General features: G+C 64.5%; 58 protein-coding genes and 1 tRNA gene (1 of these 59 running past the window's edge). 34 read left to right on the plus strand and 25 right to left on the minus strand.

Annotation, left to right across the window (positions count from 1 at the left end; genetic code table 11):
* Positions 1-92: 92 nt before the first annotated feature.
* Entirely contained in the window at positions 93-1100 is a 1008-nt protein-coding gene (locus DVO78_RS16170) for a LacI family DNA-binding transcriptional regulator (RefSeq protein ID WP_120006444.1), read from the plus strand.
* A gap of 208 nt (positions 1101-1308) precedes the next feature.
* Complete coding sequence (locus DVO78_RS16175) at positions 1309-1848, plus strand: YceI family protein (protein WP_120006812.1); 540 nt, start codon at positions 1309-1311, stop codon at positions 1846-1848.
* 138 nt (positions 1849-1986) lie between these two features.
* Here the strand turns inward: DVO78_RS16175 and DVO78_RS16180 are convergent, their stop codons facing one another.
* The gene (locus DVO78_RS16180) at positions 1987-3252 is read right to left on the minus strand and encodes an ATP-binding protein (RefSeq protein ID WP_238385367.1); all 1266 of its coding nucleotides are present in this window, start codon (positions 3250-3252) and stop codon (positions 1987-1989) included.
* Between the two features lie 238 nt (positions 3253-3490).
* On the opposite strand from DVO78_RS16180, the gene DVO78_RS16185 reads away from it, so the two are divergent.
* The 11 genes from DVO78_RS16185 (at position 3491) to DVO78_RS16235 (ending at position 10875) form a co-directional block, all read left to right on the plus strand.
* Positions 3491-4096: a GNAT family N-acetyltransferase gene (locus tag DVO78_RS16185; RefSeq protein ID WP_157984093.1), complete on the plus strand. Its 606-nt coding sequence runs from the start codon at positions 3491-3493 to the stop codon at positions 4094-4096.
* A gap of 56 nt (positions 4097-4152) precedes the next feature.
* The gene (locus tag DVO78_RS16190) at positions 4153-4698 is read left to right on the plus strand and encodes a hypothetical protein (protein ID WP_120006450.1); all 546 of its coding nucleotides are present in this window, start codon (positions 4153-4155) and stop codon (positions 4696-4698) included.
* Entirely contained in the window at positions 4695-5339 is a 645-nt protein-coding gene (locus DVO78_RS16195) for an RES family NAD+ phosphorylase (RefSeq protein WP_157984094.1), read from the plus strand. The genes DVO78_RS16190 and DVO78_RS16195 overlap by 4 nt, the downstream gene beginning before the upstream one ends.
* A gap of 41 nt (positions 5340-5380) precedes the next feature.
* On the plus strand, positions 5381-5893 hold the full coding sequence (locus DVO78_RS16200) for a GNAT family N-acetyltransferase (RefSeq protein WP_120006454.1): 513 nt from the start codon (positions 5381-5383) through the stop codon (positions 5891-5893).
* Positions 5893-6786: a bifunctional DNA-formamidopyrimidine glycosylase/DNA-(apurinic or apyrimidinic site) lyase gene (gene mutM, locus DVO78_RS16205; RefSeq protein ID WP_120006456.1), complete on the plus strand. Its 894-nt coding sequence runs from the start codon at positions 5893-5895 to the stop codon at positions 6784-6786. The genes DVO78_RS16200 and mutM overlap by 1 nt, the downstream gene beginning before the upstream one ends.
* Before the next feature lie 149 nt (positions 6787-6935).
* Complete coding sequence (gene relB, locus DVO78_RS16210) at positions 6936-7214, plus strand: type II toxin-antitoxin system RelB family antitoxin (RefSeq protein WP_120006458.1); 279 nt, start codon at positions 6936-6938, stop codon at positions 7212-7214.
* Entirely contained in the window at positions 7211-7477 is a 267-nt protein-coding gene (locus tag DVO78_RS16215; protein WP_120006460.1) for a type II toxin-antitoxin system RelE family toxin, read from the plus strand. Before relB ends, DVO78_RS16215 begins: the two co-directional genes overlap by 4 nt.
* Entirely contained in the window at positions 7402-8418 is a 1017-nt protein-coding gene (locus DVO78_RS16220; protein ID WP_120006462.1) for a tRNA ligase subunit PheS family protein, read from the plus strand. Before DVO78_RS16215 ends, DVO78_RS16220 begins: the two co-directional genes overlap by 76 nt.
* Complete coding sequence (locus tag DVO78_RS16225; protein WP_157984095.1) at positions 8418-8612, plus strand: hypothetical protein; 195 nt, start codon at positions 8418-8420, stop codon at positions 8610-8612. Before DVO78_RS16220 ends, DVO78_RS16225 begins: the two co-directional genes overlap by 1 nt.
* Before the next feature lie 32 nt (positions 8613-8644).
* Positions 8645-9682, plus strand: a complete 1038-nt coding sequence (locus tag DVO78_RS16230) for a DUF3375 family protein (RefSeq protein WP_120006466.1) — start codon at positions 8645-8647, stop codon at positions 9680-9682.
* Positions 9682-10875, plus strand: a complete 1194-nt coding sequence (locus DVO78_RS16235) for a Wadjet anti-phage system protein JetD domain-containing protein (RefSeq protein ID WP_120006468.1) — start codon at positions 9682-9684, stop codon at positions 10873-10875. The genes DVO78_RS16230 and DVO78_RS16235 overlap by 1 nt, the downstream gene beginning before the upstream one ends.
* Here DVO78_RS16235 and DVO78_RS16240 read toward each other — a convergent pair.
* From DVO78_RS16240 to DVO78_RS16285, 10 genes are all read right to left on the minus strand, one after another.
* The gene (locus tag DVO78_RS16240; protein ID WP_157984096.1) at positions 10868-11404 is read right to left on the minus strand and encodes a Na+/H+ antiporter subunit E; all 537 of its coding nucleotides are present in this window, start codon (positions 11402-11404) and stop codon (positions 10868-10870) included. The genes DVO78_RS16235 and DVO78_RS16240 overlap by 8 nt on opposite strands.
* Positions 11401-13383: a proton-conducting transporter transmembrane domain-containing protein gene (locus tag DVO78_RS16245; RefSeq protein ID WP_202912228.1), complete on the minus strand. Its 1983-nt coding sequence runs from the start codon at positions 13381-13383 to the stop codon at positions 11401-11403. Before DVO78_RS16245 ends, DVO78_RS16240 begins: the two co-directional genes overlap by 4 nt.
* Entirely contained in the window at positions 13383-14918 is a 1536-nt protein-coding gene (locus DVO78_RS16250; protein ID WP_238385369.1) for a complex I subunit 5 family protein, read from the minus strand. Before DVO78_RS16250 ends, DVO78_RS16245 begins: the two co-directional genes overlap by 1 nt.
* Positions 14915-16384, minus strand: a complete 1470-nt coding sequence (locus DVO78_RS16255; protein WP_120006474.1) for a complex I subunit 5 family protein — start codon at positions 16382-16384, stop codon at positions 14915-14917. The genes DVO78_RS16250 and DVO78_RS16255 overlap by 4 nt, the downstream gene beginning before the upstream one ends.
* Positions 16381-16689 (minus strand): NADH-quinone oxidoreductase subunit K, encoded by a 309-nt coding sequence (locus tag DVO78_RS16260; protein ID WP_120006476.1) that lies wholly within the window; start codon positions 16687-16689, stop codon positions 16381-16383. The genes DVO78_RS16255 and DVO78_RS16260 overlap by 4 nt, the downstream gene beginning before the upstream one ends.
* A complete protein-coding gene (locus DVO78_RS16265; RefSeq protein ID WP_120006478.1) occupies positions 16686-17741 on the minus strand; it encodes an MnhB domain-containing protein in 1056 nt (351 codons plus the stop codon). Before DVO78_RS16265 ends, DVO78_RS16260 begins: the two co-directional genes overlap by 4 nt.
* The gene (locus tag DVO78_RS16270; protein ID WP_120006480.1) at positions 17734-18039 is read right to left on the minus strand and encodes a cation:proton antiporter; all 306 of its coding nucleotides are present in this window, start codon (positions 18037-18039) and stop codon (positions 17734-17736) included. Before DVO78_RS16270 ends, DVO78_RS16265 begins: the two co-directional genes overlap by 8 nt.
* The gene (locus DVO78_RS16275) at positions 18036-18332 is read right to left on the minus strand and encodes a hypothetical protein (RefSeq protein ID WP_120006482.1); all 297 of its coding nucleotides are present in this window, start codon (positions 18330-18332) and stop codon (positions 18036-18038) included. The genes DVO78_RS16270 and DVO78_RS16275 overlap by 4 nt, the downstream gene beginning before the upstream one ends.
* Positions 18333-18608: 276 nt before the next feature.
* Positions 18609-19400 (minus strand): glycerophosphodiester phosphodiesterase, encoded by a 792-nt coding sequence (locus DVO78_RS16280; RefSeq protein ID WP_120006484.1) that lies wholly within the window; start codon positions 19398-19400, stop codon positions 18609-18611.
* Positions 19397-20632, minus strand: a complete 1236-nt coding sequence (locus DVO78_RS16285; RefSeq protein WP_157984097.1) for a hypothetical protein — start codon at positions 20630-20632, stop codon at positions 19397-19399. The genes DVO78_RS16280 and DVO78_RS16285 overlap by 4 nt, the downstream gene beginning before the upstream one ends.
* Positions 20633-20801: 169 nt before the next feature.
* On the opposite strand from DVO78_RS16285, the gene DVO78_RS16290 reads away from it, so the two are divergent.
* Positions 20802-21512, plus strand: coding sequence for a dienelactone hydrolase family protein (locus DVO78_RS16290; RefSeq protein ID WP_120006488.1), 711 nt, complete (start codon positions 20802-20804; stop codon positions 21510-21512).
* A 123-nt stretch (positions 21513-21635) separates the two neighbouring features.
* Here DVO78_RS16290 and DVO78_RS16295 read toward each other — a convergent pair whose 3' ends face one another.
* Both DVO78_RS16295 and DVO78_RS16300 read right to left on the minus strand, forming a co-directional pair.
* Positions 21636-21950: a type II toxin-antitoxin system PemK/MazF family toxin gene (locus DVO78_RS16295; protein WP_157984098.1), complete on the minus strand. Its 315-nt coding sequence runs from the start codon at positions 21948-21950 to the stop codon at positions 21636-21638.
* Positions 21947-22204, minus strand: coding sequence for a ribbon-helix-helix protein, CopG family (locus DVO78_RS16300; protein WP_157984099.1), 258 nt, complete (start codon positions 22202-22204; stop codon positions 21947-21949). The genes DVO78_RS16295 and DVO78_RS16300 overlap by 4 nt, the downstream gene beginning before the upstream one ends.
* A gap of 52 nt (positions 22205-22256) precedes the next feature.
* Between DVO78_RS16300 and DVO78_RS16305 the strand changes: the two genes are divergently transcribed.
* The gene (locus DVO78_RS16305; RefSeq protein ID WP_120006494.1) at positions 22257-22985 is read left to right on the plus strand and encodes a LysR substrate-binding domain-containing protein; all 729 of its coding nucleotides are present in this window, start codon (positions 22257-22259) and stop codon (positions 22983-22985) included.
* On the opposite strand, the gene thiE is transcribed toward DVO78_RS16305, so the two are convergent.
* The 3 genes from thiE to DVO78_RS16320 all read right to left on the minus strand — a co-directional run bounded on the left by thiE (position 22882) and on the right by DVO78_RS16320 (position 25342).
* Positions 22882-23595 (minus strand): thiamine phosphate synthase, encoded by a 714-nt coding sequence (thiE, locus tag DVO78_RS16310; protein ID WP_120006496.1) that lies wholly within the window; start codon positions 23593-23595, stop codon positions 22882-22884. The genes DVO78_RS16305 and thiE overlap by 104 nt on opposite strands.
* Before the next feature lie 9 nt (positions 23596-23604).
* Complete coding sequence (locus tag DVO78_RS16315; RefSeq protein WP_120006498.1) at positions 23605-24150, minus strand: type 1 glutamine amidotransferase domain-containing protein; 546 nt, start codon at positions 24148-24150, stop codon at positions 23605-23607.
* Positions 24151-24442: 292 nt separating this feature from the next.
* Positions 24443-25342, minus strand: a complete 900-nt coding sequence (locus DVO78_RS16320) for a LysR family transcriptional regulator (RefSeq protein ID WP_120006500.1) — start codon at positions 25340-25342, stop codon at positions 24443-24445.
* Positions 25343-25425: 83 nt separating this feature from the next.
* Here DVO78_RS16320 and DVO78_RS16325 point away from each other — a divergent pair, with 83 nt between their 5' ends.
* The 3 genes from DVO78_RS16325 to DVO78_RS16335 all read left to right on the plus strand — a co-directional run bounded on the left by DVO78_RS16325 (position 25426) and on the right by DVO78_RS16335 (position 27850).
* Positions 25426-26355: a DMT family transporter gene (locus DVO78_RS16325; protein ID WP_120006502.1), complete on the plus strand. Its 930-nt coding sequence runs from the start codon at positions 25426-25428 to the stop codon at positions 26353-26355.
* Between the two features lie 92 nt (positions 26356-26447).
* Positions 26448-26906 carry a hypothetical protein gene (locus DVO78_RS16330; protein ID WP_120006504.1) on the plus strand — a complete coding sequence of 153 codons (459 nt, stop codon included), beginning with the start codon at positions 26448-26450 and terminating at the stop codon, positions 26904-26906.
* Between the two features lie 185 nt (positions 26907-27091).
* Entirely contained in the window at positions 27092-27850 is a 759-nt protein-coding gene (locus tag DVO78_RS16335) for an AAA family ATPase (RefSeq protein ID WP_120006506.1), read from the plus strand.
* 148 nt (positions 27851-27998) lie between these two features.
* Here the strand turns inward: DVO78_RS16335 and DVO78_RS16340 are convergent, their stop codons facing one another.
* Positions 27999-29489, minus strand: coding sequence for an acetyl-CoA hydrolase/transferase family protein (locus DVO78_RS16340; protein ID WP_238385370.1), 1491 nt, complete (start codon positions 29487-29489; stop codon positions 27999-28001).
* A 197-nt stretch (positions 29490-29686) separates the two neighbouring features.
* On the opposite strand from DVO78_RS16340, the gene DVO78_RS16345 reads away from it, so the two are divergent.
* Positions 29687-32431, plus strand: coding sequence for an HAD-IC family P-type ATPase (locus DVO78_RS16345; RefSeq protein ID WP_202912229.1), 2745 nt, complete (start codon positions 29687-29689; stop codon positions 32429-32431).
* Here DVO78_RS16345 and DVO78_RS16350 read toward each other — a convergent pair.
* On the minus strand, positions 32409-33023 hold the full coding sequence (locus tag DVO78_RS16350; protein WP_120006512.1) for a GNAT family N-acetyltransferase: 615 nt from the start codon (positions 33021-33023) through the stop codon (positions 32409-32411). The two genes, DVO78_RS16345 and DVO78_RS16350, sit on opposite strands and share 23 nt — an antisense overlap.
* 98 nt (positions 33024-33121) lie before the next feature.
* On the opposite strand from DVO78_RS16350, the gene DVO78_RS16355 reads away from it, so the two are divergent.
* Positions 33122-33195 (plus strand) — tRNA-Gly (locus DVO78_RS16355).
* Positions 33196-33221: 26 nt separating this feature from the next.
* Here the strand turns inward: DVO78_RS16355 and DVO78_RS16360 are convergent.
* From DVO78_RS16360 to DVO78_RS16375, 4 genes are all read right to left on the minus strand, one after another.
* Positions 33222-33824, minus strand: coding sequence for a class I SAM-dependent methyltransferase (locus tag DVO78_RS16360; protein WP_120006514.1), 603 nt, complete (start codon positions 33822-33824; stop codon positions 33222-33224).
* A gap of 98 nt (positions 33825-33922) precedes the next feature.
* Complete coding sequence (locus DVO78_RS16365) at positions 33923-34471, minus strand: DUF4190 domain-containing protein (protein ID WP_120006516.1); 549 nt, start codon at positions 34469-34471, stop codon at positions 33923-33925.
* A gap of 54 nt (positions 34472-34525) precedes the next feature.
* Entirely contained in the window at positions 34526-35473 is a 948-nt protein-coding gene (locus DVO78_RS16370) for an electron transfer flavoprotein subunit alpha/FixB family protein (RefSeq protein ID WP_120006518.1), read from the minus strand.
* A complete protein-coding gene (locus tag DVO78_RS16375; RefSeq protein ID WP_202912230.1) occupies positions 35470-36267 on the minus strand; it encodes an electron transfer flavoprotein subunit beta/FixA family protein in 798 nt (265 codons plus the stop codon). Before DVO78_RS16375 ends, DVO78_RS16370 begins: the two co-directional genes overlap by 4 nt.
* A 156-nt stretch (positions 36268-36423) precedes the next feature.
* Between DVO78_RS16375 and DVO78_RS16380 the strand changes: the two genes are divergently transcribed.
* Positions 36424-37575 carry a glycerate kinase gene (locus DVO78_RS16380; protein ID WP_120006520.1) on the plus strand — a complete coding sequence of 384 codons (1152 nt, stop codon included), beginning with the start codon at positions 36424-36426 and terminating at the stop codon, positions 37573-37575.
* 125 nt (positions 37576-37700) lie between these two features.
* On the opposite strand, the gene DVO78_RS16385 is transcribed toward DVO78_RS16380, so the two are convergent.
* The 3 genes from DVO78_RS16385 to DVO78_RS16395 all read right to left on the minus strand — a co-directional run bounded on the left by DVO78_RS16385 (position 37701) and on the right by DVO78_RS16395 (position 40401).
* Positions 37701-39023 (minus strand): type II toxin-antitoxin system HipA family toxin, encoded by a 1323-nt coding sequence (locus DVO78_RS16385; protein ID WP_162301605.1) that lies wholly within the window; start codon positions 39021-39023, stop codon positions 37701-37703.
* Between the two features lie 14 nt (positions 39024-39037).
* A complete protein-coding gene (locus DVO78_RS18500; RefSeq protein WP_120006524.1) occupies positions 39038-39346 on the minus strand; it encodes a helix-turn-helix domain-containing protein in 309 nt (102 codons plus the stop codon).
* 179 nt (positions 39347-39525) lie between these two features.
* A complete protein-coding gene (locus DVO78_RS16395) occupies positions 39526-40401 on the minus strand; it encodes a LysR family transcriptional regulator (protein WP_120006526.1) in 876 nt (291 codons plus the stop codon).
* 114 nt (positions 40402-40515) lie between these two features.
* Between DVO78_RS16395 and DVO78_RS16400 the strand changes: the two genes are divergently transcribed.
* The 13 genes from DVO78_RS16400 to DVO78_RS16460 form a co-directional block, all read left to right on the plus strand.
* Positions 40516-41910 (plus strand): NAD-dependent succinate-semialdehyde dehydrogenase, encoded by a 1395-nt coding sequence (locus DVO78_RS16400; RefSeq protein ID WP_120006528.1) that lies wholly within the window; start codon positions 40516-40518, stop codon positions 41908-41910.
* Positions 41911-41969: 59 nt separating this feature from the next.
* Positions 41970-43124, plus strand: coding sequence for a M20 family metallopeptidase (locus DVO78_RS16405; protein ID WP_120006530.1), 1155 nt, complete (start codon positions 41970-41972; stop codon positions 43122-43124).
* 20 nt (positions 43125-43144) lie between these two features.
* The gene (locus DVO78_RS16410) at positions 43145-43990 is read left to right on the plus strand and encodes a hypothetical protein (RefSeq protein WP_238385371.1); all 846 of its coding nucleotides are present in this window, start codon (positions 43145-43147) and stop codon (positions 43988-43990) included.
* A gap of 72 nt (positions 43991-44062) precedes the next feature.
* Positions 44063-45193: a zinc-binding dehydrogenase gene (locus tag DVO78_RS16415; RefSeq protein WP_202912231.1), complete on the plus strand. Its 1131-nt coding sequence runs from the start codon at positions 44063-44065 to the stop codon at positions 45191-45193.
* A gap of 255 nt (positions 45194-45448) precedes the next feature.
* A complete protein-coding gene (locus DVO78_RS16420) occupies positions 45449-46273 on the plus strand; it encodes an IclR family transcriptional regulator domain-containing protein (RefSeq protein WP_120006534.1) in 825 nt (274 codons plus the stop codon).
* Between the two features lie 122 nt (positions 46274-46395).
* Complete coding sequence (locus DVO78_RS16425; protein WP_120006536.1) at positions 46396-47604, plus strand: thiolase family protein; 1209 nt, start codon at positions 46396-46398, stop codon at positions 47602-47604.
* 17 nt (positions 47605-47621) lie between these two features.
* Entirely contained in the window at positions 47622-48335 is a 714-nt protein-coding gene (locus tag DVO78_RS16430; RefSeq protein ID WP_120006538.1) for a 3-oxoacid CoA-transferase subunit A, read from the plus strand.
* Between the two features lie 18 nt (positions 48336-48353).
* The gene (locus tag DVO78_RS16435; RefSeq protein ID WP_120006540.1) at positions 48354-49028 is read left to right on the plus strand and encodes a CoA-transferase; all 675 of its coding nucleotides are present in this window, start codon (positions 48354-48356) and stop codon (positions 49026-49028) included.
* Positions 49025-50116 (plus strand): maleylacetate reductase, encoded by a 1092-nt coding sequence (locus tag DVO78_RS16440; RefSeq protein ID WP_120006542.1) that lies wholly within the window; start codon positions 49025-49027, stop codon positions 50114-50116. The genes DVO78_RS16435 and DVO78_RS16440 overlap by 4 nt, the downstream gene beginning before the upstream one ends.
* Positions 50117-50670: 554 nt before the next feature.
* Positions 50671-52134, plus strand: a complete 1464-nt coding sequence (locus DVO78_RS16445; protein WP_120006544.1) for a 4-hydroxyphenylacetate 3-hydroxylase N-terminal domain-containing protein — start codon at positions 50671-50673, stop codon at positions 52132-52134.
* 27 nt (positions 52135-52161) lie between these two features.
* Entirely contained in the window at positions 52162-53586 is a 1425-nt protein-coding gene (locus tag DVO78_RS16450; protein ID WP_157984101.1) for an MmgE/PrpD family protein, read from the plus strand.
* Positions 53583-55214: an FAD-dependent monooxygenase gene (locus DVO78_RS16455; protein ID WP_120006548.1), complete on the plus strand. Its 1632-nt coding sequence runs from the start codon at positions 53583-53585 to the stop codon at positions 55212-55214. Before DVO78_RS16450 ends, DVO78_RS16455 begins: the two co-directional genes overlap by 4 nt.
* Positions 55189-56087, plus strand: the 5' portion of a protein-coding gene (locus tag DVO78_RS16460) for a VOC family protein (RefSeq protein ID WP_120006550.1). It continues 61 nt past the right edge of the window; only the first 899 of its 960 coding nucleotides appear in the window; its start codon is at positions 55189-55191; its stop codon lies off the right edge, out of view. The genes DVO78_RS16455 and DVO78_RS16460 overlap by 26 nt, the downstream gene beginning before the upstream one ends.

A 56087-nucleotide genomic window follows, 5' to 3' on the forward strand; every position in this document is an offset into this window, starting at 1 on the left:
GGACCAGCTTCAGGTGTGATGGCCGGCGTCAGCCGGCCGAGAGCTGAGGCGGCTTTGCCGCCCAGCGGAACCAGCACAGAAAGGAGACGCCCGTGCCGGCCAAGCGCCTGCCGACGTTGGAGGATGTCGCCGCGCGCGCCGGGGTCTCCCGCGCGACCGCCTCCCGGGTGGTCAACGCCGATCCGCGGGTGGGCCGTGTGGCCCGTGAGTCTGTCCAAGCCGCTATTGCCCAGCTTGGCTACCGCCCGAACCGCAATGCCCGCTCGCTGGTGCGCCAGGAGGCCGACTCCATTGCGGTGGTGGTTCCTGAGGCTGAGGACAGGGTGTTCACCGACCCGTTCTTCGCCTCCGTGCTGGCGGCCATCACCCAGACCCTGGCTGATTCTCCGGTCCAGGTGCTGCTGGCCATGGGGCAGCCGGGCAAGTCGCACAAGATCGAACGCTACCTGCGCGGCGGGTACACCGACGGTGCCATCGTGGTCTCGCATCACCAGGATGATCACATTTGGCAGGTCCTGCAGCAGACCAAGCTGCCCGCGGTCTATGTGGGGCGGCCGTTCGTCGGTGATGTGGGCATTCCTTACGTCGATGTCGACAACCGGGCCGGTGGTGCGCTCGCGGCCCGGCATCTGGTCAGCAGCGGCCGGCGTCGCATCGGCACCATCACTGGTCCCCAGGACATGGCTGCTGGTCAGGACCGTCTGGCCGGCTGGCATCAGGTGCTGGTTGAGGCGGGGATGTCCGCGGATCTGATCGAGAATGCGGACTTCTCCGCTGACTCGGGGGCGTTGGCGATGCGCCGGATGCTGGACCGTGCCCCTGATGTGGATGCGGTGTTCGTGGCCAGCGACCTCATGGCGGTCTCCGCCCTTCATGAGCTTCAGCGGCTCGGGCGTCATGTACCCGACGACGTCGCCGTCGTGGGGTTCGACGACACCCCGGCAGCACAGCTGACCCGTCCGGCCCTGACCACGGTGCTCAACCCGGTCACCGGGATGGCGACCACAGCGGTCCAGATGCTGCTGCGGCTCTTAGAGGACGAGGACGTCGACTCACCGGTCATCCTGGGCACCCGGCTGATCCCGCGAACCTCCGCATAGCTGCAGGGACCGCTGGACGGGTATTCGATGGTTCGGCGGCCGTATATGGAGGGACGAATCGCGGGCAAACAGCAGGTGCTACTTCAATTTTGAAATATATCTGGGGTATGGTGATGTTGCATCAGTCATGCCGCACGGAGGCAGTGCCCCGAGGCGGTGCAAGAACGCGATGATTCGCACCCACCCATCACTCAAGGAGCATTTCACCATGGCAGTTACTCTTACCCCCGGTACTTGGACCCTGGACGCCGGCCACTCGGAGCTCGGCCTGTCTGTGCGGCACGCCGGCATCTCCAAGGTTCGCGCCATCTTCGAGGAGGCCACCGGCACTCTGAAGGTGTCCGAGGACGGCACCACTGATGTCAACGGATCAGTCAAGGCCGCCTCCTTCAACTCCAAGAACGACGACCGCGACGCCCACGTCCGTGGCGAAGATTTCCTGGACGCCGAGCAGTACCCGGAGTTGACCTTCGTGTCCACCGGCGTGAAACCCTCCGGCGAGACCTTCGACCTGACCGGTGAGCTGACCATCCGCGGTGTCTCCAAGAATGTCACCTTCGAGGTCGAGTTCGGCGGCCAGGCCGTTGATCCGTTCGGCGCCACTCGCGCCGGCTTCTCGGCGACCACCTCCATCTCCCGCAAGGACTTCGGCCTGACCTGGAACGCCGCGCTGGAGGCCGGCGGTGTGCTGGTCTCCGACACCGTAAAGATCGAGCTCGATGTCGCCTTCGTTCATCAGGGCGAGTAACCCCTGGACAACGACGCCGCCGTCACCTCACCACTGAGCTGACGGTTCGCACCGAGGCCCCCGGACAGGATCACTACCGCCCTGCCCGGGGGCCTCTCTGTCTCTGGTGCCGCTGTCCCTGGTGTCGGTCTGGTGCGGCTACGGTCCCAACATCGCCAGCGGCACCACGCCGATTCCGTCTTCGCGCCGATAAGCCCCCTGGCCGGTGGTGATGAGGAGCGCATCAGTCAAGCGCGCCCCCAGCTGGGCTCGAAGCCATTTAAGGTGTTTGAAGTCCTTGTTCTCTGGCACTGCGGTGGCTTTGATCTCAATGGCAACCAGGCTTTCGTCATGACCCTCGATGATCAGGTCGACCTCATGGTCGCCGTTGCGTGTTCGCATATGCCGCACCTCGGCCTCGACGGCCTGAGCCGCCACGCGGATGCATAGGGTAGCAAATGACTCAAAGAAGTTGCCGAGAAGGCTTCCACGTGGTGGATTGATTCCATGTTGACCCCGTAGGAGTTTCTCAGGTGTGAGCTGGAGCAGCTGCGCAGCGAGTGCCGGGTCCGCCAGGTGATGTTTTGGGCCAGTGTAGAGTCGATCGATGGGAATCCCGCGTGGATGCCACGCGTCAACGGGATCTACAATCCAGATTTGACGGAGCAGATCGCGGTATTTGTCGAGTGTGTCACGGGCTGGGGGGTCCGAATCCCCGGGGGTGGCTTGATCGATGATGGTCTTATAGCTGGCCGTCGTTGCTGAACTGAGTGCATAGCTTCGTAACCAGTCGAGGAGGACCTCCCGGCGTCGCACGGTTTCGCCGAGTTCAGGAATATCCCGGTCGACGATGTTGTGTAGGTATGAGGAGAGATCCTTGCGTCGGTTCCGTTCCGGCGAGGATCGAATATCGGGAAAGCCAGACCGGCAAAGCTCCTGGATATAGTCGCGCAGAGTGAGGGTGGAACGTCCGGAAAGGCTTGCTGGAGGTTCGTAGAGGAGCTTTCGGAGACTGACTACCGGTTCGCTCACGCCTCGTTCGGAGAGTGTCATGGGGCGCATGCGCATGCGGATGATTCGGCCAGCTCCGCTGTGAGCTGTGGTTCCGGGGGAAGGGCTGGCGCTGCCTGTCAGTAGATACTTACCCTCGCGTGTCGGAGCTGCATCTACGGCTCGCCGAACGGCATCCCAGACAGCCGGTACATTCTGCCATTCGTCGATCAGCGTGGGAGTGGGTTCGTTGAAGATGGCGTCGAAGGGGTCAGCGCCTACGAGTTCTCTGGTGGCGGGGTTGTCCAGGGCGAGAACGTTCTTGACGCGTTGGTGCGCTGTGGTGGTCTTCCCCACGAACTTTGGGCCGTCTAGTGCGATGGCAGGAGTGCTGGGAAACAGCTCGTCGAGCTCGTCGTCGACGGTTCGCCTCATATACGCCATAGAGAGACCTCGCTATTCGGAGGATAGCAGCATCCTAAACCTGATGTTAGCAGTATTCCTATTAGGACGATAGCAGGTTTTAAAGATGCCAGAAGGAGGCGTAGGAAGAGGCGGCGAACGTTGCCGAAAAGGGGTCGGTCTCCTCCCGAGATGTTCTCTGGATTGCGCAGAATGGCAATCCGCAGCCGATGCGGGTGTGAGCAGTCTGCATGGTCGATATCCTGGACGGATGCTCGGACAGATGGTGATCAGAGAAGCGGAAGCCGGCGATGCGGAGCGGATTGGGCTCGCGCATTCGATCGCCGCGAATGAGGCTTACGGACATTACTTCCCGTCAGAGTGGATGGCTGAGCGCAATACCCCTGCCAAGCGCGCTGAGCAGTGGACCCAGACGTTGCGGGACTACGTTTCGGGCATCTCGGGCGTTGTGCCGTCGTCGGCGGCCTTATCGGATGGGTACTGCGGAGGCTTGAGTGGACAGAGCAGCGAATGCGGCGCGACCACGAGCACGGGGCAGCCGCAGCGGATTCTTCTTGCAGAGGACGGCGACCGTGTGCTCGGGTTCGGCATCTTCGGCGCCGCCCGGGAGGATGACGCCCCTTTCCCGCATGAACTGCACCGGCTCTACGTGCTCGCGCAGACCTACGGAACCGGGTTGGCACACAGGCTGCTGACCGCCGTGCACCCGGAGCGGACGCCGTCGTACCTGTGGGTTATGCAGGCCAACACCCGTGCCATCGCGTTCTACCGCAAGCACGGATTCGAGCCCGACGGCGCGGTGGAGCATTTGGTCACTATCGCCAATCTTCCCAAGATCCGGATGGTGCGCCCATAGCAACACGGACAACGGTGAGATAAACTGTTGTATGCGTAGGTTCAGGAGGTGGTGAGATGACGACGACCGTCGAGATCCCGGTGCCGGAGAACATGAGCCCGGAGGAAGCACGGCACCTGGCTGAGGATCTGCTCCAGCGTCGGTCTGCGTTCGCAGATTTCGCGCGGGATGTGGAGTTGAAGCCTGACCTCGTCCACCCTTCGGTGGCGTGGCACGTGGTGGCGGTGGACCACATGTGGCGCAAACTCATCGATAAGTACGGGGTCTACACCTCTGCAGATATTGCACGGTTGCGCGGAGCCAACCCGCAGAACCGTTCGGTGGCGACCAATCTGGCCAAGCGGGAGAACATCCTCAGCTTCACCCGCGCCGGTAAGAAGCTCTATCCCCGTTTCCAGTTCAAGGGAGACCGTGCGCATCCTGAGTGGAAACACATTGTGGAACCTCTGCTCAATGCGGGGTGGGATTCCCAGGATATTCTGCTCTGGTTGACCGGACCCAATGGGGCGATCGACGGCCGGGAGCCTGCTGAACTTATTGGAACCGATGAGGTGAACAAGGTCATCACCGATGCTGAGGATGAGGCGAAGGGGATCTGGTGACCTGGCCAGAACCCGGTGCTGACTTCACTCCACTGACAGAGACGTTGCCGACTGGCTCGCTGCTCTTCCGGGTGCATAGTGCTCAGTTTCCCGACGGCACCCTCAATGACGGCACTGCGTTCAATCCCGGATATGGACGGAGCGCACGGTTCTCGTTCTTCGGCGAGCCGACAGTGCCGGTGCTCTATGCTGCGACGAGTCCTGAGGTGGCGGTGCACGAGACTATCCTGCGGAACGCCGAGCCCGGAAGCGCGCTGGTGCCGGTGGCCTGGAGAAACCAGATGCTGTCGGTGATCGAGGTGCGTGAAGACGTGCAGCTGGCCGCTTTTCACGGGGCAGGGCTACGGCGTCTTGGACTGTTTCCCCGCGACCTGACCGATACGCCTAAAAAGGCTTACCCCTCCACGGTGAAGTGGGCGGAGGCTGCATGGCAGAAAGGCTTGGGCGGTGTGGTCTATATGCCTCGGCACTTCAACTCGGCCACAGCATTCTGTCTCTTCGGCGATCGAGTATCTGACGAGGCGCTCTCAGTGCATAAGAAGCATCCTGCATCCCGTCTGTTCGATACCTCAGACGATGTGGTGTGGCTGGCGGAGGTCGCACGAGCGGTGAATGTCCGGCTCCGCAGTTTCGACTGGTGAACGCTCGCGCACGCTCCCGCGCAGCCGCGTAAGGTAGCTGCATGAGCGGGGACTATACGATCCGGCATCCGCGGATGGATGAGGCCAAAGAGCTGGCGTGCGTGCATGTCAAAGCCTGGGAGCAGGCGTATTCCGGGATCCTGCCCGAGGCGTTCTGGAACGAGCAGGCGTATGAGCGGCGCATCGAGTCCTGGCGGCAGATGCTGGCCGACCCTGCGCACCGGGCACGTACCCGGGTCACTGAGGCCGACGGCGAGGTGGTCGGCATCGCCCAGATCGGCCCACCGCGCGAGGATGACATCGATGTCGACCACGAGCTGTACATGATCTACCTGCTGGCCGCGCACCACGGCTCTGGGGCGGCTGCGGAGATGCTCACTGAGTTGCTCAATGACAAGGCGGCCTCGCTGTGGGTGTTCAAGGACAATCCGCGTGCGGTGCGCTTCTACCGCAAGCACGGGTTCGAGCCCGACGGTGCTGAGAAGGACCTCGGCGAGGAGGAGAACGACCCTAGCCTGCAGGGTGTTCTGGAGATCCGCATGGTGCGTGGGTAATGCCTGAACTGCCTGAAGTCGAAGTGGTGCGCCGCGGCGTCGAGCGCTGGGCCGCCGGGCGTCGCGTCGAGCGTGTGCAGGTCTATGACCCGCGGAGCCTGCGGCGGTTTGCAGAAGGGCCGGAGGCGTTCCAGCGTCAGCTGACCGGCTCCGTGCTCGGAGTCCCGGAGCGGCGCGGCAAGTACCTCTGGATTCCGCTGGAACAGCACGACGACGCCGATCCTCCCCCGGCGCTGCTGATCCACCTGGGCATGAGCGGTCAGGTGCTGATCGAGGACGACGACGCCCCGGCTGAGAAGCATCTGAAGATCACCCTGGCGCTGAGCGCTAGGGCAGAGAAGGCGCGACTTCCCTCCCACCTCAGATTCATTGACCAGCGGATCTTCGGCGGGATGCAGCTCTCCCCTTTGGTCACCGGGATAGCGGGCAGGCAGGTCCCGCAGGCGGCGGCGCATATCGCCCCCGACCCGCTGGAGCCGGCTGTGACTGAGGAATGGCTGTTCAGAACCCTGCGCCGTCGTCGTACTGGGCTGAAGCGGGCGCTGCTGGACCAGACGCTGATCTCCGGGGTGGGCAACATCTACGCCGATGAGGCGCTGTGGCGGGCGAAGCTGCACTACGCCCGGCGGGCCGAGACGGTGACCCGTGCCGAGGCTATGCGGCTGCTGGAAGCGCTGCGCGAGGTGATGGAGGCCGCGCTCGCCGCCGGAGGGACCAGCTTCGATGCGCTCTACGTGAACGTCAACGGCGCCTCCGGGTACTTCAGCAGGTTGTTACGTTCATATGGCAGGGCTGGCCAACCGTGTCTACGCTGCGGGACATTGATCGTGCGAGAGAAGTTCATGAACAGGTCGTCGTACTTCTGCCCGAAGTGCCAGCGACCGCCTCGCTGAACAGAACAGCGCCCCACCATCAATTCACTTCACGCCGGTCTCCGCGCTGGAAGTCCACCGTGCCCTCCGGGCGGTGAAATAGCGCTCTATCCCCTGAGGCAGAGTAGGCGTATACTTTTGACTACACGTAGTGCATAGGAGGAATCATCATGGCCAATGCTGCCGTCCCTACATCGCTTCGGCTGCCTGCCGACGTGGACGCACGCCTGGAGAAGCTGGCCGCTGAGACCAAGCGGTCCAAGTCCTTCTACCTGCGCGAGCTGGTGACCTCCGGCCTGGACCGCCTGGAGTGGGAGTACTCCATCGCCAAGCGCTCCGAGGACATCCGCGCCGGACGCCGCAAGACCGTCTCTCTGGATGAGGTGGAGCGCGACCTGGGACTCCAGGATGAGCCGGTGGACATGAGCATCCTGGATGAGATCGAGTGAGCTGGACGGTAGAGCTCGACCCCGCCGCACAGCGCAAGCTCCGCAAGCTCGACCCCCAAGTAGCCCGCCGTCTCCGCTCAGCCCTGCGGGCCCTTTCCTCACTGGATGACCCGCGAGTCCGCGGCAAAGCCCTGACCGGAAACCTGGCCGGTCACTGGCGCTACCGAGTTGGTGACTACCGCATCGTCTGCGACATCCAAGACGAAAAGCTGGTCATCGTCGCCTTGGATCTGGGGCACCGCCGCAACATTTACGACGACTAGGTGTTGCTGGCCATGAGGTTGTTGACGTTGTCCCCGCGCAAGGCGATCATGCCATTCACGCACTTCTTGATTCGGTCGTGACCGCATTGCGGTCCGAGGGGAACAGCACCGTCCGCTATGTTCGCAACCCGCCGATTGTGCCGGTGCGGGAGAACTATGACCGCCTCGGCTATGACTCGCGTGACGTCACACGAGACCGCCGATACACCCGTTATCTGAGCCCGACGGTGATGCTCCGCAGTCACACTGGTGCAGAGCTTCCGAGAGCCCTCGAAGACTATGCCGGAGGAACGAGTGTCGATGAGCTCATCGTGGCCCCGGGGTTGGTCTACCGGCGCGACGCTGTTGATCGCAGTCATGTCGGCGAGCCGCACCAGGTCGATCTCTGGCGCATCCGTAGCGTTTCGGACACCGAGGACGGAGACATGCTGAGGATGATCGGAGGTCTCGTTGAGGCGGTACTTCCTGGGGCGGAGTGGAAGGTGACTGATGCCGAGCACCCCTACACGGCTGGTGGTCGGCGGATCGACGTGCTCCACGAGGGAACTCGGCTGCCGCTCACCGAGCTGTCACTGCGGGCGATCACCCGGCTTGAAGTGATTCGCCCCTTGAGACTGGTGTCCTACCGCAGCGCCGGGCTCGGCCGCTTCGGCCTGCACCCGCGGGACCTCACCGACACTCTGGCCGATGAGTACCCGCGGACGGTCACCTGGGCGGAGGCCGCCTGGGAGTATGGCGCCGACGGCGTGGCGTACCTGTGCCGGCACTTCAACGGGAAGACCGCCTACTGCCTGTTCGGAGCCGACCACAGCAAGACTCTGAAGGCGCAGCAGGGCTGGCCGCCCCGGCGCCATCCCACCCTGCTGCAGTGGGACCGGGACTGGCTCGTCGAGGTCGCAGCCCAAGTGGGTGTCCACATCGACATCACCAGTTGGCGATGATGAATGACCCCACAATCCGGGCAGAGGTCAAGCGGCAGATGCGCGTGATCGAACAGGCCGACCAGGAGGACGATGTCATGGACTGGAGCGGATCTGTGCGCGCTGATTGGGGGGGCGTGGAACGACGAGTGAAGCGGGGCGATCTCCGGGCTCTGGAGAGGCTGTTGCTGCCAGTTCGGGGTGTCTGCCGGTGAATCATCTCCTGACTGAGCTGTAGTCTGGCCAGATGGCAGTAGTGCGGGATTCGCTGGGTGCGCAGAGGCTGATCGAGGACCATCCCGCCCTGAGCCTGCTGCGATCGCAGAACGCGCCGGTCGCGGTGGCCATTCTGGGTGAGCACCTGGCCGGTGAGCGAAGGCAGATGCCCGCCGCCGACCTCTTTGAAGCCGTTGAGGCAGATCTCACCGAGCTTCGCGACACCGGCCAGTTCGACCTCCCCCAGACCGCAGTGCAGTACGTCCGCTCCTGGCTGACCCAGGGGTTCCTCATCCGCCGCTCTGGTGAGACTCGGCAGGAGGTCTACGCGCTCTCCGACGGTGCCCTGGGAGCCATCAGGTTCATCCAGGAGCTGGGCACCCCGCGCACCAGTGTGACCGAATCCCGCCTGTCCACCATCGTGGACCGGGTACACCGGCTGGCTGTGGACACCGACCCGGACATCACCCGCCGGGTGGAGGCCCTCAGGGAAGAGCGGCGCAAGCTGGACGAACGCATCGCCGCACTGGAGGCCGGTGAGATCGAGACGATGCCTGAACACGCTGCCGCCGAACAGGCCACAGATATCCTGGCCCTGGCTTCGGAGCTTCCCGAAGACTTCGCCCGGCTGCGCACCGAGCTGGAGGAGATCAACCGCCGGTTGCGCGCTAAGCTCATCGAGGAGCCGGCCTCCCGCGGCACTGTGCTGGAAGACATCTTCCGCGGCGTTGACCTGCTCCAAGAGTCTGATGCGGGGAAGTCCTTCACCGCTTTCTACACGCTCATTCTGGACCCCGAGCGCACCGCGGCCCTGGAGGACTATGTGGGCGGCATCGTGCTGGTCACCTCCCCAGATGGGAGGTACTCCTACCTCTCACCGGTGAGCATCGACGACGACAGGCTGGCAGCCGGCCGGCAGGCACAGAATGCGCCGGAGGACGGTGCCACTGAACAGGCCGACCCTGAGTCAACGGATTCTGGGCAGAACGGCCGGGCCGCCGATGAGACCGACACCACGGAGACTGAGTCCGGGGACAGTGAGCACCAGGCACTGTTCGAGGTGAACTGATGGTCACCCCGGAGGACGCCGCAGAGCGGATCGGACGGCTCTACGAACGCAAGCACCCCGAATGGGCGGTGGCCGGGGCAGCCGAACCTGTGGTCGACATCCCCCTGCACCCGCCGACCCAGGAGCAGGTGCTCGCCGAGACCACGTCCGCGGCAGACTGGATCGCCGCCTGGCGGCGGGCCGAACGCGGGCTCGGCGACGGTGGACGAGTGATCTGGGAGACCCGCCAGTGGGCCAGCGCGGGATCCCAGCGCATGCCGGTGCGGCTGGTGCTCGCCGAACCCTACGACGCCGCCGGGTTCATCAGACGCAAAGGGCACTGGCAGGCCGCAGAATCACGCACCGCTGAGCTGGCCGGACTGCTCGGTGTCCACGGCGCGGCCCCGGGCAGCGCCCTGGTGGAGACGGTGCAGGAGGCCCTGCGGCGGCGGGTCAAACGGATCGCAGATCTGGACCAGGCCGAATACCTCCGGGTCCGCGAGGCCCTGGTCTGGCTGCTGCAGAACCCGCAACCGGGGATCTACCCGCGCCAGATGCCCATCCGTGGGGTGGACAGCAAATGGCTGGAGAGGCACTCCGCCCTGGTGGAGCCGCTCTACGCCAGCGCTTCCGGACGTCCCTCGCTGGGCCTGCTCACACCCCCAGGGCTGATGCGGCTGCGGTTCCTGGACCCAGCGCTGGCACCCGGCGGGATCACCGATCTCAGCTCCCCGCCTCAGGAGCTGGACCGGCTGGCAGAGCAGATGTGGGAGCTGCGGGCGGTGCTGGTGGTGGAGAACCTCCAGACCCTGCTGGCACTGCCGCGGTGGGACGGCGTCGTCGCCATCCACAACTCCGGGTATGCCGTCAAAGCCCTGGCCAGCATCGACTGGCTGCACCAGGCGCAGATCCTCTACTGGGGCGATCTGGACGTCGACGGATTCCAGATGCTGTCCATGATCCGCCAGAGGCTCCCGCAGACCACCTCAGCTCTGATGGACCGCGCCACGCTCAAGGCACACCTGGACCTGGCCGGTCCTGACCGCAAAGACGCGCCACGGGCCATTCCGGAGCACCTGACTGGAGCGGAGCGGGACGGGTTCGCCGCGCTGGCCGACCACGGCGGGATCAGGCTGGAGCAGGAGAGGATCCCCTGGGAGTACGCCCTGGAGCGGCTGAACCAGGCGCTGCCGGGGGAAGCGGGGCTCAGCTGAAGGCAAGGGCGGCCCGGCGCTGCAGCTGGCGCCACTGCTGCGCCGGACCCAGGGCGGTGGAGAGGGTATGGAGCTCCACCACCTCGGCCGCTGTCTCAGCGGTGCCGGAGTCACTGTGTTGGTGCGGCTCGCGCCGAATCGGCCCGCGTTGAATCATCGAGCCGGGCATCAGGTTCATCATCAGCATCGCCAGCTGCCGGGCAGGACTCTCGGGCAGCTCCACGACGGCGACGACGACCTCGGGGGAAATATCCGGAACACGCCGCAGTGCCCGGATGGCCACATCGGCACCTCCCTTGGCCGACTGCCAGAGGAACCACCCGGCCAGTGCAGCGAAGAACCACACCCGGCGCGGCCAACGGCGAGGATCAGGCACACCGCGCGGTGGCAGCAGGCCCAGGCTCAGCGCGGTGGACGCCGCTACAGAGAACGCACCGTAGACGGCATAGCCGGCCGACCAGCCGGCGAAGAACACCCAGATCAGACCCAGCACAACGGCCCGCAGGCCGGCTGCGACCACCCACCTCACCCCCACCACCTCCAGATCAGCACAGTAGCGGCAGCAGCCAGCACGACGACGATCACAGCTCCGCTGCCCTCCCAGGCGGCGAGCCTGCGCTCACCGGAAGCGGCGGTATCGCGGATTGTGCCGGCCAGCGCGGAGGCGGCATCAGCTGCCCGGGAGCCTGCGGACTCAGTCGCCTCGTGCACCCGGGAGGCGGCACTGCCCCCGGTGCGGTAGGTCCGTACGGCCAGGGACTCCTCGGCCCCGATCAGATCCCCCGGCTTGACCAGCTCACCATCGGCCCGCAGCCACGAGGGCAGTTTTCTCCGTGCGGCCAGGCGCCAGATGACGATACCCAGCAGAAACCCCAGCAGCACCGGCCAGGTGGCGTCCCACAACGCACCGGCAGTCCAGCTGAACTCCTCGGCACCGGCGATCCAGTGCTGGCCGATCAGCCAGGGCACCACGATGCCTGCCACACATACCGCCAGCCAGGAGAGCAGTAGGCCGTCTAGCGCCGGCCAACCCTCAATCGTCTCGGAAGACTCCGAGCGAGCCCGGGTCTTCACTCGGCTCAATCGGGTCGCACCGTCGGGCCGGCGGCGGGGCTGGAGCTCGGTCTGACGCACGACGAAGGCGAAACGGATCAGCAGCAGAGTCGAGCCGGTGGCCACCAGCGGAAGGATCTGATCCAGCCCCAGGCCCAGCACGCTGATGCCCTCCACTGCTTCCTTGGACACGTACTTGCCGTAGGCCCCCGAGGTCAGCGGGGCCCCGGCGACTGCCAGTCCGGCACCCGCCATCCCGATCAGCACCACCACCCCGGTGGGGCCGCGGCCATAGTGCTTGACCACCGGCACCCCCAAAAACAGCGCACCCTTGGCCAGCCCGTGGTGGACCGCATAGACCACTGCCGCACTCGCAGTGACCCCCGCCAGCTCCGGGACCAGCATCCCGGCCGCCACCAGGCAGGTGATGAAGCCCATCTGGGAGATCGTCGAGTACGCCAGCACCACCTTCGGGTCGCTCTGCAGCACACCGATGACCACCGCGGCAAAGGCGCCCACCAGGGCTAGAGTCAGCAGAGTGTTGCCGGCTGTGGTCAGCGCAGCGCCATCGCCGGTGGGGAGAAAGCGCAGCCAGCCGACCAGGCCGGCTTTGACCATCGCCCCGGAGAGCACCGCCGAGGCCGCCGGCGGAGCGGCAGGGTGGGCCAGCGGCAGCCACACATGCAGCGGAACGGTGCCGGCCTTGACGCCGAAGCCCACTAACAGCAGGGTCACGATCAGCCCAGTGTGTGGGGAAGCCGCAATGGCCTCCGGCGCATCAGCAATCAGAAAGGGGGCTGCCGCGAACGATTGAGCCGAGTGAGGCGAAAGCTCGCTTTCGCCTCCGAGGCGATTGAGGGAGGGCAGGGCTGCTGCGGCAAGCAGCAGCCCTGCCAGGATCGCGGTTTCAGAGATCACCGACATCACCAGGTAGATCCGGGTGGCCCGGCGTGCGGCCTGATGCCGGTAATGGATGACCAGCCCGGCGGCTGAGAAGCTCAGCACGGCGAAGGCCAGGTAGAAGCTCACCGCATCGGCGGCCAGATAGACGCCGATATTGCCGGTGAAGCAGACCATCAAAAAGGCGCTCAGCGCACCGGAGCCCCGTTCAGCGTCTCTGAGCTTGACCCAGGTGACCGCCATCAGGGCGGCTCCGTAGAGCAGCACCGCGATCAGCGTCAGCGCACGGGCGGTGGCATCCATGGCGAAGACCGAGCCGAAGAGCAGCCAGGGGACTTCCAGCTCAGTGCCTTCGCCGGTGAGGGCCAGCAGCCCCGCCGGCAGCACCGTCAGCGGTGAGGCGATCGCGGTGCCGCGGCGCAGCCGGTGGGCTCGCTGCGGGCCGAGCACTCCGGCCAGGGCGATGACGGCCACTGCCGCCAGAGGCACGCAGAGGCTCAGCGTCATGAGAACCGGGGCAACCAGCGCCGGTGCAGCAGAAGAGGTCTCCATCATCAGCCGAAGACCCCCTCGGAGATGAACCGGGCGATCTCCAGCGGGGCGAACCACACCGAGGCGGCCAACCCCGCCAACAGGGTGAAGCCGGCGGTGCACAGGGTGGGCGCCAGCAGCGCCAGCGGCTCCCGGGCCGGGGTGCCGCTGTGGGCGTGGTGGGTGGCGTCGTCGTGCTCATCCTGCTGCGACGCACCGAACCAGAGGTTGTAGACCATGGGCAGGAAGTAGGCGGCGTTGAGCAGTGAGGAGACCACCAGCACCCCCAGCACCCACGGGTGCGGCGAGTCCAGGGCCCCCAGCCCCAGCTGCCATTTGGAGACGAACCCGGCCGTCGGCGGCAGCCCGATCATCCCGAAGGCGCCCACGGTGAACGCCGCGGAGGACCAGGGCATGCGCCGGCCCGCACCGCGCAGATCGGAGATCTTATGCGCCCCCAGCACCTCGGCGAACAGCCCCGCGCAGAAGAACAGGGTGATCTTCATGATCCCCTGGTGCACCAGGTGCACCATGCCGCCGGCGGTGCCCGCCATGGAGAACATGGTCACCCCCAGCACCACATAGCTGACCTGGGAGACCGTGGAGAATGCCAGCCGGCGCTTGATCTCCTGCTGGCGCAGCGCCTGGTAGGAGCCGTAGATCACGGTGACGGAGGCTGCCACCAGCAGCGGAGTCAGCACCCCCAGCTGCCAGGCCACCTCGATGCCGTAGACATCGTCGACCAGCCGGACGATGCCGAACACCCCTGCCTTGACCACGGCCACCGCATGCAACAGTGCTGAGACCGGGGCCGGAGCCACCATGGCGGTGGGCAGCCATCCGTGCAGCGGAACGATCGCCGACTTCACCGCCATGCCCCCGGCCAGCAGTATGAAGATCATCACTGCCGTGCCGGGGCTGGAGGTCGCGAGTTCGGCCACCCCAGAAGCCCCGCCTTCGGCGAAGTCCACCGGCCCGGCGGTCATAGTCAGCCACACCACCCCCAGCAGCACCGCCACACCGCCGCCGAGGGCATAGCGCAGGTAGATCCGGGCCGCTTGCAGCGACTTCGCGTTACCCCAGTGGGCCACCAGCGGATAGGTCACCAGGGTCAGCAGCTCATAGAAGACCAGGAAGGTCAGCAGATTCCCAGCGAAGCTGATGCCCACCGTGGCGGTCACACACAGGCTGAAGAACCCGAAGAACCGGCTCTGGTGCGGCTTCCCCTTGAGGTAGCCGATCGCATAGATCGTGGTCAGCAGCCACAGGATCGACGACAGTCCGGCGAAGAACAGCGCCAACGGGTCCACCCGCAGCACCAGGTCGATCCCCGGCAAGAACGGGGCGGCGAACTCTGGGCGCAGACCCTCGCCGACGACCCCGGGCACCAGGGCGGCGATCAGCAGCACCTTGATCGCCGCGGCCACCAGGTTCACCCAGGAGCGGGCGCGCACCCTGCGCTCAGCCATCGGGAAGATCAGCACCGCCGCGGTCAGTGACAGTGCCACCATCACCACCGGGACCACCGGCAGCGCAGCAGAGGGAAACAGGTCGCTCACCACGGGGCTCCCACCTCCAGCGCCTCAGCGATCAGCACCCCGCCGAAGCCGGTGACCAGGGTCAGCGCACCCAGGCCGATCACGCACAGCCCCGGCACGGAGCGGTAGTTGCGGGAGATGCGGGCTTCACCCGGTGTGGGGGACTCCTGCAGCAGCAGCGGGGCCAGAGCCCGGACCGCATAGCCGGCCGAGAGGAGAGTGCCGGCTGCCAGCAGCACCAGGATCCACCAGTGCTCGGCAGCCACTGCCGCAGTGGCGATGTTCCATTTGCCGGTGAAGCCCAGCGAGATCGGCAGCCCGATCAGTCCCACCAGCCCCAGGCTCATCCCCATGACCGCATAGGGGTGCTGACGGCCGGCACCCCGCAGCTGCTCGATCTCATCGGTGCCGTAGGCCTCCTTGAGGTATCCGGCTCCCAGGAACAGGCCAGCCTTGGCGATCCCGTGCCCCAGGGCCAGGGCGACGATCCCGATGAATGCACCTTCGGCGGCGTCCTCCTCCAGAAGCAGCGGGAAGGCCACAAACCAGTAGCCCACCTGGGCGACGGTCGAATAGGCCGCCAGCGGCTTCAGCGCGCTCTGCCGCAGCGCCATCACCGAGCCGATGAGCACCGCAGCCGCACCGAAGGCCCCCAGGCCCCAGGCCAGCGGAGCCAGAGCGGAGAGGGCACCGGAGGAGTCCGTCAGCCACAGCCAGCAGCGCAGCAGCACGAAGAGTGCGGCCTTGATCACCAGCCCGGAGAGCAGCGGTGAGACAGCACTGGGTGCCGAGGCGTGGGCGGGAACCAGCCAGGCGTGCATCGGCAGCAGGGCCAGCTTCATGCACAGTCCCACAGTGATCAGCGTCAGAGCCAGCAGTGCCGCAGGTGCGGCATCGGGCCGGCCGGCCAGCACCTCTGCGGCCTGGACGACGTCCAGGGTTCCGGTCACCGAGACGATCAGCCCCACACCCACCAGCAGCAGCAGTGAGCCGAGCACGGCGATGAACAGGTACCTCAGCGCCGGCGCCCAGGATCCTCGTCCGCCCAGTGCCACCAGGGCGACCGCGGTCAGGCCCACCAGCTCCAGACCCACATAGGTGTTGAACAGGTCCCCGGAGACGAAGACCGCGTTCAACCCCGCCCAGCAGCCCAGCCACAGCGTCCAAAACGCCTGATGGGTATGCCTGCTGGCCGCGGCGAACACGGTGACCACGGCGCCCACCAGCGCAGTCATCCCCAGGAACAGCACCGAGAGCCCATCGGCGCGCAGGTGGATCCCCAGCGGTGCCGGATACCCGCCCAGCGCCAGTTCGGTGACCTCGCCGGCCACAGTCTGGACGGCCAGCAGCCCAGTCAGCAGCAGGACGAGCGCAGCGATGCCGACCCCCAGCGCCCGCCGTGCGGTATGCGGAAGCGCTGCGGCGAGTGCCGCGGCCAGCAGCGGGGCCAGCACCACCGCGCCGAGGCTCAGCTCAGCCGCTGTCATCCTCGGTCACCTCCATCCCTGTCAGAGGGGCGGGGACCTTCGATCCTGCGGATCAGCACGGCGCCGAAACCGGTGAATGCCACGGTGATCACCAGTCCGGTGATCACCAGGGCGGACAGCACCGGGTCGGTGGCGTCGTCGGCGCCCCCTCGCGCTCCCAGGGCCAGCAGAATCACCAGCGAACCGATGCCGACCACGTTCATCGCGATCAGCCGGGCCAGTAGATCGCGCACTAAGAGCATGCGCACCGTCCCGGCCACTGCCAAGACCGTGCCCAGCAGCAGGTAGAGCATCACCGCGCTCATCGGCTCTCACCGGCCTTTGTGCGGTGCCTGACCGTCCGTTCCCCGGTCGCCCGGGGATCTTCCAGCGCCAGATACAGCGCGTAGAGCCCGGCGGCAATACCGGCGGTGAGCAGCACTTCCACGGTGAGGATCACTGCGAAGGCCCATGCCGGGTCCCAGCTCAGCCACGGTTCGCCCACCAGCGGTCCCAGCAGTCCGGCCAGGATGAACACGACGACGCCGGCCACCAGTGCCGCGACCATGATGCGGCCCGGGACCGTGCTAAGTCGGTCCTGAGCCGCGTTGAGATGGGACGGGGCCAGCCACCGCGGTGCGGTACCGGCCACCCGCAGCAGGATCAGCAGTGCCGCCAGGACCGCCCCGGACTGGAAGGCGCCGCCTGAGTCGGAGCTTCCGGCGAAGAGCAGCCACAGCCCGGCCAGCAGCAGCACCGGTGCGCTCAGGCGCACCATCCAGCTGAAGGTCGCACTCCGGGCGGTGTGCCCGGCGTGGGTGTGCCGGAAGGAGGCCAGCTCAGGCTCGGCTCCGGGGTCTGTGTTCTGCCGCAGGGCCAGCGCGGCCAGCGCCGCCAGCATCAGCACCGCAGACTCCAGCAGGGTGTCGTAGGCGCGGAAGGCCAGCAGCACCCCGGTGATCCCATGCTCGACACCGGTAGCGGGCAGCTGTTCCTGCAGCGGATCGGTCCACCCGGGCATCGTCTGCTCCACCCGCAGCCAGGCCGACGCGAGGATCACCACCAGGACCGCCCCGGCAGCTGTCCCCAACACCGGTGCCAGCCAGCCGGTGGCGGCAGCGGACGGCCGGTCTCTTCTGGGGCCGGAGGCCACATAGACCAGCGCTCCGCCGAGCAGCCCGCCGCCCAGCGCGGCCTCAGCCAGCGCCACGTCCACGCTGTCCAGCCGCAGCCAGATCAGCGAGGTCACCACGCTCAGCAGTAGAAACCCCATCACCTGCACGATCCGGGTATGGGGCAGAAGCGAGCGCGGGAGGACTACCACTGCTGCGGCGACCAGCGCGGCGGCGGCGAGCACCCAGTCAACGGGCTCAGCCATCGCCTGCCTCCGCTGCTGGGGTCTCGGCTTCCAGCTCACCCAGCACCCGGGCCGAGACCGACGCCGCGGCCAGTGCCAGAATCCAGGTCAGCATCAGCAGCCCGGCCGCAGTCCAGCTGCCCAGCAGCACCGCGATGCCCAGGGCCAGCAGGCCCAGGCCCAGATTGTCGGCCTTGGTCAGGGCGTGCAGCCGGCTGCGCACATCAGGGAACCTCAGCAGGCCGACGGTACCGGCGGTGAAGAACACTGTTCCCAGCACCACCAGCAGCACTCCGGCGACTTCCAGCACGCTGGTCATGGGCCAGCACCTGCCTGTTGCTGGGAATCATCGGCCGGGGTGCGGCGTCGTGCTGCTGCCCGCACCGCTGCGGTGAGTGCCGCTGTGCCGGTCAGCACCACCGCGGCGTCCAGAAAGCGGGGATTCTCTGCCAGCACTGCCAGCACTGCGGCGGCGGCAGCTCCGGTGGTGCCTGCCAGCAGGACCACCAGCAGCCAAGACTCTGCCTGGGGCCGGCGAGCGCAGCTCACCGCGGCCAGGATGAGGTTCAGCACCAGCACTGCGAAGACCGCAGTCAGTACCAGATCCGTCACACGCCCTCCTTTCGCCCCATGCCAGCGCTCTTTACTCCATCTATGGACAACCTCTGCGTGGCCGCTGACCATTCCCTCCAGCGTTGATATGGAACCGCAGCATGCTCAGGGAGTATCTGGGCCTAGCCGGGCCAGACCTCAAGGATGCCCCGCGGGGATTTCATTAGGCATTTCGGCGTGCAGGAGCGGATTCGCTGGGAGTATGTGCTGAACCGGTTAGAACGGAGGATGTCACAGTTGTGATCTCCAGTGGAACCCCTCGGGATGAACGCTCCATCATAGGCTTTCGCGGATTGCCAGCGCGCGTCTCGGAAAGTTTGTTGTCACCAGCCAGGCGCGGCTGTCGCTGAGCCAGGCGCGGAGTTCCTCCTCTTCATCGACGGTCCACACCAGCAGTGGCAGGCCCATCTTCTGCGCCAGCCGCGCCAGCCGTAACTTGGCCAGCTGTTTATTCGCCACAATGAGGTTTGCCCGGCATGTGCGGAGGCGCCGTTCGGGGAAGATCTCACGCAGCCGCAGGCTCAGGGTGGCTGTAGGACTCAACTCCTCAGCGCTTCGGCCCAAGGAGAGACCTACCAGCAAAGCCGGGTATCTATGCTCGGCCCATCGGCGCACTGTCAGGACGGACGGGTCCTCTAACGTCGTGATGATGCAGTTGGCTACGCCCATCTTTTCGATGACCAGGCTGGCCGCCTCCACTTCATAGGTTGAGGCAGGGTCATCATAGAGCTCCGGCGGTGAGGTGAACTTGAGGTCCACATGTGCCTTGGACTTTCCCCGAAGGATGTCTAAGGCCTCGTTCAGGGTAACGATTTCGCTCTGTACCGCGGTGAGCTCATCGTAGTCGACAGCACCAATGGGGCGTTGTTGGCCGTTGATGACCACATAATTGTCATGATGGAGCACGAAAGTGCCGTCCTTGCAGCGTTGCACATCGAATTCTACGAAGTCGTATGCGGCCTCAGCGGAACCGATAAGGGTGGGGCGGCGGTTCTCTGCTGATATGTCGAGTTCGGCACCTGACCGGTGCGCCGAGACCATCACCGTATGGCCCGTCGAGGCATTCACGCTGAACTCCTTAGACGATTGCGGATCGAAAGGGCGACAGCGATGACAAGAATCACGCTGCTGCTGAGCAGGGTGATCAGCCAGGGTACGCCGTAGGCGTTCATATCGAAGGCCGATGTTTCAGGTGGAATGTCGAGGTTGGTGGACATCCCGAAGTAGGAGAGCAGTAAGCCGAAGGGGAAGATCACGGCCGAGGCCACCAGCGCGATGATCTGCCACGTCTCGCGAATTCGGACGTTGCGCCGCTCGCGCTCTGTGCGGGATTCAGCCAGGTAGGTCTCGGAGACTCGGGACAATGATTCCAGGAGCGATTGGGTGGAGGCCAGACTAGTGATCAGGCCCAGGGACTCCTGGAAGCTCTTGCGGAATTCGTCGACCACCAGTTCAGGAAGATGTATCCCGTCAACATAGGTTTCCACACCCACTGTGAGGTCCAGCTGTAGTTTGCGCACTGCCTCCGTGAGATCCTGGATCCGGTTCAGCTGAACGTCGTCACCCTCGAGAACCCGGAGGTGTTTGAGCTTTTCCGTCACATCTCGGCGCACGATGCGCAGCCTCGACAATCCTGCTAACAGGGTGGCGGCGGTGAGGTAGATGGCGTTCACGGTGTTCTCGTCCTGGCCCGCGACTGCCAGCACGCCGCGCCCATGGCTGCCGGCTTGATCTGGCGTGAGGTTGAGCATTCCGGGGGATTTGATCGCTGGTGGGCGGTGAGTGCGTTGGCCGGATGCATCCCGGAGAATGATCTGGTCCAGAGAGTGGGAAAATCCGTTGTTCACCCGCTCCTGCACCATGATTCGGCCGGGCTCTGCTCCGGCTGCCACGATCTGCAGAACGTCCTGCTCCCAGGCTAGCTCTGTGGGAGCGGTTGAGATCTGCTCGGCTGTCCAGTGCGGGAGCGGAAGTCCGTCGATGAGCAGCTGGTGGCGCTGGTGGCACATGATGGACAGATCCTGGGCGATATCGGCGGATGTGCAGTGCCGTGAAGACTCCATGTGCAGTTGAATGGCCCGTTTACAGTCTGAGATGATCCTCCACGCGTAAGTGGCCTCTGGGGTGGACTCTTCATCCTTCAGCGAGAGTTGGGCTGAGGTGAGCCTCCCCTCGGCGAGAACACGGAACTGCGCGGTGGCCTGGTGCTCCAGGTGGGCCAAATGGATGGTGAACCGGCCCAACGGGAGGGATGATTCGAAAGACTCTGCGGGCCCCTGAGCGAGTACTTCATCGGTCAACGTCTTTGGCGCTATGAACGTGTAAATGTGAATAATGCGGTTGTTCTCGCCTGTCATTGGACCCTTTCCGTCCCAGATCTGCCGTGGGATTCATGCTATCCCCTACCTTCAGCTCGCAAGGGGGATTAAGGTAGTTAGAGATTCACAGAGCAAGGCAAAGGAGGACTTCATGGCTGAGAAGACCCCGCACCAGAACATCACCTTCCCGCTTCCCGGTGCCGAGGTGACCGACACCGGCCACGGTTACCTGGCCATCCCGCCCAGCGGTTCAGGGCCTGGTGTGATCGTCATCCAGGAGTGGTGGGGCCTGACCGACCACATCAAAGACGTTGCTGACCGGCTCGCCGTCGAGGGTTTCGTGGCCCTGGCCCCGGATCTCTACGGAGGCTGGATCACCCACGACGGCGATGAGGCCGGAGAGATGATGTCCACGCTTCCGGCGGAGGAGGGTGCCCGTCAGCTGGCCGGTGCCACCGACTTCCTGCTTGCCCACGACAATGTCACCTCAGCCTCGGTAGGGACCATCGGTTTCTGCATGGGTGGGGGTTTCGTCCTGGCGCTGGCCGCCCAGCAGGGCGAGAAAGTCTCCGCGGCAGTGCCGTTCTACGGGGTCGGCCAGGCGGTCCCCAACAGCTACACCGGGGTGCAGGCAGCCGTCCAGGGGCATTACGCGTCGCAGGATGCGATGTACCCTGAGGCCGAGGCTCGTCGTCAGGAGGAGCAGATCCGGGAGGAGTCCGGCGCAGACGTCGAGTTCTTCTACTACGACGCCGGCCACGCCTTCCACAATGACGAGAACCTCATCGGCACCTACGACGCCGAGAAGGCCCGCCTGGCCTGGGACCGCAGTGTGGACTTCCTCCGCAAAAACGTCGTCTGACCGAGCCGTTCGGTGGACGCAGAGCCCATGGCTTAGCTCTGCCTGGCACCACCCGACTCTACGATCGGCTTCCTGGCCAAGTTCGTCACCGCCACTATGCGGAAGTGCAGTGTGTGAGGATTTTCAGAGCTTCAGAAGCCTGCGGAGGATGTTCTCGATGCGGATTATCTCCAGTGGGTCGAGTTCACCAACTCTATGCAGGAGGCGCTGAGCGCTGCGCACGCAGATGAGTTCGCACTGCACATAAGACGGTTCGCCGCTTAGCTCGACCTCGATATGCGTGCGGTAGCCACGCCGGGTTCTGCTGATCGGCAGGACTATTGGGAGGTCATACTCCGCAGTCTGGTCAGCAGACACCATGACTGCGGGTCGCACAGCTCCGGGTTCATGGCCAATAGGCTCGCCGAAGTCGCAGAGCCACACCTCTCCCCTTCTCACAGTAAGTGGCCCCAGTCCTCATCCTCATCCAGGAGTTCCTGGTAGCCGCCGCTGAGTTTCTCCGCCTCATTCCTCAGATCTTCCCTGGCTTGTGGCGTAGTCATAGTCCGGCGCACTTCAGCCCAGAACTCCTGGTCGGCCTGAGCTTCCAGAGCTTCCTCGATGACCTGTGACATCGGCTTGCCCTGTGCTTTGGAGCGCTCCGCGATGCGTGCACGCACTTTCTCATCCACACGAATCGTCGTTGTTGCCATATACTCAAGTCTACTAGTGTGACACAAAATCATCTACACGTAGTCTGAGGATGTGATTCTTGGGACGATTCCGGGGGCGACGCCGGACAAATGGGTCGATCGGTGGCAGCACAGGTATCCGAGCCATGGGCTGGAACTACGGCACTACGACGACGCCGGCCAGCTTGAGCGGATTGCCGCAGGCACCGTGGACCTCGGCTACATTCGGTTCCGAGAAGGCGAAGACCAGGTAGATAGAGACCTCTGCCACCGGGTTCTGCTTTACCGAGAGGAGCCGGTGGTGTGCGCTGCCGCCGGTCATTGGATCGCCGCGGCAGAGGACTCGGTCTCCGTCGATGAGCTTGCCAAGGAAAGTTCCCTTGACCCCAAAGCTATGATTGCCGGCAGCGGTCCGGCAGATATCCACAGTTCCAAGGCGGGTGCCGACCTAGCGCGGGCGGAGCGGACGGCGCTGGAGGTGGTTGCCAGCGGCGCCGGCGTCGTAGTACTGCCGAATTCGGTGGCCCGGATGCTCAGCCGCAAGGACGTGGTGATCCGCAGAATAGAGGACTCTCCCGGCTTCGACACCGGGCTGGCCTGGCTGCGCGACCGCGACGACGACCTCATCCAGGAGTTCATCGGCATCGCCCGCGGCCGGAAAGCAGGTTCTGGCCGCAGTCAGCTGAGCGCCAAGAAGGCTAAGCCGGAAGCCGCTCCCGGAGCGCGCTCGCGGCAGAGGTCACGTCTTCAGCCGCGGTCACCGCGCGCACGACCACCACGCGGTCGGCGCCGGCCGCGGTGACCTCACCGATGTTCTCGGCATTGATGCCGCCGATGGCGAAGAACGGCGTGGCAGACTCCAGTGAGGCGGCCTGGGCCGGAAGATCGGTGCCCACCGCGGCACGGTCCGGCTTGGTGGGGGTCTCCCACACCGGCCCGGTGCAGTAGTAGTCGATGCCGATATCCGAATCGGCCTCACGCACTTGATCAAACGACTGGCAGGAACGCCCGATGACCACATCATCGCCCAGGATTGACCGGGCCTGGGCGGTGGAGAGATCCTCCTGTCCCACGTGGAAGACATCCACTCCGGTGATCAGTGCCAGATCCGCACGGTCATTGGCCGCAGAGAGCCCACCGTACTCATCGGCGACCTCCTTCAGCAGGGTCAGCGCAGCGATCTCAGTCTGCGCCGAGACCTGCTTGTCCCGGACCTGAATAATGTCCACCCCGCCGGCAAAAGCATCTGCGTAGAACCTTCGCAGCGCCTCAAAGCCCAGCTCCTCCACCGGACCGGCGTCGGGAAAGGCGATGAACCGCTGCAGATCAGTGCAGACGTAGAGACGCGAGGACAGCAGCCGCTCGCGGCGGAGCTGGCCGAGCTGGGTGGGTTCTGGAGTTGGTGTGGTCATGTCTCCACACTATCCGGCGACCAGGGAGAGGAAGGCGCGGTTGAAGTCCTCCAGGTCGCCGGGATTGCGGGAGGTGACCAAACCATTAGAGATCACGGCGGACTCATCGATCCACTCTGCCCCGGCATTGACCAGATCGGTCTTCAGCGAGGCGTAGCTGGTCACCGTCCGGCCGGGTAATACACCGATCTCGGTGAGGATCCACGGCCCGTGGCAGATGGCGGCTACCGGTTTGCCGGCCTCGAAGAAAGCCTTGACGAAGCGCTGGGCATGCTCGTCAGTGCGCAGTGTATCGGCGTTCAGGGTGCCACCGGGCAGCACCAAACCGGCGTAATCATCAGCATCGGCAGAGGGCAGGTGGACGTCGACATCGAAATGATCGGCATGCTCCCAGTCGCTCTTCATCGCCTGGATCTGCCCCTCCTCGGGGGAGACCACCACGGCAGTGCCGCCGGCTTGGTCAATAGCGGCGATCGGATCGGTCAGCTCCGGCTGCTCCACGCCGTTGGTGGTCAGCAGTGCAATTTTGGTTCCCGGGATGGCGGTGTCAGCCATGGTGGGTTCCTCCTCGTGAGGCTCTCTTCGGCGACATCGGCCAGGATCAGAGTCCGGTTCAGAGAAGAGTCTGATGAGGGCCGCTTTCACCTCACCACAATAGGAGCCTGGTCTTCATCTGCCGGTGACAGAACCTCGACGTTCCCTGACAGTTCACAGTGTCCTTTGCTCATCGTCTTCCCCTTCGTGAAGCTTCCAGGGTGGGGTCAGCCTGGTCCTGCGCACACCAAGAAGCTGATAAGCGGACCAGCCGGCCGGTCCGGGGAGATTCGGAGCCGCAATCTGCGTCACCTCAGAGCGATGCTCTGACGCGCTCTCTGAGGAGTTCGAGGAAGCGGCGGACGGAGGCGCTCATGGTAGGGCTGTTCTTTGCCTGGACCGCTACAGTTCTGGTGGGAGTTGGATCGACCAGGTTCGCCACCGCGACGCTATCACCGGGCCGGACCGCGGCGACACTGAGCCTGGCCATAGCGGTGATGCCCGCTCCGGCGCCCGCATAGGCGACTGCCGCGGCGTCGTTCTGGGCCTCCAGGCGGAAGGACGGAGTGAACCCGCTTGCCGCAAAGGCGTCCACCAGGATCCTGCGGCAGGGCCCGTCGACAGGCTCGTTGTCGATCCAGATCTCATCGGCCAGCTCGGAGAGCGGTATCTCGGACCGGCCAGCCAAGGGGTGATCCTTGGGCATGATCACCACGTAGGGTTCGGTGATCAGCGGTTCGGTGAGGTAGCCGGCCGGTGCTGGTGGTGTGGCGTCGTCGCTGACGACGATCTCCACATCGGGCTCCCACTCCGGATCCTGGAGCTGCTCGCCCAAGCGCAGGTCCAGCTGCAGCTCAGGGAACTCCCGGGCCATCGCGGCCACGATGGACGGCATCCACGCGATGCCCGCTGATGAGGTGTGCGCCACGTGCAGCGATCCGGTGCGCCCCGAGCGCAGATCCTTGACCGCGGTGTTGAGCCGGTCAGCCTGCTCCATGAGCCCGGCGGCTTCCTCGGCGAAGCGCAGGCCCGCGGCAGTTGGAGCGATCCCGCGCCCGCGCCGCTCCAGCAGGGTCAGCCCGGTCTCCCTCTGCAGGGTGTGGAGCTGCTGACTGATCGCCGAGGGCGTGTAGCCCAGATTGGCAGCCGCCCCGTTGACCGAGCCTCCGGCCAGCACTGCGCGGAATGTCCTGAGGCGGTTGAGATCGAACATGCACCAACTATAAAGGAGAACTGAATTATCGTGAAGAAATATTCGCTTGTGCTGTATAGACGCGTGCGGGGAGGATTGTTCCCATGAAACCGAAACTGGCAATACTGGCGATCAGCGCCACCGTGCTGATGTGGGCCTCGTCGTTCGTGGTGATCCGCGCTTTCGCAGATGAACTGTCTCCGGGCCCGATGGCCCTGCTGAGGCTGGTGGCGGGTATGGCTGCGCTCTCGGCGCTGCTGTTGTGGATGCGCCGTGGAAAGCTCCGCCTTCCGGGCCGCCGGGGGCTGATCCTGGGTGCGGCTTTCGGCGTGGTGTGGTTCGCGGTCTACACGCTGGTGTTCAACTGGGCCGGCCACTTCCTGGACGCAGGGACCATCGCCATGCTGGTGAACCTGGCACCGCTGCTGGTGGCACTCGGCGGCGGGCTGTTCTTCGGCGAAGGGTTTCCCCGTCAGCTCTTCGCCGGCATGGCTGTCTCCTTAGTCGGCATCGGACTGATTACCTTTGCCGGCAGCACTGGCCGGCTCTCGCTGGCCGGACTGCTGATCGCGGTCTCTGCTGCTGTGCTCTACGCGGTAGGGATGCTGATTCAGAAGCTCACCCTGCGGCACACCGATCCGCTGACGGCCACCTGGATCGCCTGTGCGGCTGGCGCCGTTGTGCTGCTGCCGTTCATCCCGCAGACCATTGGCGAGATTCAGGCAGCCTCCGCCGCCAGCATCCTGGGGGCGGTCTATATGGGCATCGGCCCCACCGCGGTGGCCTTCATCTTCTGGGGCTACGCCATGATGCACTTCCCCGCCGGCCGGGTGGCAGCCAGTACGCTGACGGTTCCGGCGATCGTGGTGCTGATGGCATGGCTCTTCCTGGCCGAGGTCCCGCCGGCCCTGGCGATCATCGGCGGTACCGTCTGCCTGATCGGGGTGGCCATCGCCCAGTGGCGCAGGCCCCACAGGCGCAGCAGAAGGCACGACGACGCGGTCACCACCGCCGAGGCACCCGCTCCCGCCTGAGCTGCCGGACTTCCGGGGACAGTGCCGGAACAGCGGCCGATGTCATCCCCACGAAGGATGTGCGTCGTTGTCGTTCTCTCTAGAGTGGGACCATGACTGAGAACGGCTACAGCTTCTCCAAGGATCCGTGGGGCCAGGCAGCAGTTATCGGTGCTCTGACGCTGATCCCCGCCCGAAAGTACCCCGCGTGGCTACGCCAGACGATGATCTGGGTACCCACGCTCTCGGTGACGGCGATGGCCGCGACTCCCGGGACGACCACCGCGGTGCTGCGCAGGCTCAGCCAATGGCAGGGTCAGGATCCCGAAGAGGTGAAGTTCCCCGAGGTCAGACCGGCAACGCGTGCTGCGCTCGCGGTCTCTGCCGGTGCGGCCGCCTATGCCGGCGGGAGGATATCCTTCTGGTCCGACACCGCCGCGGAGACATTGGTGCGAAAGATGCGGATACCAGCCCCGCGGGTGGCGATGAGCCTGGCAGCCTCGGTCTCCACCTGGTGGACCGTTCACCAGGACAATCAGCGGGCTGCTGCCCGGCGGAAGAGCGCCTCGTAAGCGTGGCGAAGGTTTCTCCGCATGGCCTGGCCCGGGCTGGGCTGGTCGGCCGGCTCCCGCAACGACCTTTTCAGACAGCTGTTGACTTGTCCGCTCTCTATAGGGGCACGATTTGTCAACAACTGTCTGATTATGCGGCTCTGATCTTGCTGGCCCGGCTCCGGGCCTCGGTCTAGGCTGGTGACGTGGCGAAGAAGAGCTGGCTGGAGGATGAGCGTCCCATCCGCGAGATCCTCCTCTACGCAGATGCTGAAGTCGACGACGGCGCCTGGCCGGCCACAGTGCCGGCAGTCGCCGGTTTCCTGCAGCAGTGCGGAGGGGAAGGCTTCGAACCCCAGGAGGGAGTGACGTTCCTGGTGGGGGAGAACGGTTCGGGCAAGTCCACGTTGGTGGAGGGAATCGCCCAGGCGTTCGGACTGCCGCCGGAGGGCGGAACTACCCATGGTGGGGCGCGGACCGCTGATACCGAATCCCCGCTGGGCCAGTGGCTGAAGGTTATCCGAGGTCCCGGGGCGCCCCGGTTCGGGTTCTTCCTGCGCGCGGAGACCATGCACGGCTACTACACCTGGCGGCAGGAGATCGGAAGCCCGGGCCCGGATCTGCATCAGCTCAGCCACGGAGAGTCTTTCAACAGCCTGCTTGAGTCCTATCTGGACCACCAGCAGTTCGTCCAGGGACTGGTATGCCTGGATGAGCCGGAGGCGGCCCTGTCCTTTACCTCACTGCTGAGCTGGGTGGCAGCACTGGACAGGATGCAGTCCCGCGGCACGCAGGTCATCTGCGCCACGCATTCACCGATTCTGGCTTCACTGCCCGGCGCCACTATCTTAGAGCTTGGCGAATGGGGGATCAGGGAAACCACCTGGGAGCAGCTGGAGCTGGTCCAGTCACACCGGCGCTACCTCGAAGCGCCTGAGCGCTATCTCCGGCACCTGCTGGGCTGAGCTGGTGCCCGCTCCTGAAACGGCCTTTCATGCAGTTGTTGAACTATCAGCTGTCTATAGGGGCATGATTTCCCGACAGCCGCCTGATTTGGCGGACCTGACCCGGCTGGCCTGATCGAGCGGCTCCTGCACGGACAGTGGACGTGATTCACATCCTGCCGTGCTGCTGGTAGGTCTCATGCCAGGAGAGCGCCTCCCGGAGCAGATGGGGAGTGTGCTGGCCCCTCGGGCTGGCAGCGACGGCACGGTTGAGGTAGTCCTGCAGGCGGTCCCGGTAGTCAGGATGGGCGCAGTGCTCAATGATCTTCCGGGCACGAGCCCGGGGCGAGAGCGCGCGCAGATCGGCCAAGCCCTGCTCGGTGACCAGGATCTGGGTGTCGTGCTCGGTGTGATCGATGTGGCTGGCGAACGGCACAATGGCGGAGATCGCTCCACCCTTCGCCGTGGAGGGCGAGACGAAGAAGTTCAGATAGGCGTTGCGGGCGAAGTCCCCGGAGCCGCCGATGCCGTTGATGATCGAACTGGACAGCACATGGGTGGAGTTCACATTGCCGTAGATGTCGGCCTCGACCATCCCGTTGATAGCGATGATCCCCAGCCGGCGGATGATCTCCGGATGGTTGGAGATCTCCTGGGGACGCAGCAGAATGCGGCCCTTGTAGCTCTCGATGTTCTCGTTGAAGTGCGCGGCGTGCTCGGCCGAAAGGGAGAAGCTGGTCGCGGAGACCGCGGTGAGCTTCCCACTGTCGATCAGGTCCAGCATGCCGTCCTGGATGACCTCGGTGTAGGCGGTGAGGTTCTCGAACTCGCTGTGGGCCAGGTTGGTCATCACCGCGTTGGCGATATTGCCGACCCCTGACTGCAGCGGCAGCAGGTTCTTCGGCAGACGCCCGTGGTTGATCTCATGCCGTAGGAAGTCGACCACATGGTCGGCCATGGCCCGGGAGCTCTCATCGGCGGCTTTGAACGGCAGATTGCGGTCCGGGGCGTCGGTCTCCACCACTGCGACCACTTTCTCTGGGTCCACCCGCAGGTAGGGGTCGCCTATCCGCTGCATCGGGTCCAGCAGCTGCAGCGGAGTCCGCCGTGGCGGCAGGCGGGTTCCGTAGTAGACGTCGTGGAAACCCTCATAGGCGCGGGGATGCCAGCTGTTGACCTCCAGGATGACCTTGTCAGCGAGGTCCAGCCAGGTCTTGGAGTTGCCCACTGAGCTGCCGGGCACCAACAGCCCGTTGGGCAGGACCTCAGCCACCTCGACCACCGCGACGTCGAGCTTTCCGTAGAACCCGAACCATGCCTGCTGGGCCGCATGGCTCAGATGAGCGTCCACGTATTCGACCCGCCCGGCATTAATGGCATCACGCATGGTGGGATCGGACTGAAACGGCAGGCGTTTGTGCACCGCTGAGGCCCCGGCCAGAACCCCGTCCAGCTCGGGTGCGGTGGAGGCCCCGGTCCACAGCTCGATGCTGAACTCCTCCCCACGGCCGTGAGCCTCTTGGGCTCTGGCCGCCAGAGCCCCGGGAACCTCCTTCGGGTAACCGGCACCCGTGAAGCCGCTCATGCCCGCCCGGTCACCGTGGCGGATATGTGCGGCGGCCTCTTGGGCGGAGACGATTCTGCTGCTCAGTGCTGACACTCGACTCCTGACATTGCTGTGACGTTTGTCCCTGCATGTGCGTGCACCGGCGGTGCACGGCCACCGCTCAGGATATGTGATCAACGCCCGGAGGCGCACTCTTCTGCTCATGGGCAGGAATGGCGTGTGCCTGACGTTATAGAGTCGTACCGGAAGCAACGAAGACGCCGCATAGGACAGGACGCGCCAGTATCCACGTGAAGCTCCACCACCTCACCGATGCCCACGCGATCTCCGCCGATGACGTCCTCAGTGAGTATCAGGCCGATCTCAGCGACGGCCTCAGTGCTGCAGAGGCCCAGAAGCGTCTTGATGAGCACGGGCCGAATGAGCTGCCTGCTGCGAAGAAGGACAGCGCGCTTCTGCGCTTCCTGCGCCATCTCAACGATGTGCTGATCTATGTGCTGCTCGGTGCCGCGGCACTCACCGCTGTGCTCAGGCACTGGGTCGACACCATCGTGATCCTTGCCGTCGTGGTGGTCAACGCCACAGTGGGCTTCCTGCAGGAAGGCAGGGCCGAACGCGCCCTGGAGGGCATCCGTGACATGCTCTCGCCCTCGGCCACTGCGCTGAGGGAGGGGACCTGGCGGAAGATCGCAGCCGCTGAGCTGGTGCCCGGAGACCTCGTGCGGCTGCGCGCCGGCGACAAGGTGCCGGCTGATCTGCGTCTGAACGAAGCTCATGAGCTCACCATCGAAGAGTCAGCCCTGACCGGCGAGTCCGTGCCGGCGGCCAAAGACACCGCACCCACCGAAGCTGCTGCTTCACTGGGCGACCGCAGCGGTATGGCCTTCTCCGGAACCATGATCAGCTCCGGGGCGGGCACCGGCGTGGTGGTCGCCACCGGCTCGAACACCGAGATCGGCCGCATCAACACCATGATGAGCGAGGTGGAGTCACTGCAGACTCCGCTGACCAGGCAGATCGCGACCTTCGGCCGCTGGCTCACGCTGGGGGTGGTGGTGATGACCGTGGTGCTAGTGCTCGCCGGCTGGCTGCTCCACGGCACAGACATCATGGAGCTGCTGCAGGCTGCGGCCAGCTTCGCGGTGGCTGCCATCCCCGAGGGCCTGCCGGCACTGATCACCATTACCCTCGCCTTGGGTGTTCAAGCGATGGCGCGGCGAAGTGCCATCACCCGCAGACTGCCTGCGGTTCAGACCCTGGGCAGTGTCACCACCATCTGCTCGGACAAGACCGGAACCCTGACCAAGAATGAGATGACCGTTGAGCGGGTGATCACCGCTGGAGAAGAGTTCACCGTCACCGGAACCGGATATGCGCCCGAGGGTGAGGTGGTGGATGAGGATGAGGCCACTGTTGGGCTGGAGCATGTTGCCCTGCGCCGGCTTACCGAGGCCCTGAGCATCGCCAATGACACCCATCTGGTGCACCACGAGGGCCGGTGGGGGATCAGCGGTGAGCCCACAGAGGGGGCGTTGCAGTCTCTGGCGGGCAAGATCGGGGCCGACCCCTCGGCGTCTCAGCGGCTTGCCACGCTGCCGTTCAGCTCGGAGAACAAACTCATGGGCACGGTCGCCGATGTTGGCGGGGCCTCTCGTGTCCTCGTCAAGGGCGCACCGGACCGGCTGCTCGCCCGTTCTGCCTCTCAGCTGGACAGTGAGGGTGGTCAGGGCTCTTTGAACCATGCCTATTGGGAGGAGCGGATTGAGCAGCTCTCTGCTGAGGGGCTGCGGGTGCTGGCCGCGGCTGAACGCGCTGCCGGTGAGGCTGACGCCGAGAGGCTCACCCTTGAGGATCTGGGTGAGGAGCTGACCTTTTTGGGGGTGGTCGGCATCGTGGACCCACCGCGGGAGGCTGCCGTGGATGCGATCGAGGTCTGCCACACCGCCGGCATCCAGGTGAAGATGATCACCGGAGATCATCTCGGCACTGCCACCGCGATCGCCCGGCAGATGGGCCTGGACAGCGGTTCCGGAGCGGTGAGCGGAGCGCAGCTGGAGGAGGCCGACGATGATGAGCTGGCTGAGCTGGCGGTTGCGCACAACGTCTTCGCCCGGACCAGCCCGGAGCATAAGCTGCGTCTGGTCAAGGCGCTGCAGGCCAAAGGCGAGGTAGTTGCGATGACCGGCGACGGCGTCAACGACGCCCCTGCGCTGAGGCGGGCCGATGTGGGCGTCGCCATGGGGGTCAAAGGCACCGAGGTCACTAAGGAGTCCGCCGAGATCGTCCTGGCCGATGACAATTTCACCACCATCGAGCACGCCGTCGAAGAGGGCCGTCGGATCTATGACAATCTCCGGAAGGCGATCATCTTCCTGCTGCCCACCAACGGTGCCCAGTCGGCGGTGGTGCTTTTCGCGGTCGCGCTGGGGTGGACACTTCCACTGACCCCGCTGCAGGTGCTGTGGGCCAATATGGTGACTGCGGTGACCCTCGCCTTCGCCTTCGCCTTCGAGCCTGCGGAACAGGGGCTGATGCAGCGCAGACCCCGTGATCCGTCCACAGGCATTGTGAACCTCCGGCATATTGTCCAGATCGGACTGGTGTCACTGCTGATTGCCGCAGCCACGATGGGCATGTTCCTCTGGCGCACTGCTGCCGGGGACGACCTTGACACGGCCCGCACACTGGCCACCACGGTGCTGGTGGTCTGTCAGGCCTTCTACCTGTTCAACGTCAAAGCCCTGGAGTCCACCAGTCTCAAGTTCGCTCCGCTGTTCAACAACAGGGTCGCCTGGTACTGCGTCGTCGGACTGACGGCGTTGCAGCTGCTGTTCATCTATGCCCCGCCGCTGCAGCAGCTCTTTGAGTCCTCTCCGCTGTCCTTCGAGCACCTGGTGATGGTCACCGGGGCCGGAGCCGCAGTCTTCTTCATCATTGAGCTGCTTAAGCTGGGGTTCTACTCCGTTGAGCGCACCAGGCGCATATCCGCGTCCGGTCACCAAGAAGATGCTCTCAGTTCACCGGATCCGGGTTGAGGTCTTCCCATTCGAAGGTGGTGGTGGATCCGGTCGCCCAGTCCTGACGCAGGATGGCATAGGCGACTGAGGCCACAGGCTCGTTGCCTTCCACCGGCCATCCTCGTCGGTAGTGAGCTTCCTTGAGGAACCCGCAGCGCAGGAACACTTTGCGCATCGCGATATTGTCCTCGCGAGTCTGACCCTCGAACCGGTCGACCTCGGGATAGGTCTCGAACACCAGTCGGGTCAGCTCCTTCAGAATCGGCACGCCCCAGCCTCGGCCGCGATGCCGTTCGGCGAGCCTGAGGTCGAACAGCGGGGCACCGTCAGTGAGATCCTCCAGGATCACGATGCCGAGCCGCTCGCCGTCCAGAGTCTCCGCCCACCAGCCCCGGCGGTCAGTCTCCTCGGCCGCGTCGGTCTCATAGTGCTCCGGGTTGTGCCCGTAGTCGCCGCCGGCGAGGTTCTCCTCGGCCTGCTTCACCGACGGCTCAGTCCGCATGTGAAACGGATAGCTGTGGGAAGAGATGAAGGTCACAATTTCTCTGGCGCCGTCCGGATCGTCGGGCCTGAGATGGGTGAAACGTACTGCTGAAACTTCGATGGTCATAGCAGAGACCCTACAGAACGGGGTGGACCACCGTAGGCACGGTACACTGTTCAGCACGCCGTCACGGTGGGACCACTCGCACTCATGGCGGCGGCCAAGCGGGCGTAGCTTAATGGCAAAGCTTCTGCTTCCCAAGCAGACGACGCGGGTTCGATTCCCGTCGCCCGCTCCATGTGACTCAACGGCTTCCGCCTGAGTCTAACGGGGCTCCGAATGGCGGGGATGTGTTCCAGCGATGATGGAGAAACGGTGCCAGTGCTTCGGGCCGCGGCCGCTGGATCCGTCGAACTCCTGTTCCTCCAGCTGGAGGATCTCAAGGCCTTCCAGCAGCGCCTCGGCCTCCGCCCGTTGGTGAAAGGTCATTCCGCCGACAGCGCTGTCGCCATGTGCCCAGGAATCCCGGTCGCCAAAGAGATGCACAGCCATCAGTCCTTGAGGATTCAGCGCCGCACGCAGACGGGTCCACAGGGTCCCAAAGTGCTCGGGAGGCACGAAAGGGAGACTGGCCGAGGCCAGAATGAGATCCGCGGCCGGAGGCTCGTACTCTGCGAGATCGGCCTGGTGTGTGCTTAGCTGGCTGTGATCACCGGTACGTTCGCGAGTCAGTTCAAGGGCCGCAGGCTCCAGGTCCACCGCGATCACGCTCCATCCCTGTTCTAACAGGAATCTGGTCTCTGTGCCGTCGCCGCATCCTAAGTCCAGGGCTACACCAGGGGGTGAGGCGAGTTCGGCTGCCCGAAGCGCAAGCGGACTCGGCCCTCGCCCGCCGAGCCGGCGGTAATACTCAGCCCAATCCGCCACTACGCGCAGGTGAGGTATCGCTGACGGGCGGCCCCGCCAGTCTGGGTGTGCATCTGATTCTGGACAACTACTCCTCAATGTCGGACTTGATCGGAGCACTAAAAAGCCAGGAAAACCCCGATCAGAAGGAAAAAGGCACCCATCAGCCAGCCGGTGAAGCCCCAGACCAGTGCCACCCAGCCCAGTACCATGCCCGCAGTGGCCTGATGCCCCAGACTGCGGGCCTTCGAAGCCTGCCAGATCGCAATCGGACCCAGGATGACCGGCAGAGTGAAGAGTCCGATGATCCCCAGCACCACGGCTGTGGTGGCATGCTGCTGGGCCCGCTGCTCCCGCTCGAAGCTAAGACGCCCCAGCTCATCGCTGCCCGGGGTCGGCGAGTAGTAACCATATCCGGGTGGGGCATACCCGTGTGGCGAGTATCCCTGCGGCGGGTAGCCGGTTGGCGGATGCTGCGCTGGAGGATACTGCGCCGGCCCCATTCCGAAGCCGCCGGCCTGAGCAGCAGTCTGGCTGTGATCATACCCGGCACTTCCGCCGTTGGGCTGCTCACCGGAGTTGCCGGGATACCCTCCGGCGGCTGCGTCGTCGTTGCCGCTGCTGTACCATCTGGGGCGCTGACCCTGGCCCTGATTCGGTTCGGTCATGCCGCTATTGTTCCGAACATCGGCGTGAATGTCATGGGTGGACTGTTCACCTGCTCAACCCTTCCGGCGGCGGATCTCCTCGATCATCTGCGGCAGCACCTCGTTGAGGTCACCGACCACGCCGAAGTCTGCGATCTCGAACACCGGGGCGTCCTCGTCCTTATTGATGGCCACGATGGTCCCAGAGGTCTGCATGCCGGCCTTCTGCTGGACCGCCCCGGAGATCCCCACTGAGAGGTAGAGCTTCGGGGAGACGATCACTCCGGTCTGACCCACCTGTGCGGAGTGGTCGATCCACCCGGCGTCAGTGGCGACCCGGGAGGCGCCCAGAGCCGCACCGAGCTCATCAGCGAGCTCCTCGACCAGGCTCAGGTCACCTTCCACACCGCGGCCGAAGGCCACCACAGTGGACGCCTCAGTCAGGGTGGGCCGCCCAGTGCTGGGCAGCTCGGCCTCCTTGAGAATCTCAACAGCCGACGACGCCGCCACGTCCAACTCCACCACCTCGGGTTCAGCGGCATCGACCAATACTGGCAGGACGGTGTTGGGCCGCAGTGTGGCGATCAGCGGGCCGTCCTCACTGATCTGGGCGGTGGTGTGCCAGGAGTCGGCGAGCACCGACTTGGTGGCCGCACCCGAGCCGGTCACACCGGTGGCTCCCGTGATCAGCCCGGCCTCCAGCAGCACCGCCGCACGAGCCAGGGCGTCCACCGTCTCCGGAGCATCTAGTCCCAGGATCAGGTCCGGGTCCAGCTCACCGGCGGCAGCGGCCACTACATCGGCCAGCGCGGGGTCGGGGGCGTAGATCGGCGCGTTGACATGGTCAGCACCGGTCAGCACGCCGGTGACGCCCTTGACCGCCAGCGGTGCAGTGCCGGTGACCGGCAGGGAACCGGTTACCACCACCGTGTCCCCCAGGGCATCGGCGTGGGTCAGCAGCTCCGCCTGGGCGCGGCTCAGCTCGGTCTCCACCCGGTCGAAGAACACCAGAACCTGAGTCACAGCAGTCCCTCCTCAGTCAAGAAGTCGACGGTCTGCTTACCGGCCTCGCCGTCGTCGTGAATGATCTCACCGGCCTGGCGCTCGGGGCGGGGCTCGGCGGTGATCATCGAGATCTTGGACTCCACCGCATGGCCGGTCAGGCCCAGATCCGCCAGATCCAGCGTGGTGACCGGCTTCTTCCTGGCCTTCATGATGGCCCGGAAGTTCGGGTAGCGCGGATCATTGGCCTGATCGGTCACCGAGACCACCGCCGGCAGCAGCGCGGCAACACTCTGCTGCCGGTTGCCAGAGATCCGGTCCACCACCAGCCGCTGACCGCTGAGCACGACGCCGCGGGCCTGGGTCAGGGCCGGAACCCCCAACCGCGCGGCCAGCTGGGCCGGTACAGCACCGGATTCGCCGTCATCAGAGGCCATGCCGGTCAACACCAGGTAGTCAGCGGAGTCGGGATCGCGCACAGAGTTGATCGCTGCGGCCAGGGCGGCAGAGGTGGCGGAGATATCGGCTGCGGCCAGAGCCTCGTCATTGAGGTGGAAACCGTCGTCGGCTCCTATCTGCAGTGCTTTCTTCACCGCGGCGGAGGCGCCGGTCGGTCCCATGGTGAGGGCAGAGACGCGCACTGTGGCGGCGTCGTTGTTCTCCTTGATCTGAAGCGCGGCCTCCAAGGGGTACTCGTCAAGCTCCCCAAGGATGCCCTCCCTGCGGTCAAGACGGCGGTTCTCACCGATTGAGCGCTCCAGCTGGGCGTCGGGCACCCATTTGACCAGGGTGATGATGTGCAGTGAACCCGGCATGATCCCTTTCGTGTCCTTACAGGCTTCCAGGTGGTGGTCCTGGTGCTTTCTGAACCGCTCTATATGGTCGCACGATTAGCACTGCAGTGCCGCAGATGAGACTAAGTATGTAGCGCAAAGCACACTGGAGACGGCCTCTTGGCATAGTCTCAGGGCATGAAGATTGTCTGTGTTCCGGATTCTTTCAAAGGCTCGGTGACCGCCGCCGAAGCCGCTGCAGCCCTGGCCGCCGGTGCCCGGCAGGTGTGTGATGAGGCGGAGATCCTCCAGCTGCCGTTCGCTGACGGGGGAGAGGGAACTCTTGATGCGCTGCTGGCAGTCTGGGGCCGAGCACCGGAGAGGGTTGCCACGGTGGACGCGCTGGGACGGGAGACAGAAGCGCGGTACGGGCTGTCCCCCGACGGCCGGACCGCGATCATTGAGGCAGCTGAGGCCAATGGACTGCCCCAGGTCTCTGATGTGCCCCTGCAGCCGCTGCGTGCTGATACCTACGGGGTCGGGCTGATCGCCCGCCATGTGCTCGAGGGCTCGGTGAACGGAACCCAAGTGGAGGAGATCCTGTTGTGCATCGGCGGCTCGTCCACCACAGACGGCGGCACCGGGATCCTGCGTGGTCTAGGCGTTGAGTTTTTGGATGACGGCGGCGCCCCGGTACAGCCCGGCGGGGAAGGGCTCGGGAGAATTGCCAGCATTGAAGACTCCGGCCTGCCTCCGCGGGCCGGTGAGGTCCGCTGGCGGATCGCCGTCGACGTCGACAACCCGCTGACCGGCCAGCGCGGGGCGGCAGCGGTCTTCGGCCCCCAGAAGGGTGCGGAGGCCGAAGAGATCAAGGTCCTGGACGAGGGTCTCGGGAGGCTGGCTGAGGTGCTGGCCGCCAAGACGGGAGAAAGAGCAGATTCGTATCGCAGTGCTGAGGGGTTTGGGGCTGCCGGCGGTATCCCGCTGACTTTGGTGAGCCTGCTGGGCGCCGAGGTAGTGCCCGGATCCACTATGGTGGCCGAGGCGGTGGGACTGGAGGAAGTGCTCGCCGGCGCCGATCTGGTGCTCACCGGTGAAGGACGGCTGGACTCCCAGTCCTTGGGTGGCAAAGTGGTGGATGCGGTGGCCTCACGGGCACCTGACTCGGCGGCCGTCGTCGTCATCGCCGGCGCGGTGCAGCTCAGCGCGGCCGAATGCCGTGCCCACGGAATCACCGCGGCCTTCTCCATTGCCCCCGGCGCCGCGGATCTGGCAGAGCTCCAGGCCGAGGCCGCTGGACTCATCGAAGACACCGCCGCCCATGCCTGCGCGCTCTGGAAGCTTCGCTGACTGCCCTGGAAACATCGATGTCGATCGGCTCGGTTCTGTCTGTCTGACCCGAGGACGCAACGGATTTCACCCGTCACGGGGGTTGTTGTGGAAACAAGGTCCGTTACCTGGTCAATGAGGGCTGATCACGTTCGGTGCCTGCGCCATTGTCCTTCGACATGTTGACCACGACGCATATGCGGTTTCACCCACACTTCACCGGTTTCGGAGCTAGCACTGGTCTGATTTCGACCTGTCACCGTTTCCGCCAGTCTTTTCGCAAGATCGCGGTGGCTCTCATCGAAAGCTGTGCCCATCGCTTCGATAGCATCATTCTCAATCCCGATGCCTTTGGCATGGTGGGGCCATGAGTCCACGGCCTGGGCAATATCAGCTAACCGCCGCGCAGCCTGTTGCTTGGTCATGTGGAAGTCCTCGGCCCGCTCCACCAGCAGTCGCAGGTCCGGGTTGGCTGGGTCGTCCTCAGGTGCAAGTGGCGTGTCGGAGAATCCGCGCCGGGACGGGTTGACGTCGAATGATGGGGCGAGCCTCCACCCTGCTGCCGACCGAATGAGCCCATGGTTGCGCATGTGATCGTCGATGTTGTTGACCATGACACCGAAGGCCGCTCTTGAGAAGAGCTGCTCACCGTCGGTGAGGGGAGCAGATGAGATGCGAGAGACTTCGCGGGACAGAGATGCGTAGTCTTTGTGCTCCCCCTCATCAAGCATGAACATCGTCTTGAAACTCTGGTAGGGAATGCGCCGATCACGATCGCGGTCGAAGCGCCGGGTCAAGAAGACTGACTCGAACTCATCGAGCCGAACGATCTGTGATGGCTGAACATCTATGCCAGCCGCACGCTGTAAGTCGATTGCCACCAGTTCCCACGCTGAGACGTCCCCGGTGTCCGATGTGCGGGGAAACTTTGCCAACCACATGTGGCCGTGCTCGTCATGAACCCAGGCTTTGGGTGCGGCACCACCCGGTGATGACCCGACGCCGATCAAATGCTGGACCCCTTCGTCGATCACCCCAGACTCTTCAAATCTGGCAGCTGCCTGACGGAGGTCAGCTAGGTCTTTCACCTCCGCCCTCCGAGTAGGTGCAGAGAGGAATGATCCGCCCACGCGGAAGCGAAGTGCGCCTTGCCTCGTCTCATCGCTGACCGCAAGCAGCAGCCCCACTTCGTCCAAGGGTTGCCAACGCTGTCTGGTTTCTCTGGCTTCGCGGCGGTGTTCGGCATTGACCAGGTCCCGACCCCATCGATCAGGAGCGGCATCGTCGAAAGAGAAGGGAGTATGGCGTGTGGTGAATGGTTCGTGGGGTCCGAAGGTCAAAGGCATCTCAGGTGATATCGCGAAGGCATCTGGCGAGGCGATCCAGTCACGATCGTAGGTGAACACCAGCCGACGCTGGTGTGATCCTGTTTCCACCGTCTCGGCCACGCCGACTTTCGTCTGGTCCATGCAGACTTCGATCATCACGACCTCTTCGCCCGCTTCCTCGTCAGCATGTGTGCGCGGGCTCGTCCGAGATCATGGTTGAGCGGGTCGACAGCCTTGACCATGTGTTGGTCCATCCGGAGCACATCTGCAAGCTTCATCAGTGTGCCCAAAGAGACTCCTGGGTCTCCTCTTTCGACTCGCCGCAGCGCCGGGACGGAAATATGTGCGCGTTGGGCAGCGAGCTCCTGTGACAGACCAAGCATGATGCGCCACGATTTGAAGTGAGCACCCAGCTCTTCCATCGAACTGTCGGTTCGCATGCTGGACTCCATATCTAAACTCATAAATTATTATATCAACAATAACATCACGTAAGAGTTCTACTAAATGAGATTAGCAAGCTGCCCAGCCTGAGGTGAAAGTGGTCCACATGGGGTCTGACTGCCGTTACCACGGATCGCTGCCTGGACATCTCGTCATAGTCACTGGCGAACACCTGCCGGCTAAAGTCGGTGAGTACACGTCACCCCGGATACCGGTCCAGGCAAAATTCCTTGAGCCGCTGAGCGAGGTTCGCCAGCGTGGCGTGGGCGTGATGTCCAGGCCTCCAGGCGGCATAGAGATGGATCTGCAGAGGTTCGCCCTGATGCAGGATTTTCAACTGATGTAAGCCGTAGCGCGGATCGTCGGTGAGGATCGCCGCTCCGCGCCCAGCGGCGGTCAGGGCCAGGGCGACCTGGCTGTGCCGGGTCTCCAAAGTCGTGGTGGCGCTGAGCTGGGCTTGATCCAGGGCGGCATCAAGGACACGTCGTGCTTTGAACCCGACGGTCGGCAAGATCAGGGTCTCCTGGACCAGCTCCTCCAGAAGAACGCTCTGGCGCTTCACCCAGGGGTGGCGTTCCGGCACATACGCCCAGACCGGCAGATTCGCCAGATGCAGCGCATGAGCTTGCGGTGGCCAGCGAACGGGGGCGACCACCATGCCGTAACTGTTCAACGCGAGGTGCAGATCCGCGTCGATGTCCATCTCAGTCACTGAGGGCACCGGATCTTGGGGCCGGAAGGTCGCGACGAAAGGAGCGACGATGTCAGTCAGCGTGGTGTTCGGGGCAGCCAGAGAAATTCTGGCCATTCTGCCTTCGGCCAGGTGTGCGGCATACTCGGCGGCCTCCTGATGACGCTGGAGGAGATCGCGGGCGGTTCGGTAGAACTCGCTGCCCTCAGTGGTCAGATGCAGCCGACCGTGCTGCCGGAAGAACAGGGTCAGCTCCAACTGCCGCTCCAACTGCCGGATCTGCCGGGACAGGGAAGGCTGAGTCATATGCAGCTGATGTGCCGCAGCAGAGACGGTGCCGGCCTCCACTACTGTCACGAAGTAGCGCAGCAGACGAGTATCCATGCTCAGCAAGCATACTCATCATGAGATCCAGGTATTGGACGGCATGCACAACTGGTGTGAGGCTGGAGTTCCGTTCACAGCTTTGTCTTGAGCCGTATACCCCTTGGAGTCCCGATGAACAGCACTGTCACCTTTTCCGTCACCAACCCCGCCACTGGTGAGCACCTCGACGACGTTCCGGACTTCAGTGCCGATCAGGTCCTGGCCCAGGTGAAGGTGGCGCAGGAGGCCTTCCTCCAGTGGAGCGGTGTGGCGCCGCGCAAACGCGCGGAGATCCTCACCACGGCGTATGAGCTGATGATCGCCGACGCTGAGCGGCTGCGGGATCTGATCGTCGCCGAGAACGGTAAGTCTCAGGCCGATGCCGAGGCCGAGGTCCGCTACGCAGCCGAGTTCTTCCGCTGGTACGCCGAGGAGGCCGTGCGCATGCAGGGCGAGTACACCACCGCTCCGGCTGGAGGCGTACGCAATGTGGTTACTCACCATCCAGTGGGTGTCGCGCTGCTGATCACCCCGTGGAACTTTCCCGCGGCGATGGCCACTCGCAAGATCGGCCCCGCTTTGGCCGTGGGGTGCGCAGTGGTGCTCAAACCGGCCCGGGAGACCCCACTGACTGCGATCGCGATTGCGGAGATCTTGGAACGGGCCGGTCTGCCGGAGGGTGCTGTCCAGGTGGCGACGACGACCTCCACCCGGGAGGTTGTTTCAGCACTGCTGGCCGATGACCGGATCAAGAAGCTCTCCTTCACCGGGTCTACCCCGGTGGGGCGTACTCTGCTGGGGCAGTGTGCGCAGCGGGTGGTCAATGCCTCGATGGAATTGGGCGGCAATGCTCCGTTTATCGTGACTGCAGATGCGGACATTGAGGCTGCTGTGGATGGCGCGATGATCGCGAAGTTCCGCAACTCCGGGCAGGCCTGCACAGCGGCCAACCGGTTCTACGTCCATGCTGATGTCGCTGAGCAGTTCATCGAGGCCTTTGGCACCAGGATCAGCCAGCTCCAGGTCGGCGACCCTGCTGAGGGTTCCCAGATCGGACCGCTGATCCACGAGAAGGCTGCCGCTGATGTCCAAGCACTAATCGACGGTGCGGTGCACGACGGCGCGACCATCGCCTACCAGGCCCAGGTGCCGGAGACAGCCGCGACCAAAGCGTTCACTCCGCCCACCCTGCTGCGTGACGTCCCCGCCGATGCGCGGATCCTCACCGAGGAGATCTTCGGACCTGTGGCGCCGGTGGTGGTCTGGAACGACCTCGAAGAGATGCTGTCCCAGGCCAATGATGCCGAGGTCGGACTCTCCTCTTATGTTTACGCGGGGAACCTGCAGCAGGCGATGCGGATCGGCGAACGTCTAGAGGCCGGCATGGTCGGGGTCAACCGCGGCATCGTCTCCGATCCGAGCGCACCCTTCGGTGGGGTCAAACAAGCCGGCATCGGCCGCGAAGGCGGCCACTGGGGCATCGAAGAGTTCACCGAACCTCAGTACCTTTCGGTGGACTGGTCCTAGACCTGAACAGAGTTTTCCTTCTGCCGGTGATTGCCTAGACTCACCGGTAGGCTGAGTCCATGCCTGTCATCTCACCTGCACTGCTGGCGGACGCAGAGTCGCGCCTGGACCAGATCATCGCCGATATCCAGACCCTCGTCGAGGTCGAAACGCCGTCGGAGGACAAAGACGCCGTGGCCGAAGGCGCCGCCGTCGTCGCAGATCTGATCGCCGAACGTCTGGGCCTTGAGGCGGAGCCGGTCGTCATCGACGACGTCACCCACCTCCGGCTGCGGGTCGGTGCGGACAAGCCCAAGGTGGTCCTCATCACCCACCAGGACACGGTGTGGCCCGTGGGCACCCTGGCGCGCAAACCCTTCAGCAACGACGGCCATGCCCTGCGCGGTCCCGGAGTGTTCGACATGCTCACCGGCCTGGCGATGTCCATCCATGCTGCCAAGCTGCTGCAGGAAGCCGGACATACCCTCTACGGCCTGTGCATCCTGGTCAGCGGCGACGAGGAGCTCGGTTCCATCACCTCCAAGAATCTGCTGCTGGAGGAATCGGAGGAGGCCCGCGCCGTCTTCGTCATGGAGGGCGCGCTGGACACCTCGTACAAGGTGGCGCGCAAAGGCACCTCCAACTACACCGTGGCTGTCCACGGCGTTGCCTCTCATGCCGGGCTCGACCCGGAGAAGGGCATCAACGCCGGCATCGCGCTGGGACTGCTGCTCCCGGAGATCGCTGCCCTGGGCGACCCCGCGCTGGGCACCACAGTCACCCCCACCGTGATGAAGGCCGGTACGACGACGAATACCGTGCCCGACTACGCCGAAGTGGTCATTGATGCCCGTGCCACCACTGTCGCCGAGCAGGAGCGCGTCGACGACGAGATCCGTGCGCTGACCTCCCCGGTGACCGGGGCACGTGTGGAGGTCACCGGCGGGGTCAACCGCCCGCCGATGGAACGCGGCGCCGCCGAAGAGCTGTTCACCCGGGCGCAGAAGGTCGCAGCAGCCCTCGGCACAGAGGACGTCACCGGCGAAGAGGTCGGAGGCGCCTCCGACGGAAACTTCACCGCCGCAGCCGGCATCCCCACCCTGGACGGCATGGGCGCCTGCGGTGCCGGCGCCCATGCCGAGCACGAACACGCCTTGGTGGATTACATCGCCCCGCGCACAGCGCTGCTGGCCGGACTCATCGCAGCCCACCTGGACCCGCCCGCGGCTGGATGAGCCCCGAAGGCACTGTCACGGTGAGATGGGCACAGCATGCCGCCGGACAGGCCCAGGAGTCTGCCGGCGTCGTTGTGCGTGATCTGCACTCCGCAGAGCAGATGCAGACCGCCGCACAGGTTCTCGGAGAGATCTGGGCGCCGGGAGGCCGCGGTGAGACTCCCCTGGAGGCGGGGCTGCTGGTCGCCCTGGAGCATGCGGGCAACTATGTGGCTGGTGCCTATTCGGCAGACCGGCTGATCGGAGTCACGGTCGGGTTCTTCGGCGCCCCGGATCCGGTGAGTGGGCGCTCGCAGATGATGCATTCGCATATCGCCGGGGTACTGCCCACCCAGGTGCGCGGCGGGGTCGGTGCGGCGATGAAGCTGCACCAGCGCGCCTGGTGCTTAGAGCGCGGAATCACCACCATGGAGTGGACCTTCGACCCGCTGATCGCCCGGAACGCCCGGTTCAACCTGCATAAGCTCGGCGCCAGACTCACCGCGTACCTGCCGAACTTCTACGGCGAGATGCGCGATGCCGTCAACGCCGGCCAGGGCAGCGACCGCGCTCTCATCTGCTGGGATCTGGAGGCTGAGGTTCAGGCCAGCGAGCCGGTGCCCCACCTGACGCTGCTGGAACCGGATGACGACGGCACCCCACGCACCTCAGTGCACGGAGAGGAGACCGTCGTCGCAGCGGCTGGGACAGAGGTCGCCGGGCTCAGAATTCCGGTGGACATCAACCAGATGCGAACCCAGCGGCCGGAGGTCTCGGCTCAGTGGAGGGTTGCCCTGCGCCAGACCATGCATCCGCTGCTGACCGCAGGCTGGTCCGTGAGAGGCATTGGTTCCGAAGGCACCTACCTGCTGACCAACTCAGCGTGACATGATCTCAGCAAGATGTTTTTCGGAGGACTAAGCTGACTGTGATGACCATCACCAAGGGAGAACAGTCATATGCCAGAGGTCAAGTCGTTTCTGCTAGAGATGCCCGTTCAGGGAGAAGGAGCTGCGTCGCTGCGCCCTGACACCGTCACTGTGGCTGCTCCGCGGGCTGAGGAGGTGCTGGTCGAGGTTGCTGCCTGCGGGGTGTGCCATACCGATCTGCACGTCATCAAGGACGAGGTGGCATTCCCCAAACCCGCGGTGCTGGGCCATGAGGTCTCCGGGGTGGTGCGTGAGGTGGGCGAAGGGGTCAGCCATGTCAAGCCCGGCGATCGGGTGGCCTGCAGCTTCATCATGCCCTGCGGGCGCTGCCGGCACTGTGAGAAGGGCCTGGAGGACATCTGCGAAACCTTCTTCCACCACAACCGGCTGGCCGGACAGCTCTACGACGGCACCACCCGGCTGACCCGAGACGGTGAAGACATCGCGATGTATTCCATGGCTGGCCACGCCACACACTGCGTGGTGCCTTCGCGGGCGGTGTTCCCCTTGCCGGATGAGGTGCCGTTGCCCGAGGCCGCGGTGCTGGGCTGCAGCCTATTCACCGGCTACGGTGCGGTGAACACGGTCGCTGATGTCCAGCCTGGAGAGTCGGTGGCGGTGATTGCTGCCGGCGGTGTAGGGCTGAGCATCATCCACCTGGCTCGTGCTGCCGGTGCTGAGCGGGTGATCGCGGTGGACATCGATGACGACAAACTTGCTTTGGCCCGTGAACTCGGCGCGACCGATGTCATCAACTCGGCTAAGACTGATCCGGTCGATGGCGTCAAGGGCTTGCTCGGGCGCGGGGTCGACGTCGCCTTCGAAGCGCTCGGTTCGGTACCCACGGTCAAGCTCGCCGTCGATATGCTCGACGACGGCGGCCGGGCGGTGTTGGCCGGTATTGCCCCGGCCGGTCACACCATGGATGTGGATATCACCAAGGTGGTGCGCCGGAAGCTGCGGATCTATGGGTCCTTCGGGGCGGCGGCCTCCACCGCGATGCCTGAGGTGATCAAACTGGCGGCCGAAGGGAAGATCGACTTGGCGACGCTGATCACCCACCGGTTCGCCTTTGAGCAGACCGCTGAGGCCTACCAGCTGCTCAACGAACGCAAAATCCTGGGCCGCGGCCTGATCCAGACCAACCCTGCGCTGGCCTGATACTCAGCTTCAGTGGTCGATGAAGGTGGTTTCGTAGTAACAGAAGCCTGCCCGGAAGACGTATCACAGGGGTCGATGACTGTGCCGGTGCCATCCATGGCGGTGCGCTGAACGGTGACCCGCGGTTGAAGCCCGGTAGCTTGACCTCCCCGCTGCTTGAAGCGCCGGACCACGTGGCAGCCCTCTTGCCACGGTGAAGCTGAGAATCACGACTGTGGCGGGGGACGTCGAGACAAGCCCATAGAATCGGGCGGTATGACGAAGGATGAGAAGTCTGGAGCGTTGGGACGCAATGAGTATGTGCGCTCTTTGGCGACGGGGTTAGACGTGCTTGAGACCTTCACACCCGCGGAGCCGCGCCAGACTCTGGCTGAGGTGGCCCGCAAGGCAGGCGTCAGCCGGGCGACAGCCCGCCGTATGCTGCTCACTCTGGTGGAGCGAGGGTATGCCTACTTCGACGGGCGGGTCTTTGAACTTACCCCTCGGGTACTTGGACTGGGGCACGGCTACTGGTCCGGCCGCAGCTGGCATGAGCTGCTCCAGCCCTCCCTGCGTGACCTCTCCTCACGGCTCAATGAGTCATGTTCTGCCGGTGTTCTGACAAGCGACGACGTCATGTACGTCAGTCGAGTCCACACCCACCGGATCATGCGTATCGACCTAGGGCTGGGCACCCGATTGCCGGCTTTTGCCACTTCAATGGGGCGGGTGCTGCTGGCCAACCTCTCCGAGGATGAGCTTCTTGCTCGGTTGAAGCAGATGGAACGCCCGGCCTTTACCTCTCACACCGTGACCCAGCCGGAAGAGCTGGCGTGTGCTGTGCGCGCAGTGAAAGATGAGGACGTTGCTCTTGTTGACCAGGAACTTGAGCTGGGGCTCCGCTCGGCGGCGGTGCCAGTTCGGGATGCGCATGGGCGCACGGTGCTGGCGATCAACACGTCGATGTCCGCCGGCACTGAATCCGTACAGGACACCAGGCAGCGGGTCTTCCCGGCGCTGAAAGAGTGCGCTGGTCACGTGGAGACGATGATTCGTTCCCTCGGCAAGGACCTCGAAAGTCTGACCGCATCGGGGCGCTGACCCCCTTTTCAACATGCTGATCGGCGGTCTAAACTTTCCTTAGATTCGCGTACGAAAGTTTGCATAGCGAACACATGATGAGGATTCGGTGTGCAATGAAGCCTGCCGAGGAGGAGCAAATAATGCACGAGGCATACGTCTACGGCGGACTGAGGACCCCGTTCGGCAAAGTCGGCGGGGCTCTTGCGGGTCAGCGGCCCGATGACCTGGCAGCGCTAGTCATGTCGAGTCTGGTGGACAGAGCCCCGGGTCTGGAGATGTCTGAGGCCGGAGAGGCCGTCGGTGAGGTGATCTTCGGCAATGCTAATGGTGCTGGTGAGGAGAATCGCAACGTCGCGAGGATGTCCTGGCTGCTCGCTGAGGGGCCGGTGACCGTGCCGGCAACAACGGTCAACCGGCTCTGCGGCTCCTCCCTGGATGCCGCAATCACCGGGGCCAGACAGGTGGTGCTGGCTGAAACCGACCTGGTGCTGGTCGGAGGAGTGGAGTCCATGTCCCGTGCCCCGTGGGTGCTGCCCAAGACCGACCGCCCCTACCCATTGAAGAACATGGAGCTGGTCAACAGCTCTCTGGGTTGGCGACTGATCAACGACCGCATGCCCAAGGAGTGGACAGTCTCCCTGGGGGAGGCCACTGAGCAGCTGCGGGAAAAGCATGGGATCACCCGGGAACGGCAGGACGAGTTCGCCGCTGAATCGCACCAGCGCGCCGCTGAGGCATGGGAGCAAGGCCGGTACGACGATCTCGTCGTTTCAGTTCCCGAGGTTGAGCTCGCACCGGATGAGACCATCCGCCAAGGCACGACTACCGAGAAGCTTTCCGGGCTGAGAACTGTCTTCCGCCGGGGGAATGGAACCGTCACCGCCGGTAACGCCTCTCCCATGAACGACGGCGCCTCTGCGGCCTGGATCGGCTCGGAAAGGGCCGCAGCGATCCTCGGAGCAGCACCACAGGCGCGCATCGCCGGGTGGGCGGCTGCTGCCAACGAGCCCCAGTACTTCGGTGAGGCACCGGTGGAAGCCGCGAACAGGGCGCTGGCCAAAGCCGGGATCACCTGGAAGGACATCGGGGCGGTGGAGCTCAATGAAGCGTTCGCCGCCCAGTCACTGGCCTGCTTGGACGCCTGGGGATTCGGTGCTGAGCACGATCCCGCCATCGTCAACGCCTGGGGAGGAGCTATCGCCATCGGCCATCCGTTAGGGGCTTCAGGTACGCGCATCCTGGCAACCCTGGCCCGGCGGCTTCAGGAAACCGGCGCCCGCTGGGGCGTGGCCACGCTGTGCATCGGGGTAGGCCAGGGACTGGCCGTCGTGCTGGAAAACACCAACTGAGGAAAGGACCGGTCACCATGCCTGCAATTGCTGAGAGCGCCGTTGAAGCAGTATCGGCTGTGAACGACGGCTCCACCGTGCTGATGGGCGGGTTCGGCAACGCCGGGCAGCCCATGGAGCTCATCGATGCGCTTCTAGAATCCGGGTCTACCGACCTCACAGTCGTCAACAACAACGCGGGACAGGGAGACGCCGGACTGGCTCTACTGATCAAGGAACGCCGGGTGAAGAAGATCATCTGCTCATTCCCGCGGCAGTCCGACTCCTGGCACTTCGACACTGCATATCGGGCCGGTGAGATCGAACTGGAACTGGTTCCTCAAGGCAATCTTGCCGAACGTCTGCGTGCCGCCGGAGCCGGCATCGGGGCCTTCTACACGCCTACCGGGTACGGCACTGCATTGGCAGAGGGAAAAGAGACCCGGCAGATCCACGGCCGCAACTATGTGCTTGAGTATCCCCTGCGCGGAGACGTCGCCCTGATCAAGGCACTGTATGCAGATCACGAAGGAAACCTGGTCTACCGCAAGACCGCACGGAACTTCGGGCCCGTCATGGCTGCTGCCGCCGCCCAGACTGTGGTGCAGGTCGATCAGCTACTGCCCACCGGAGAGATCGATCCTGAAACGGTGATCACTCCCGGTTTGTACGTGGATACCATCACGGTGGTTCCCAGCGCCTCAGCAGCAGCCCGTGGAGAAGCACCAGCAGATGCAGCTCAGGCTGCCTGAAAAGAAGGACACCACCAGATGACAGAGATCACCAGTGCCCCCGCAGCCAGTGCCGAGCGGCTCTCCCGTCAAGACCTTGCCCGGATCGTGGCCCGGGACATCACCCCCGGCTCCTTCGTCAACCTAGGGATCGGCCAGCCCACCACCGTGGCCGACTATCTCACCCCGGAACAGCGCGTCACCCTGCACACTGAGAACGGCATGCTCGGCATGGGGCCCCAAGCCCATGGCGATCAGATAGACCAAGACCTCATCAACGCCGGCAAGGTGCCGGTCACAGAGCTGCCTGGGGCCAGCTACTTCCACCACGCCGACTCCTTCGCCATGATGCGCGGGGGCCACCTGGATGTCTGCGTTCTTGGTGCTTTTCAAGTCTCCGCCACCGGGGACCTGGCCAACTGGTCCACCGGTGCACCTGATGCCATCCCCGCCGTAGGCGGAGCCATGGACCTGGCCATCGGGGCGAAAGAAACCTGGGTGATGATGAGCCTCTTCACCAAAGACGGCACTCCCAAACTGGCCCCGGAACTGAGCTATCCTGTCACCGGATTGGGCTGCGTCACCCGCATCTACACAGACTGTGGGATCTTCCACATCACGGAGCACCACGGCACCCGCGGCCCACACCTGGTCGAGGCCCACGGCCTCAGCCGCGAGGAGATCCAGAACCGACTGGAGGTCGATCTGCTGTGACCATGAGATTCACCCACCAGACCCTGGGACAGCGCGTGCTGTTCGGAGCAGGCAACACCGTGTCAGACCTCGTTGCCGAATCAGAGCGCATCAGCGCAGGCGACGGCGCTGCCTCACGGATCATGCTGATCGTCTCCGACAGCGTCTCCACCATCGCCGATGCCATCGAGGACAAGCTTCCTGTGGCTCACCGGCATCGCGGGGCCCGACGCCATGTCCCGGTAGAGGACGCCCACACCGCGCGGCACGAGGCCGAACAGGCAGACATCGATCTGATCCTCTGCCTCGGAGGAGGATCCGCCGTCGGGCTGGCCAAAGCCGTAGCCCTGACAGCACACCTGCCCATCATCGCCGTCCCCACCACATACGCTGGCTCTGAAGCCACCAATGTCTGGGGCATGACGGAGAACGGCCGCAAGACCACCGGGGTCGACGATGCGGTGCTCCCCGCAAGTGTCATCTATGACGCCGATCTGGTCCGTGACCTGCCAGCAGAGCTCACCGTGGCCTCTGGCATCAATGCCCTGGCGCACTCCATCGACAGCATGTGGGCGCCCCGCGCCAACCCCATCAACCAAGCCTGGGCCACCGAGGCCATGCGAGCGTTGGCCGAAGGGCTCCCCCAGGTGGCACATCACCCCGCTGAGAGTCGAGAAGGCCGTCAGCAGATGCAGTACGGCGCCTACCTCTCAGCTGTTGCCTTCGCCTCCGCAGGGTCCGCCCTGCACCACAAAATCTGCCACGTCCTCGGGGGAGCCTTCGATCTGCCCCACGCGCAGACCCACTCAGTGGTGCTCCCCTATGTTCTCGCCTTCAACGCTCCTGCCACCCCTGAGGCGGCTGTGCGCATCGCGGCGGCTCTGGGGGCAGAGCACCCGGTCGAAGGGCTGCAGACCCTTCGCCAGCGAATCGACGCCCCGCAGGCGCTGCGTGACCACGGGCTGAAGGAAGAGCACTTGGAGGAGGCCGCGCAGCTCGTGCTCGGCGCAACGCCGGAGACTAACCCCAGGCATGTCACCTCACGTGATGCTGAAAGGCTGGTGTACGCCATGTGGGCAGGGGAGGATCCTGGGCAGCTGACGCGGTGAGGCGGCGGCGTCGTGCTCAATAAAAGCTCAGCGGCCAGGAAGACACCTTCGAGAGCATCCGGGAGGGCTATTTCACTGCCAGCCTTCTCCAGTCGCCAGGGGACTACGGCCGCCTGACGCTGGAGACAGTGGTCGATGTGATCAATGGCGAAGAGGTGGACAACCACATCCAGATTCCGCTCACCGTGGTGACTGAGGACAACGTCGATGACGAGGAGCCTGCCTTCTGACTGAGCTGGTTTGCCGAGCCCTGTTCCAAGCGTGCTCGCTGGTGTTAAAGAGCTCCGCCGGCACCCTGCGGCGCGTCAAGGACGCCACCAGGCCCCTCGTTTCAGGTCCTATCAGTGCAGACCGGCAGGAGGCTGCTGAGCCTCTGTCGCATACCGTCTGCAGGGGTGATGACCCAGCCTTGTTGGCTGGGCAAAGGGCGCCTACCGAAAGCACCACTTTAGATCATCTCCTTATATTGCATTATATGTATCTTAATGCAATACTTCTGTTGTTGCGTGGTGCCGAGACGCGCATCACACACTGACTGAGCAAGGAGATGAGACGTGGGCGCACGACGCGGACATCAGTATGTGCAGGGCCTCAATGACGGACGCGAAGTCTGGTACGGCGATGAGCGCATCAATATTGCTGATCACCCCCACTTTGCCGGATCGGTCCAGGGTATGGCGGACTACTTCGACTATCAGTGGGAGCACTCCGAGGATTGTCTCTTCCCCAGCCCGAGCTCCGGCGACCCGATCAGCGTGTCCCATGTACGGCCCGGCTCAGCTGAGGACATCGAACTCCGTCACCGTGCCTTCGACCGGTTCGCCCGGTATTCCTGCGGCATGCTCGGACGCACCCCGGATTACGTCAATGTGGTACTGGCTGGACATGTCTCCCGCACCGATCTGTGGGAGCAGGCCAGCAGTCCTGTCTTCTACGAGCGCATTTCGGGCTACCAGAAGTACGTGGCGGAGAACGACCTTGCGCTGACCCACACTATCGTTCACGCTACTATCGATAAGTCCATCGGTGAACTCGACGGCGCCAATGCCGACCTGACTCTACAGGTCACCGATCGTACCGAGGAGGGTCTGGTCGTTCGTGGCGCGAAGATGCTGGCCACCTTGGGCCCGATCGCCGATGAGATCTATGTTTATCCAGCAACCCCGATCAAACCTGGTTACGAGAAATACGCCATCTCCTTCGCGGTGCCGGTGAATACCCCCGGCGTCGTCGTTGTCTGCCGTGACCACTACGGGGTCGATCAGCCGGTAGTGGACCGCCCATTCTCCTCCCGCTTCGACGAGCAGGACGGGGTGGTCATCTTCGACAATGTCACCGTCCCCTGGGACAGGGTGTTCATCGACGGTGAGTTGGATCTCTACAACTCCGTCAACCAGGGCACCGCCACCGGTAACACGCAGCAGCAGACCGCCCTCCGCGCGGCGGTGAAGCTGGAGTTCGCCTACGACCTGCTCTCCGAGATGGCACGCATCACCGGGCAGGACACCCGCCCCGATGTGATCACACTGCTCGGCGAGGTGCACAGCTATCTGGTCATGACACGTTCAGTCATAGATCATGCTGAGCAGCGAGCCCACGACTGGGGCGGTGGGGCCTACTTCCTGCACGATGACATCGGCGTGCTGCGCACCATCATGCCCGAGTGGATGGTACGGGTGAACGAGATCATCAAGACCATCGGATCACACTATCTGCTGGCCACCCCTACTGCCGCTGCCTTTGATGACCCGCGGCTGGGGCCCCTGCTGGAGCGCTACCTGCCCGGAGCCCGAGAGGTCGACGCCCGGGAGCGCGCGATGTTGTTCCGCACCGCCTGGGACTTCGCCGGCAGCGCCCTCGGTTCGCGGATCGAACTCTATGAACGATTCTACCTGGGCAGCATCGGCCGTGCCCGGATGTTGGAGCATGTCAAGGCCCAGCGCAACGGGGCCGGTGGAACCGTCAAGGAGTTCCTTCGCCAGTCCACCGTTCCGGTCGCCAGTCTGGTGGGCGACTGAGACCAGAACGTGAACTCGGAGGACAATGTGAACCAGCAGACTGAGAACGGGCGGGCAAACACACTCACTGCGGTGGTGCTTGATCACCTTGAGCGGACAAACTTTGAGTCGCTTCCCGATGCTGCGGTCCAGCGCGCCAAGACTCGCCTGCTGGACGCGGTGGGCCTCATCTCCGCAGGAGCCCGGGCAACAGGCAGCCAGGAACTGCTCAGCCTGGTGCTCGGCTGGGGTGGGCGTCCTGAGGCCACCGCACTGACAACCAGAACTCGAGTCCCGGCCGCGCAGGCGGCTCTGACCAACGCCGTGCTGATGCGCTCCTACGATTTCGAGCCCGTCGGAGCTGACCGTTCTGACGGGCACCAGATTCCGGCTCATATCACCGGCACTACGGCAGCAGTGGCGCTGGCAGTGGCAGAACGCGAATCCTCCACCGGGGCCCAGACGCTGCATGCGCTTATCTGTGCCGACGACCTTGCCGCCCGCCTAGGGCACGCAGTGGGATTTGACGTCTATGGCGGAGGTGATAATACCGGCACCATCAATGTGGTCGGTGGCACCGTCGTCGCCGGGCTACTGATGGGGCTCAGGCGGGACCAATTCCGCCACGCCCTGGGCCTGGCCATCAACCAGACTGCCGGAACGATCCAGAACATCTTCGACAAGACCACGGCGTTCAAGCTGCCGATCGGGCTTTCAGCGCGCAATGCCGTCTTCTCCGCCGAGCTGGCAGCTGCTGGATGGACCGGGCCCCTGGATCCGTTTGGGGCCCGATTCGGGTTTTTGAACCAGTGGAGCCGGGACCCCGATCCTGAGCGGATCACCGCAGGGCTCGGAGAGGAATACTTCGCCGACGCGGTCATCAAGCCCTGGCCCAGCTGCCGGGCCAGCCAGCCTTCTCTCGACGCCGCCGTCCAGCTGGTCCAGCAGCATCGTCTCAAGCCCGACGATATCGCCCGCGCTGTGGTGCATGTGCCGGAGCGCACCGCCGCTGGTTTCGTCGGTCAGCCCTTTCAGGTCGGCGAAGTGCCGGAGGTCTCTGCCGCATTCAGCATTGAGTTCGCTGTCGCCACCGCGCTGCAGCACGGTACGGTGCGCCTGGAGCACCTGACCGAGGAACATATGGTCGACCCGTGCTTCGCCGGAATGCTGGGCCGGGTCAGCATTGTGGGGGACCTCTCCCCGGATTCCGACCACAGCGCTGAGCTGGAGGTCCACCTGCACTCTGGAAGGAAGCTTCAGGTCGGGGTGTCCACGGCCCGCGGCGACATCAGCTTCGCCCCGCTGACCGCGCTGGAGGTCGAGCAGAAGTTTCGGCGCAGCATCGCCTGGGCCGCCGGTGCGGACCGGCAGCAGGAAGCTCAGAGCCTCCTGGAAACGCTTACTGATTTCGAGCAGCTCGAGGACATCACTGTCATCGGGAACGCGCTCGCCGATCTGCAGGCCGCCCGATGAGCCCTGCGGCTGAAAGCACCCAGGTCGCCGTGGTCGGGGCCGGCCCCGTGGGCAAGACCATTGCGCTTCTGCTGGCAGCCTATGGGGTCAGCAGCCAGCTCATCGAACGCGGTGACGGACTCAGCGATGAGCCCAAGGCGATCAGCGTTGATGATGAATCCCTGCGCATCTTCCAACAGGCTGGGGTGGTCAATGAGGTGCTGCGCATCATCGTCCCGGGAATGGGCACTCAATACTTCGATGCCGAAGGCGCTCCGCTGTTTCTGGCGGGCTCCCCACGCCCAGGGCGGTTCTGCTACCCCTTCAAAAACTCCTTCTCGCAGCCTGAGCTCGAAGCTGTCCTGCATCGTGCTGCTGCCGAACACCCTCTGATCAACTACTGGCTGCATACCGAGGTAACTGGCGTGACGCCGCATGCCGAAGGGGCACTGTTGCAACTTGCTGCGACAGACGGCACCGGCACTCAGCAGACGATGGAAGTCCCCTGGGTCATCGGCTCCGACGGTGGCCGCTCCACCGTACGTGCCGCGGCAGGCATCGAGATGACTGGTCACAGTGAGGAGGACGCCTGGCTGGTCATCGACACCGTCGAAGACCCCCATCGCCAACGTTGGGGCCTGCACTGCGGCAGCCCAGAGCGTCCCCATGTGATCATCCCTGGCCGCGAGGGACGATGTCGCTACGAGTTCCCGGTCACTGCACAAGAGTGTGCTGTCGGCCAGACACCTAGTCTTTCGCTCATCGGTACCCTGCTGCGCCCTTACCGGAGGATCACAGCCGAACAGGTCGAACGCGCAGTCGTCTATCGGTTCCATGCACTCAACGCTGTGCGCTACCGTACTGGCCGACTGCTGCTAGCAGGAGACGCTGCCCATATGATGCCGCCGTTCGCCGGCCAGGGGCTGAACTCAGGAATGCGTGATGCTTTCAACCTCAGTTGGAAGTTGGCCTCTCACCTCGCCGGTCCCGCGAAAGAGGAGCTGTTGAACAGTTATGAGGCCGAACGTCAGCCCCAGGCTGGAGAGATGATCAGGTTCTCCCGGAGATTGGGGCGCGTGGTGATGACGCGTCATCGGCGTCTCGCCGAAGCCCGTGATCGGATCGTGCGAGACTATCTTTCCGAACAGGACGGTCGTCTCCACCTGGAGACCATGGGGTTCCGGCCCTCCCTGACCCTGAGCGGCGGTGCGAGGATGAGCGGTCCTGAGCCGCTGGGCACAGCTGTTCAGCAGGCGCAGGTCTTTGACCTCGGCACAGGGGAAGTCGTTCTCAGCGATGAGGCCCTGGGCCCAGGATGGGCTGTGCTGGGGGTTAACGTGGCAGCAGCCGACTGGGAAGCCGTTGGCGGAGTAGCCGATGCCACGGCAGCACGCCGTATCCATCTGGACACCGCAGGCTTCAGCCCGGAGCTCGGAGCCACAGACGCGGTGCTCGTAGACTTCGACGGCAGCGCCGCCCAACGTTTTCGCTCACTCTCGGGCAGGTTCGCCCTGATCCGTCCCGACCGCATCATCGCCGGTTTTTGGCATCCCGGAGACCACGGCCCGGTGCTCCAGGAGGTGCGCCAATGGCTGACGACCATTCCATCGGAAGGAAACCCTCATGACCGCGTCCACCACACCCCCTGACCAAGGGAGGGGCCCGGCGGCAGCACCGGATGCTCGGTCGGCTACCGATCCCTCAGTGCTGCGAGCCACAGCAGTCTCACACATCGGGTTCGGTGCAGCTGACCCCGATCACGCGGCCGCCTTCTACCAACGCGTTCTCGGCATGGTGATTCAGCAGAGGCACAGCGACGGCAGGCTGCGGCTTGGCTGGGGCGCCGGTCACCACGTCATTGAGGTGATCCCCGGCGTACCTGGGCTTCGCCACTACGGGTTCGAAGTCCGAGACCACGGCGGACTGGCGGCGGTGAAGAAACGTCTGCACACAGCTGGTGTGCAGTACCAGCCACTGGAGGCGGGAATGATCGACGCTCCCGCCGGCCCAGCCGAGGGGATCAAACTCCAGGACCCCGACGGCACCGAGCTCCATTTGCATTCGCCGGTGGTGCGCAGCGGGGAGAACAGTGCAGATACCGGACGCCGGCCCATCAAGTACCAGCACATTACCCTGTCGTCCGACGACGCACCCCGCCTGGTGCAGTTCTACCGGGACATTATCGGGTTCCGGTTGACCGATAAGCTCGCTGACGATTCCTTCTTCTGGCTCCGCAGCGATCGGGACCACCACAGCCTGGCCTGTGTGGAGTCCGGCCGCCCTGGCCAGATCGACCACTACTCCTACGATCTGGCCAGCTGGGAGGACTTCAAGTCGTGGTGCGATCGACTCACCGAGCTGGACATCGATGTCCAATGGGGCCCAGGGCGTCACGGGCCGGGGAACAACCTGTTTGTCTTTTTCGACGACCCGCTGGGAAACCATGTGGAGCTCTCTGCCGAGATGGAGAAGTTTCACGATGACCTGGCCCGCATCCACCACCGTGAGTGGACGCCCTCACC

Source organism: Nesterenkonia muleiensis, assembly GCF_003600155.1.
GTDB lineage: Bacteria > Actinomycetota > Actinomycetes > Actinomycetales > Micrococcaceae > Nesterenkonia > Nesterenkonia muleiensis.

Excerpts from the sequence above, each read along its gene's own strand:
- DVO78_RS16380 (WP_120006520.1), top strand. The coding sequence starts at position 36,424 with ATGAAGATTGTCTGTGTTCCGGATTCTTTCAAAGGCTCGGTGACCGCC.
- DVO78_RS16320 (WP_120006500.1), bottom strand. The coding sequence starts at position 25,342 with ATGTTCGATCTCAACCGCCTCAGGACATTCCGCGCAGTGCTGGCCGGA.
- DVO78_RS16330 (WP_120006504.1), top strand. The coding sequence starts at position 26,448 with ATGACTGAGAACGGCTACAGCTTCTCCAAGGATCCGTGGGGCCAGGCA.
- DVO78_RS16180 (WP_238385367.1), bottom strand. The coding sequence starts at position 3,252 with ATGAGGCGAACCGTCGACGACGAGCTCGACGAGCTGTTTCCCAGCACT.
- DVO78_RS16325 (WP_120006502.1), top strand. The coding sequence starts at position 25,426 with ATGAAACCGAAACTGGCAATACTGGCGATCAGCGCCACCGTGCTGATG.
- DVO78_RS16265 (WP_120006478.1), bottom strand. The coding sequence starts at position 17,741 with ATGGCTGAGCCCGTTGACTGGGTGCTCGCCGCCGCCGCGCTGGTCGCC.
- DVO78_RS16200 (WP_120006454.1), top strand. The coding sequence starts at position 5,381 with ATGAGCGGGGACTATACGATCCGGCATCCGCGGATGGATGAGGCCAAA.
- DVO78_RS16455 (WP_120006548.1), top strand. The coding sequence starts at position 53,583 with ATGAGCCCTGCGGCTGAAAGCACCCAGGTCGCCGTGGTCGGGGCCGGC.
- DVO78_RS16430 (WP_120006538.1), top strand. The coding sequence starts at position 47,622 with ATGCCTGCAATTGCTGAGAGCGCCGTTGAAGCAGTATCGGCTGTGAAC.
- DVO78_RS16175 (WP_120006812.1), top strand. The coding sequence starts at position 1,309 with ATGGCAGTTACTCTTACCCCCGGTACTTGGACCCTGGACGCCGGCCAC.
- DVO78_RS16315 (WP_120006498.1), bottom strand. The coding sequence starts at position 24,150 with ATGGCTGACACCGCCATCCCGGGAACCAAAATTGCACTGCTGACCACC.
- mutM (WP_120006456.1), top strand. The coding sequence starts at position 5,893 with ATGCCTGAACTGCCTGAAGTCGAAGTGGTGCGCCGCGGCGTCGAGCGC.
- DVO78_RS16400 (WP_120006528.1), top strand. The coding sequence starts at position 40,516 with ATGAACAGCACTGTCACCTTTTCCGTCACCAACCCCGCCACTGGTGAG.
- DVO78_RS16395 (WP_120006526.1), bottom strand. The coding sequence starts at position 40,401 with ATGGATACTCGTCTGCTGCGCTACTTCGTGACAGTAGTGGAGGCCGGC.
- DVO78_RS16425 (WP_120006536.1), top strand. The coding sequence starts at position 46,396 with ATGCACGAGGCATACGTCTACGGCGGACTGAGGACCCCGTTCGGCAAA.
- DVO78_RS16385 (WP_162301605.1), bottom strand. The coding sequence starts at position 39,023 with ATGGACCAGACGAAAGTCGGCGTGGCCGAGACGGTGGAAACAGGATCA.
- DVO78_RS16350 (WP_120006512.1), bottom strand. The coding sequence starts at position 33,023 with ATGACCATCGAAGTTTCAGCAGTACGTTTCACCCATCTCAGGCCCGAC.
- DVO78_RS16435 (WP_120006540.1), top strand. The coding sequence starts at position 48,354 with ATGACAGAGATCACCAGTGCCCCCGCAGCCAGTGCCGAGCGGCTCTCC.
- DVO78_RS16260 (WP_120006476.1), bottom strand. The coding sequence starts at position 16,689 with ATGAGCGCGGTGATGCTCTACCTGCTGCTGGGCACGGTCTTGGCAGTG.
- DVO78_RS16255 (WP_120006474.1), bottom strand. The coding sequence starts at position 16,384 with ATGACAGCGGCTGAGCTGAGCCTCGGCGCGGTGGTGCTGGCCCCGCTG.
- DVO78_RS16230 (WP_120006466.1), top strand. The coding sequence starts at position 8,645 with ATGGCAGTAGTGCGGGATTCGCTGGGTGCGCAGAGGCTGATCGAGGAC.
- DVO78_RS16365 (WP_120006516.1), bottom strand. The coding sequence starts at position 34,471 with ATGACCGAACCGAATCAGGGCCAGGGTCAGCGCCCCAGATGGTACAGC.
- DVO78_RS16245 (WP_202912228.1), bottom strand. The coding sequence starts at position 13,383 with ATGATGGAGACCTCTTCTGCTGCACCGGCGCTGGTTGCCCCGGTTCTC.
- DVO78_RS16190 (WP_120006450.1), top strand. The coding sequence starts at position 4,153 with ATGACGACGACCGTCGAGATCCCGGTGCCGGAGAACATGAGCCCGGAG.
- DVO78_RS16235 (WP_120006468.1), top strand. The coding sequence starts at position 9,682 with ATGGTCACCCCGGAGGACGCCGCAGAGCGGATCGGACGGCTCTACGAA.
- relB (WP_120006458.1), top strand. The coding sequence starts at position 6,936 with ATGGCCAATGCTGCCGTCCCTACATCGCTTCGGCTGCCTGCCGACGTG.
- DVO78_RS16225 (WP_157984095.1), top strand. The coding sequence starts at position 8,418 with ATGAATGACCCCACAATCCGGGCAGAGGTCAAGCGGCAGATGCGCGTG.
- DVO78_RS16270 (WP_120006480.1), bottom strand. The coding sequence starts at position 18,039 with ATGACCAGCGTGCTGGAAGTCGCCGGAGTGCTGCTGGTGGTGCTGGGA.
- DVO78_RS16415 (WP_202912231.1), top strand. The coding sequence starts at position 44,063 with ATGCCAGAGGTCAAGTCGTTTCTGCTAGAGATGCCCGTTCAGGGAGAA.
- DVO78_RS16300 (WP_157984099.1), bottom strand. The coding sequence starts at position 22,204 with ATGGCAACAACGACGATTCGTGTGGATGAGAAAGTGCGTGCACGCATC.
- DVO78_RS16420 (WP_120006534.1), top strand. The coding sequence starts at position 45,449 with ATGACGAAGGATGAGAAGTCTGGAGCGTTGGGACGCAATGAGTATGTG.
- DVO78_RS16375 (WP_202912230.1), bottom strand. The coding sequence starts at position 36,267 with ATGCCGGGTTCACTGCACATCATCACCCTGGTCAAATGGGTGCCCGAC.
- DVO78_RS16185 (WP_157984093.1), top strand. The coding sequence starts at position 3,491 with ATGCTCGGACAGATGGTGATCAGAGAAGCGGAAGCCGGCGATGCGGAG.
- DVO78_RS18500 (WP_120006524.1), bottom strand. The coding sequence starts at position 39,346 with ATGAGTTTAGATATGGAGTCCAGCATGCGAACCGACAGTTCGATGGAA.
- thiE (WP_120006496.1), bottom strand. The coding sequence starts at position 23,595 with ATGACCACACCAACTCCAGAACCCACCCAGCTCGGCCAGCTCCGCCGC.
- DVO78_RS16405 (WP_120006530.1), top strand. The coding sequence starts at position 41,970 with ATGCCTGTCATCTCACCTGCACTGCTGGCGGACGCAGAGTCGCGCCTG.
- DVO78_RS16290 (WP_120006488.1), top strand. The coding sequence starts at position 20,802 with ATGGCTGAGAAGACCCCGCACCAGAACATCACCTTCCCGCTTCCCGGT.